The following is a 54,682-nucleotide window of genomic DNA, read 5'->3' as shown; positions in this document are numbered from 1 at the left end:
AGACAGGCCGGAAGACGGAAGACGGAAGTACCGTAGATACCGAATCCCTACCCTAAACTGAAATTCATTTGTTCGAGGCGGGAAGGAATGACGGCGGACCGGGCCGGCCCAGGCCTTGTGCGTGGATAGGATTCCGCCGTCTTGACTTTTTTGGCTACTTTTTTTGTCAAGAAAAAAAGTAGCTGTCAAAATGAATACCCGATTCCCGAAGCCTTAAGAACATCTCTAAAGTTAATTTTAGAAACTCCATTCAATTGGATACCCAAAATAAATTAAATCCTATTATCGTGGGAAAGAAGCTGCGAATCCTCCATCCACATTCAGCATATTTCCGGTGGTTTTGTTCAGCATGCCACTCACAAAGACAAAAGCCGCCATGGCGATATCCTCTGTCCTCACTTCTTCCTTCAAAAGTGTCCTGCTTGCGTAGAATTTTGGTAAATCTTCCAAAGGTACGCCATAGGCTTTTGACCTGTCTTCTGCCCATCCACTCTGCCAAATCGACGAATTTTCAATCACCGCATCGGGATTGATGGAGTTGACGCGGATTTTGTAATCACCCAATTCGGCTGCCATCAATCTGGTGAGGTGGAGTTGGGCGGCTTTGGCAGAACCATAGCCTGCGTTTTTTGGACCGGCCACCAACCCGTTTTTGCTGACAATGTTGATGATATCTCCGCCTTTGTTTTGTTTTTTCAGCACATCAAAGGCCATTTGGGAGACGATAAATTGGCCTTTGACCAAGATGTCGTACAACCTGTCCCACTCCTCCAAGGAATGCTCTTCCAACGAACGGCTGATGCTGATGCCTGCATTGTTTACCACAATATCCAAACCGCCATAGTTGAGGCAGATTTCGCGGATACATGCTTTCAAAGTATCGGGTTTGGTCACATCAAGGTAGACACCGATGACATTGTCTTTGGTAAATTTCTTCTCAAACTCAGCCACTGAAACAGCGAGTTTGGTATTGTCAATGTCAGTCAAAACGACACAGGCACCTTCTTTCGCATATTTTTCGGCGATGGCTTTCCCGATACCTCCTGCACTTCCGGTGACCAAAGCCACTTTTCTTGACAGTGGTTTTTCAGCAGGCATCCTTTGGAGTTTGGCTTCCTCGAGCAACCAATACTCAATGTTGAACGCTTCTTGCAAAGGCAGCGAAACATAAGTCGATATCGCCTCGGCACCTTTCATGACGTTGATGGCATTGATATAAAACTCCGCCGCGACACGTGCTGTCTGCTTGTTTTTGGCAAAAGTAAACATCCCGATCCCCGGCCAAATGATGACTACAGGATTGGCATCCCGTATCTCAGGACTGTTTGGATGCTTGTGGTCATGGTAGTATTTGGCATAATTTGCCCTATAACCTTCAAATTGGCTGTTCAGTTTTTCAAGCAGGCTTTTGTCAGTCAGATCTTCCTCCGGTGCCAAATTCAAAACCAAAGGGCAGATTTTGGTTCGGAGAAAATGATCCGGGCAACTTGTACCCATCGCCGCAAGCGGTTCGACATCTTCGCTGTTGATAAATTCCATCACAACAGGGGCATCGGTAAAATGTCCGACCATCAAGCCTTCCGAAGAACAGAGACCACGGAGCGTAGGAGCAAGTTTGGCAGCCTGATCCCGTCTTTGGGTTTCGTCCAAGGCAGTTGTGGTCTTGGTTCCACCAAAAACCGGCCTGTCCTTTCCATAATTTGCGTGGAGGTATTGGCTGCAGGTTTCGATGACTTCAAGGCTGTTGATATAGGATTCGTAGCTTGTTTCACCCCAGGTAAAAAGTCCATGCTGACCGAGGACAATTCCCCGGAGGTTTGGATTTTTGGTGATGGCTTCTTCGAGTTTCAAGCCAAGGTCAAAACCCGGTCTTTGCCAGGGAACCCAAGCGATGCTCCCGCCAAATAAGTCCTGAATGATTTGTTCACCATCCTTCGCGGCTGCGATGGCGATCAGCGCATCCGGATGCAAATGGTCAATATGGGTATAAGGCAAAAAGGAATGCAATGGCGTATCAATGGAAGGCGCTTTGGAATTCAGGTCGTAGATGCAGTGGTTGAAAAGCTCCACCATTTCATCCTCGAATTCCAGGCCTCGGTATATTTTTTTCAGGGAATGCAATCTGTCGAGGTAAAGGCCGGCCAAGCCGCTTTTGGTTAAAGTCCCGATATCTCCACCGGAACCTTTCACCCACATCACAGGGACGTCATTGCCGGTCAGTGGGTCTTTTTCAATGGTTTTGCAACTTGTATTTCCGCCGCCATAGTTGGTGATTCTCAGGTCAGCGCCCAAAATATTGGATCTGTAGATGAGCATGGCCACTTCATCGTGCTTTAGTTGGTCGGCTTTGGCATCATCCCAGAGGTAGCTGACGTGCTCAAATTTCTTGCTGTTGTTTCCCATTTTTGTTTCAATTTTGATAGGTTAAAATTGATGGTTTGGTGCTGTTAATGTGTCCTGTACTATCTTGGAATTTGTCTCTAAGGTAGGAAGAATGGGGCTAAAAGCCGGTTTCAAATTCCTTGATCCGGAGAATGTCCTGTTTCAATTTGCTTTGGTCCAGAGCGAGCAAAGCCCCCAATGCGGATGCTCTTGGCTGATTGCTGAGGTATATTTTTTTGTTTGGATAAAGGAGTTGAAGGAAAGCCAAAAAGGTTTTGTTCTTGGTAAATCCACCCGTGAGGATGATATCCGTGACGTTGCTTTTTCCCAAAACCAGGTCCGTGCTGCATTGCTGCCATTTGGCCAGATCGAGCATCAGTTGCAGGCAGGCTTCTTCAGCATTTGTAAAATCATCCAAAGGATTTTCAATTCCTTCCCATTTGACTTTTGGTCCGGAACCTTGGAAGCTGATGGGACTGAACACATCTTTTTTGTTTGCTGCGAAAAGGGATCTGATCTGTTTTTGGGAGAACTCCAGTTTTTGTAGCTTTTCGACAGTATCCCCAAAATGGGAAGCTATCCTGTTGATTTGCATTTCGTATTCCTTTCCAAGGAAAATCCGCGCTCCTTTCACTTTCCTTCCGTCAGGCTGCAAGAAACTCAGACAGTCGCTTTCCAATTCTTCGGCAGTCAATGTTTCCTGATCAAATGGATTCAGGGAAATGCTCCATGTTCCCGTAGAAATTAGGATAAAAGGCCGGTCTATCAAGCGGATGTACGGAAGCAAAGCCGCCGAACTGTCATGCATCCCAAAACCTATTTTTACATTTTGGCCAAAGAGATTTTTGTCAACTCCGGTTTCTGTGGGAAATGGAGGAAGGATTTTTTCAATCCATGTTTTCTTTACCCAATGGGCAAAATCCTTTTCTTCAAAATTCCAAAAACAGGTATGGCAACCTACGCCGGTATAGTCATTCCATTTTTCTCCTGTCAAAAGAAAAGAAAAGTATTGTGGGAGGTGGAAGCTGTAACGGATATTTTTGAAAAGTTCCGGTTTTTCATGCTTCAGCCAATACAGCTGGAATCCGCTGTTGAGCATCTTCAAGGCCGGGCTTGCGGTTTTTTGGAGGAGATTTTCTTCTTCCGCCAAGAACTTTTCCCAAAGGGATTCCGGAACAGGTTTCAGGTAATTGTAAAATGGTGTACAGACTTTTCCTGCTTCATCCACATGTACCAAACTGGCGCCATAGGCGGAAAAGTTGATTCCGATGACCTTGTACCTTGGATCCTTTAGAAAATTTTCTGTCACCTCCAAAACCCAATCACTGACCTTCATCAGGTCATCGCAGGGAAAACCGTCATCGTCTTGGATCTCTGCCACATGCATGCTCGACTCTTCGAGGATATCAAAGTCCGGGTTGTAGAGGATCGCTTTTTTGTTGGTTTTCCCGATATCAAAAATCAGATAGGCTTCCATAAAGTTTCCGTCAGGGATAATTCTAACCCATGGAAAACGTATCCAACAGGTTATTGTGGGTTTGAGGATTTACACTAATTAGTTTACAAGATGGCAAGAAAAGGAGGCAATTTAAACCCAAATTATTCAAAATTTTGCATTTTTGTTTGGTGCGGACAGTGCAGGATAGCAGCAGGATTTTTATTCTTTTCTTTACCTGATTAACCCGATCTTATGAGCCCACAAACCCAAAATACCGGCCCGGCAGTCAATGAATACGAGCGAGAACCTGTTCCCGCAGCCGCGCAGAAAGGTTGGCGGAGTTTCCTGGGAATGTATGCAGGAGAACATACTGCCGGAACAGAATTTGTCATTGGGCCGCTCTTTGTTGCGCACGGTGTCGGTGCTTTTGATTTTTTTGCAGGATTGATTTTGGGAAATATTTTGGCAGTATTGAGTTGGGGACTGATGACGGCGCCGATAGCGACTTCCAAAAGGATGACGCTGTATTACCAATTGGAGCGGATCTGTGGGTACAAGATGGTATCGATCTACAATGTAGTCAATGCGCTGATGTTTTGCTTTTTGGCGGGTTCGATGATCGCGGTGTCAGCGACTGCCGTCGGCATTCCATTTAACCTGACCATGCCAACGCTCACAACCTGGCTTCCCACCTCAGTGGGTTGGGTTTTGGTGGTTTTGCTGATCGGTTTTTTGACCACTTTGGTAGCGATCAAAGGGTATAACCAAGTCGCAAGATTTGCGAATGTGGCGGCTCCTTGGATGATTTTGATATTTATGGCAGCGGCTTTGGCAATTTTGCCGGAACTTGGAGTTACGCGATTTTCGGATTTTTGGGCTGTTGCCAATAAAGTGATCTGGACGGGTATTCCTTTGGAGGGAGTGAGCAAGTTTTCCTTTTGGCATGTGCTGTTCTTTGCCTGGTTTTGCAATATGGCAATGCACATCGGAATGTCTGACCTGACGATTCTCCGCTATGCCAAATCCTGGAAATATGGATTCCTTTCATTTTCAGGGATGTTTATCGGGCATTTCATTGCATGGATTTCTTCTGGAATTCTATATGCAGCATTTCTTCAAAGCAGCAATTTCTCTACTGAATTTGCACCTGGACCGATAGCTTATGGTGCCGCAGGCGTGGCGGGTGCTGTTTGTGTGGTAGTCGCCGGGTGGTCAACAGCCAATCCTACGATCTACCGTGCAGGACTGGCTTTGCAGGGTGTTTTCCCAAAAATGAAAACCTGGAAAGTGACCGCTTGGGTCGGTGCGGTAACAACTATAGCGGCATGCTTTCCGGCTTTGGTGATGAAGCTATTGGACTTTGTAGCCTTGTATGGACTTGTGCTGATGCCGATGGGAGCGGTGATATTTGCGGATTTTTACCTTTCTCCAAGGTATGGGATTACACAGGAAATGGCGTATAATCGGAACATCTCCTTTTCATATGCCACTTTCTTTACCTGGCTGATTACTTTGGCCGTCTGTCTGGGTTTGAATCTCGGATTCGGAATCGACATTTTCTTCCTTGGTTTACCCGGATGGTTTATCGCCGTATTCACATTTTTGATTTTATCCAAAACAATATACCCAAAAGGAAAGGAGGCGCTCGTATGAAAATCCTATTGATCATCATTTCTTACATCGGTTTGGCCATGTCCATTGTGCCATCCGTTTTGGTGTTTTTGGGTAAAATTGACATGCAGACCAATACGACCCTGATGGCGGTTGGGATGGTGTTGTGGTTTGGCACTTCGCCTTTTTGGATCAACAAAAAAACGGACAAAGACAATGCAGCTGACAACTGAAAATATACAGGAATCTAATTCCAGATATGTAGCCCTTCATCAGAAGTTCTTTGCTACTTTGGCTTCGCAATTGGAGGATGGAGGGATTTCTGTAGAGAAAATACTTTCGAAAATCCGCAGTTTTCAGATCGCTGTACCAAGTTGGGCATTGGGTGCAGGAGGAACAAGATTCGGGAGATTTGGAATCGGGGGAGAGCCGAGGTCTTTGGAAGAAAAAATTGAAGACATCGGCCTTTTGGCTAAACTCACCAAAAGCACAGATGCTGTTTCTCTGCATATTCCTTGGGACATCCCATCGGATTATGAGGCAATCATGCAGCTTGCCAAATGTCACAACATCGGATTTGATGCCGTCAATTCAAATACCTTTCAGGATTATGGGCAGGAGAAAAGCTATAAATTTGGTTCGCTAAGTCACAATGACCCAAAGGTCAGAGAACAGGCAGTTGCCCACAATAAACAAGTGATTGAAGTTGGGGAAAAGTTGGGTAGCAAAGGACTGACGGTTTGGTTGGCCGATGGGAGCAACTTTCCAGGTCAGCAAAGTTTCCGTAGGGCTTTGGACAATACCTTTGAATCCCTTCAAAAAATCTATGCTTCAATGCCTGAAGACTGGAAACTGCTGTTGGAGTACAAACCTTACGAACCGAATTTTTACAGTACTGTGATTCCGGATTGGGGTACCTCGCATTTGCTGTGCAGGCAATTGGGAGACCGGGCCAAAGTCCTTGTCGATCTTGGACACCACCTTCCCAATACCAATATCGAGCAGATTGTGGGGATTTTATTGGGGCAAAATCAGTTGGCAGGATTCCATTTCAACGATTCTAAGTTTGGAGATGATGACCTGACGACAGGTAGTATCAAACCTTATCAGTTGTTTCTGATTTTCCTTGAACTTGTGGCAGGCACAGAAGACGGTTGTCAATCTTGGGAAAGTATCTCTTGGATGATCGATGCGAGTCATAATACCAAAGATCCTTTGGAGGACCTGATGCAGGCTTTGGTAGCAATTAAGATCGCTTATGCCAAATCCTTATTGGTGGATCGGGTTAAACTTACCATGTACCAACTTAACGGCGATGTGGTGATGGCGCAGGAAATCCTACAAAAAGCTTTTTTGACAGATGTGAGGCCATTATTGAAAGAAGCCCGGCTGCAGTCAGGCGGGGCTTTGGAACCCATTTCCATTTACAGACAACATGAAATCCGAAAGCAGCTGATCCAAAAAAGGGGGGAGAATACTAGGGCGACGGGGTTGTAAATTTTATATGTAGCTTTTAATCAGTGAAAAAAGAATCGCAGATTCAATAACATTACCCCGTCCGGAATTCGACTTTTGTTTTTCAGTGTATTTAATCAAATAAAGATGGCTTTAAACAAAAATATCATTCTCGAATTAAAGCAGGCTATACTAAGTAGCCGTTACCAAGCTGCCAGGTTGGTAAACAAGGAGTTGATTGTTCTTTATTTTGGGATTGGTAAAAAAATCAGCGAAACTGCTTCCAAAGAAGCTTGGGGAAGTAAAGTTTTAGATCAGATTTCTCTTGAATTACAAAACGAGTTGCCGGGACTAAGAGGCTTTTCAAGTGGAAACCTAAAGAAAATGCGGGTTTTTGCTGAATTTTGGATGGTTCATTTAAAATTTGGATTTGGTTCGGCACTGCCGAACCAATTGCTAAGTAATACACTTGAATTCAGTTCGGCACTGCCGAACCAATTACCCGAAAATTTTGCTGGGTTCTTTTTTTCTGTCAGCTTTACCCACCACTTTAGCATAGCTACAAAGAGCCAAAGCTTTGATGAAGCTTGCTTTTACCTGACCAAGGTCGCAACTGAATTCTGGAATTATCGTCATTTAGAAAAGCAAATGGCTGGTAAACTCTTTCAACAACAGGGTTCGCTTCCCAATAATTTTAACTACACTTTAAATGAAATCCATAGAGAAAAGGCCCTAAAAACATTCAAAGATGAATATCTGCTCGATTTTATCAATATTCAACCTGAAGATGAAGATGATGAGCGGACATTAGAAAAGGGAATTGTGAACAATATCAGAAAGTTTATCTTTTCCCTTGGAAACGACTTTGCCTTTATGGGCAATCAGTATCGGTTGATTGTGGAAGAACAAGAATACTTTGTGGACTTACTTTTCTTTAACCGAAAACTTCAGTGTCTAGTAGCCTTTGAACTCAAAACCGGGAAATTCAAACCCGAATATCTCGGTAAAATGAATTTCTATCTCTCAGTAATGGATGATTTAATCAGGCAGCCTCACGAAAATCCATCTATTGGCATAATTCTTTGCAAAGAGAAAAACAATAGAATTGTCGAATACAGCTTCCGAGATTTTAATAAAGCAATGGGGGTAGCCATTTATAAAACCACAGAAGAACTTCCTGCAAAATTCAAAAATGCCTTACCCGATGCCGATACCTTGAAAAAATTATTAGACTAACATTTTAATAAAATAGCTAGACACACGATAGATGTTCAGACTAACTAAATAAAAAAGCCTCAAATTGGGCTGGTTCGGAGCCTATTTTTATTTTCAGGGGAAATTTAGCCAGGCTTCCTTTCCCCTGTTAGCATATTAAGTCAATTTTTTATAATTAGGAGGAATGGTACATAACAATTTGTTATGGAATAAGTAGCTGATTATGAATCGCTAAAACTTATTTAACAACAACAAAGGTGAAAATGACAATTAGTTTCTTATACCGCTATTTTTACACAATGTTGATGCTTGTTTTTTAAATTATTTAGACTCCATAACTATTAAAATAACCACAATAATACAATAGATGTAGTTGACAATTGGAATTTTTATCCAAAAAACATTTAGCAACTTTCTACTAAAGTATCCTCCAAGAATGGAAAAGTAAATTATCATTGGCATTGCGGTTAAAAATAGGATAATAATCGAGAATATAGATAATCCATTATAATCTGTTCGTGAGAAGTCATACAAAATACTTGAAATGTAAGTTAACATTAGTCCTATTGGCAAAATTTTGTAAACAGGCACTCTATGTTTTTTAAAATATTTAGGTCTTCTTAAAGAGTCATTTTTAAACCTCACAGAATTCTTCTCGCTCCAGACAAGAAATGCTATGATATGAAGCAAAATCCCACTGATAACCAAGATTAAAGGATAATCCCCCTTTAAGTCACCAACAGAGTACATTATTGCAAACAGGAAATAAAAGAATGAAAAATAAAATAGCAACTTTGGCTCATTGTTGTTCCTCCTAAAAAGTCCCCTTATTTTTTCTTTCATTTCTTATATAAAATTTTGACTAACATAAATAAAAATCATCAAATTTAGTTGGTATCGATGCCTAATCCTTGTAGTCGGTCTGGATTTAGACAAGTTTCCAATAGCACCGCTAGCATACGAAGTCAACTTTTTATAGTATGGGGAATTATATTAAACGTTTTTTTTAGCTAAAATGAGTTAGCCATTTTTTTAACTTTTTTCGGCCATTTCCTGAGACTGAAAATTGCTATTAGAAAAAACTTTTAATATCCTGCAAAAAGCCTTCCTGACAGCTGTGAGGCCATTATTGAAAGAAGCCCGGTTGCAATCAGACGGGGCTTTGGATCCAATAGGTTTTTATCGCCGATACGAAATCCGAAAGCACCTGATCCAAACTAGGGGAGAAAATACTAGGACGACGGGGTTGTAAATACAAATTTTTAGAGCAAAAATAATGCTTCAATTTTTTTTAGGTTTGCAGAATAGCTATTGGTAGCCTTTTATTACCAATGTTGATGCGCTGCACAAAGTTTCTAGGTACAGAAATCTGGCTTCGGAGCACGAAAATCTCCTATATCTAATATCCTGTTAGTGGTTCGTTTTTTATTTCGCAATTGATTTTCTTCTTTCATAAACTTCTCCAATATATTTTTCTATATAGGGTTTTGCATCTGTCAGTTTTGCAATACCGTCAAACTCCAAAATTTGTTTCCCAAAAAAACCTTTGAGAATGCTTATAAGTTTTCCATTTCTGTAAGATAAAATTAGTGAATTGTCCACCGATGCTATGCCGTCAAGTTCTAATGCAAATTCTATAAGCTTTTGTGAGCAAAATTTAGCGTCTGAAACAAGTTTGTTTAGAGGTGATGAGTTTGTCCTTACTTGGCAAGTCAAATTGTGTGAAACAAACTTTTCTGTATTAGTGTCTGGCAAGTTTAAAAATGGATGTCCAACTTGAAGTTCTCTTTTAAACAAACTTGTTTTGTCTTTCTCAAACCAAAATCCTCTTTCAATGACTTCTAGAAATTGGTCGTGAAATTTGAAAACAAAGTGAGAAAAGTCCGTTAGCATTTCGTTCACATTACTTCCAAATTCATAAGATCTGCCATAGTTTTCATTCTCATAGTCGAAGCGTTCTTTTAGCCACTTTGAATTTTCAATTTTATATACCCAAGGATATTCTTGTCCTTCCTCCCAATTTTCTGTGAATGGCAAATTTTCACCTCTGGAAATTTTCAAAGCGTCTAAGTTTTCAAATGTTATACGTCCAAATTGTCCGTCACCTGTTTGAAAATAAATCCCCGTTAGTTCTTCACTATATAATACGTCAGGACTTAAAACAAAGTCCGCAACAACTGGAATAATAATTCCTTTCGCTAATTCCATTTTTTTAAATTAGTCGTGTCTAAATACAAAGTGGGCTGACTTTTTCCAAGAAAATCGTCAGGATAGTGGATTCAATTTTTCCTGCACAAAAATCCCCGATTTCCAGATCATCCGGTTAGGTTCATGCTATTTTCCCCAAAAACCGATTTCAAGATCAAATCCTGGATTTCGATGGGAGAGAGTTTTGCTTTGGAATTCAATGCCGGATCTTGGCTAATAAATACAGGATGGTCTAAGCTGTCCTTGGGAATGGCACCATGGGAACCTTTGACCAAAGTAGCATCCAAAGGAATGATGTCCATCAGGTACCGAAAACCAAGTTTTTTCTTCAGGATTTTGAGGCCGACAGTGGCTTTCAGCATTTTGATTTCTGGGTCGGCAAACATCTCCACAGGATCATATCCAGGTTTCCGGTGGATGTCCACACAGCGTGCGTAGTCCGGTGCTTTGGCATCATCCAACCAAAAATAATAGGTAAACCAGGAATCTTTGTCAGCGACTGCCACCAATTCCCCTGATCTTTCATGGTCAAGGTGAAAGGCTTTTTTGCCTGCCTCATCCAAGACCGATTCTATACCGGGAATACTTTCTAACAAAGATTTGACTGCCGGAATATCCTTTTTGTCTTTGACATAAATATGTGCTAATTGGTGATCAGAAACGGCAAAAGCCTTAGATGTTCCGGCGTCCAAAGTCTCCAATCCCAATTCATTTTTGACAGCGATGTAGCCTTTTTCTCTTAAAATCCTGTTTATGTGGATCGGGTGATGGACTGATGTGATGCCGTATTCGGAGAGCAAAATCACCTTGGCACCCTGCTTTTCATAGTACCCGATCAGGTCTTTGGCAATTTCATCTATCTCAGTCAGTTCTTTTCCGATTTTTGAAAAATCAATGCCGCACTGTTGCAGCTTATAATCCAAATGTGGCAAATAAATCAGCGTCAGTGTAGGATTGTGCCATTCGTCCACTTTTTTGGAAGCGTCCGCAATCCATTTGGTGGAGGCAATATTTGCGTTTGGTCCCCAGAAAGAAAAGAGCGGAAACTGTCCCAACTCAGATTGCAACCTGTCTCTCAGGTCCATCGGATGGCTGTGGCAGTCGGGTAATTTAAGGCCGTTGGACGGATAAAGCGGCCTTGGGGTCACCTGATAATCCGCATTGGAGTACATGTTGTACCACCAAAACATGTTGGAAACGGTGAACTCAGGATTGATTTTTTTAGCCACGTCCCAGATTTTATCGGATTGTACCAATTGGTTGGATTGTCTCCAAAACTTGATTTCGCATTCGTCCCTGAAATACCAACCGTTACCGACGATGCCGTTTTCCGAAGGCCATTTTCCTGTCAGATAGACTGATTGCGCCGAACAGGTGACCGCAGGCAGGACAGGCTCAATGGTGGCGCTTTTACCTTTTGCGATCCAATCTCTCAAAAATGGGGTATGCTCGCCGATCACACGACCGGACAAAGCGACGATATCTATGACTACTGTTTTTTTCATGGATTGCTGCTGTTTTGTATGACCCACTGCAGTTCCCGGACGATCGATCCTCCCAAATCTAGGTTGATGCTTTCCGGCAACACTTCCCAAGTGTATGTTTCCACTTCGAGGTGATTGCAGAGAGGGTCTTTGGAGATGTAATTCAACACATCAATGATGTCTTGTTGTGTGGAGGCGATTTTCCCATAGTCCGCCAAAAATACCGGAACATGGTAATGGATTCTCCATTCTTCCGAAACTGTATTTTCTAAGGTTTCCATGGCCTCCGGCAAATCATTGAAAGAAACCAAGCTGCTGTCAGAGTTTCGTGCTACGACTTGGTGCAAGTATGTTGACTCTGCAAAAGGGCTAAGCAGGGATTCAAGTTCTTTCCTTTGAGATTTGTCGTAAGGGATATTTACTTTCAATGCCGCACTGATCTGGATTTTTCCGATTTTGATTCCTGCTGATCGGAATGCCTGAAATATTTCAGAGGGTTTTTCATAAACTACCGCAAAATGACAGACGTCATAGCAGATCCGAATATGTTCTTTGATACTGGATTCCGCTTCTTCGAAAGAGATTCCAAGTTTCTCGGTCAAGTATTTCCCACCAACAGGAACCAGCCAATTTTGATAGAAATCAAGCACTTCCTGCGTGTTTTCCAGAATTCCATCCGGTTCCGGTTCGATGTCAAGGTGGAGGAGTTTGCCTGAATTTTTATGGATTAAATATAGCTTTTCAGCGATTTTAGCAAGGTGCAAAGTTGAAGTATGTATGGCTGCATCCAACTGCTCTTTGGTTTTGTGCCAAAATCTGTATGATAGGGGAGAAGTGGATATGCCGCCATCCATGCCTTCGGGAAGGAGCGCTGCAAGGATATCGAAAAGTCGGTCTGTGTAAGCCCATCTCTCACGAGTCGTCCAATCTGGTTGATGGACTTCGTCCTTTACTACCTGATTGTGAAAACCTCCGTATGGAAATCCATTGAAGGTAAAAACATAACAGTCGTTTGCTGCTAACCAAGCTTTGAATTCCTCCAAGTTTTCGGTTTTTGCCAATTCCAGGCTAGCCTCGTGGGATGAACGAAGTCCGATTCCAAAAGGTGCTTTGGCAGAAACCTTAGCTTTTATCCTTGGGATGTATTCTTTGAGGTTTTGAAAAGTTGCCTCCCAGCTTTCTCCAGGATGGATATTGGTACAATAGGTTAAATGGTGACCGTTTTTATACATGAGTTTAAGGAATGAATCAAATTATACCCAAAAATCAGGAACGGGCAACAAGATTTTCTTGGTGAAACAATTTAAGCTGATCAATGGATTTTAGAATCAGCTCATTGTCCATTTGGTGGACTTCAACCCCTTTGCCCATAGATTCCAAGAGGGTAATGGTGAGTTCACCGCCAAGGTGCTCTCTGAATTCTTCCAATCCTTTGAGCAATGCCTGACCCGACAATTCCGGATGGTAGATTTCAAAACCCAAGGTTTTGATCAGGTTTATGATCCGCATCAGATCGGCTTGGCTGATCATTCCTTTGAGATAAGAATAGGTACTGTCTAAAGCAATTCCAATTGCGACGGCTTCACCATGCCTGACCTGATAGTGGGTAAGGTGCTCCAGTTTATGGGCTGCCCAATGTCCAAAATCCAAAGGTCTTGCCGAACCTGTTTCAAAAGGATCTTTGCCCGCGATATGGTTCATGTGCATTTGGGCACATTTGATGATCAGTTCCTGCATAGGCTCCATTACCCTATTTGCGAGCTGATCGGCATGTTTTTCCAACCACTCAAAAAAGCTTAAATCCTTGATCAAAGCGACTTTGATAGCTTCTGAGATACCGGATCTCCAATCCCTGTCATCTAATGTTGTCAGAAAATTGAAATCATTGATCACCGCATATGGAGGTGCAAAAGTACCGAGGTAATTTTTCTTTCCGTAGGAATTGATGCCGTTTTTGACGCCTACACCTGAGTCATTTTGAGATAGTACGGTAGTCGGGATCCGAATATGTCTGATTCCCCTGTGGGAAATAGCCGCCGCAAAACCCACCATATCCAACACTGCTCCGCCCCCGATTCCCACGATATAGGAATGTCTGTCAATTCCGTAAATGCTTGTGGCATCCACGATTTTCTTGAAAATGGTTTCATCGTTTTTGGATATTTCCCCACCGGGGACTACCAAAGGTTCTGAGTTTAACAAAAACTTGTTTTCGTATGCTTTTGCGTATTCCGTGATATCGTTGAGGAGATTTGGAAAAGCATCTGATACACCGCTGTCCACCACAAAAAAGGCTTTTGCTTTTTTTCCGTTGTCCAGAAAATCAGCAAGCATTGGGTTATTGACATTAAAAATTCCTTCCAAAAAACAAACCTGATACCGAAACGGCACGGTGAAGGTCTGTTCAATAATCTTTTCCATTTTTATAAACTTAAATTATCAAAGTCTCTATTCAATCTCAAATATGGCCTTTTTGTTTTCTTAATCTGCAACTGAATATGATTGCAAAAAATTTCAAGTAACGGCGAATTTTTTGGCAAGGTAAATTGAAATGGGCAATAACAATAATACAATTATACCAAATTGCCATCCGGAAAATGCCGCTGCAAGGGAAGCATTGAGGATAATCAGGGAAATCACCCCTGCTTTGACGGCCTTTCCTATCAGTTGGGGGATTTGTTCACGCATAGCCTTGATCAAAGGAGGGAATATCATGTAGGCAAAAAGTGCGATGAATGGAATGACATGAAAAAAACGATTTCCTTCCAGAATACTTAAAGCAGCAATAGAAAGTATGATGAAAATGTACATCAAAAAACCACCTTTCAGGGCTCTTCTGTTTTTACCATGGACTTCGCCCCGGCTTATCATGGTGATCGCAGCAACAAAAATCAGCGGTATAAATCCCAAATACCAATAGCTCTGAAGCATGACGGGGAAGGCACTGATTCCCAAAAGAAGGTTTCCTGCACGGCAAAGGCCCATGTTGATTGGACCAAAAATAAACTGATGCTTGCCCCAATAATCATACAAGACCGCCAAAACAGCGACAGTCAAAGCAATCAATGCGCTGAGAGTACTGACATTCCAAGCGGCAATTATTCCGATCAAAAGCAACAAAAAAGCCATCAAGGCAGCTTTTCCCTTGGAAACTCTTCCGCTTGGAATAGGTCTTTCGGGTCTTTCTTTTGCATCCAATTCAGCATCGAACACATCATTGAATGCCACACCGCCGCCATACAATCCGATGGTGGAAAGTGTCAGCCAAAGCAGATTATGAAAAACAGGAGAGTCAATCAATCTGGTTTGGTCCGCAAAAATGACCAAAGCTCCGCCTGCGACGGCGAAGCCTGCCCAAATATCTGCGATGGCAGTGACGATGTTTGCGGGGCGGGTGAGTTGAAGGTAGGCTTTGATTTTTGACATGCTTAATTCTCCACAATGTCAGATCCTTCGACTCTTGGGGTCTGTCCGCCTCTGAGAACGGAGTTGCCAAATTGCCTTTCTCTTTGGTCAATCGGTTCCGGTTTGAGCCAATCCATTTCATCCATCTGTCCACTTTGGGAATAGGCTGTCAGGGCATTTTGGTAGCATGTCATGCGGATATGTTCTTCAGGAATTCCCATTTTCCTCATCAAAGCGGCTGTTTTTGGAACCGCCAAAGGGTCACTGATACCCCAATCAGCGGCACTGTCTACAATTATCCTTTCGGGACCGTAATGCTTTACAATCTCTGCCATCCGCTCACTTCCCATTTTGGTGTGTGGATAAATGGTAAATGCTGCCCAATAACCCCTGTCCAAAACCTCTTTGACGGTTTCTTCATTGTTATGGTCGACGATGACCATGCTTGGCGGCAGGCCATGTTCTTCACTGACATCCATGCTGCGGTAAGTTCCTTTTTTCTTATCCCTATGTGGGGTATGGATCAAAACCGGAAGATTCACTTCCTTGGCCAATTCAAGTTGAAGGCGGTAAAAACGGTCCTCAGCTTCCGTTTGGTCATCATAGCCGATTTCTCCGATGGCGACGACGCCTTCCTTCCCCACATACAAAGGCAACAATTCCATTACTTCTTCGGCCAAAGGAACATTATTAGCTTCTTTCGAATTCAGCCCCATCGTACAATAATGGACGATGCCGAATTGCTTGGCGCGGAACCGCTCCCAACCGACCAAGGTGCTGAAATAATCTTTGAAGCTTCCCACCTCAGTTCGTGGCTGACCCAACCAAAAAGCCGGTTCGATGATCGCTACGATTCCTGCTTTGCGCATGGCTTCGTAGTCATCAGTAGTCCTGGAAACAACATGAATATGGGGATCTATAAACATTTCCATTTTGTGATATTTTTATGTGGGTAAACTATATTATTTAAATGGTCCATAGTCAACAGTCCATAGTCCACAGCAGGTTCTATTGAACTCAAAACCTGTTAGGAATATTACTTGAAGCCTATTTAGGAAGCGTTTCCTGGAATTCCTTTCCTATTGATTCCCAGGTAATTCCTCCGGTTTCGATGGCTTCTTTGATGACATGGTTTTCATCAAGCAGGTTCCTTGCTTTGTCAAAGCTGCTTTTGATGCAAGCCAAAAGCGCGGCCTTTTCCTGAAGCGGGTCTCCGGTCTGTAATACTACCTCTATGTCTTTTATGTTTTCTTCATTGATAAAAGGCCCGACAAAACGCCAAAGCTCAGGCATCACTTTACGTCCTGCTGCCCATCTTTCATGGGCAAAGTCGATCAGGATATTGGCAAGTTGAGGATTGGCCCTTTCATCCGCTCCTTCGATTTGATATAAAGGTCGGAGCAGGAAAATGGACTTGATCACCATCTGATTCCAAGCCCTTTCATCAAAATTAGCCGCAGGATATGGATTGTTCAGGGCAATGGCATCAAAGATAGAACTGATGTTGGTTCTGAGACCTTCGATAGCACGATCCTTCATTTCTTTTTGGAAAGGCATCAAAGGAATGGCGGCATAAAGGGACTGCTGTTCGTGCATGTCGCCGGTTTCAAAAAGTTTGTTCATCGCCGTCACCCAAGATGTCGGGTCTCTTTCTTCAAAGTGAAGCAAGAGGTAAGTTCTTGCTGTCTGCAGCTGGTCCCAAGTATCGGGACGGAAACCTTGAAGCAAAGTATTTGCTTCGTTTTTTTGACTTTCAGAAGGCTGTAATAGGTATTTTTTGAAATACCTCGATGCCTGACCAAAGGCCATATAAAACTTCAGGTAAGAAGATTCTGATTGGATTTTTTCTTTTTGGACCAAGAGCCATTCGATGGATTTTGGATCAGCCTCCTGCTGCAAAAACTCCAATAGGAAGGCTTTGGCTTTATCTAAATCTATAATTTTGTCCATGGTTAACTGTTATTTAGGTCAAATAGATCCAATGTTTGGCCGATTTACTTTTATGTGAATTTAGATTGTCCTCATCGATTTTCATAATCGGAAGAATATGATTTAAATCATGAGAGGATTTGTCCACTTCATTACAGGTTTTGGATTTCAGTTTGTCCTCCCTTAACTATGATCTACACTTTTCCAAAGGAATAAATGTAATCAAATACACTTTTTCAAAGGAAAAAATGTAAATCATCACACTTTTCCTAAGGAAAGCTTTGAAATTAGGATGAATTTTGCCTTTGAATCTGTTGATTTTACCTTCCTCCCGGCGGGCAATATTTCTTCAAATAATTGGTATACAATGTCGATAAGTGAAGGTATGCAGCATCTCCGCCTGAGATCCCATGAGACCTGTTGGGATAGGGCATGACCTGAAATTGCTTGTTATGCTTGATCAGTTCGTTGATGAGCATGTCGGCGTTTTGGTAATGGACATTGTCATCGGCGGTACCATGGATATAGAGCAAGTTGCCCTTCAGATTTTTGGCATGAGTCAGAGGAGAACCGTTAACAAAGTCTTCCAAATTTTCCTGAGGCAAGCCCATATATCTTTCCTGATAGATATTATCATAAGTGAGTTGGTTAGCTACTGCTGCTCCGGAAATGCCTGTCTTGTAGATTTCAGGGTATTGGAACATCAGGTTGAGTGTAGCTGAACCCCCGCCACTCCAGCCCCAAACTGCGATCCTTTCGGGATCCACAAATGACCACTTTAGGATTTCCTTTGCACCAAGGGCTTGGTCGCGGATATTGATGTCACCAATTTTGCGGTAGATGGATTTTCTCCAAGCGCTCCCTTTTGGCGCAGGCGTACCACGGTTGTCCAAGGAGATGTAGATATATCCGTCTTGGCGCATGTCACCTCTGTAGTACCGGTTTCTGGTCGCACCAAAAGCATCTGCAACTGTCGCACCCCAAGGTTCGGTATAGACATAAAATAGAACAGGATATTTTTTTGCTGGGTCAAAGTTTACAGGCTTTACCATCCACCCGTCCATTTCGACGCCTTCTTCCGTGGTGATTTTAAAAAACTCTGTTGTCTTTTGCACTTGCGCACCAGCGAGGTTAGCAGCGATGCTTTCCTTTTCATTCAAAGCCTGATGCTTTGGCAGACTCACCATTTCAGCCAAGGGTTTGGTGTAATGGTTGGAAAAACGATGTTGTGCAAATTTGGCATTGGGAGAAATGTTGTAACTATGTGTTCCCTCAAATCCTACAGGGGAAACCCTTTCCAATTTTCCTTTGCCATCCAATCTGGTACGGTAAAGATATTTTTGGGTAGCATTGTCAGGAGAGGCAATGAAATATACCAATCCGCTTTTTTCATCATAGCCTTTTAATGAAATGGCATCATAGCTTCCCGGTGTGACCAAAACCTCTTTGGTCCCGTCGGTACTGATCCTGTACAATTGTCTCCATCCTCCTTTTTCACTTGACCAAAGAAATTCTTTTCCACCTGCAAGCCAATGCATGGGATGCTTGAAATCTATGTCGTAAGTATTTTCCCCTGGAACCATCACTTCTACCCAAGCAGGATCTCTTTCTGTATGGATAAGTTTTGTTTTTCCGGTAGCCGCATCGACCCTCAGGATTTTGCTTTCGTTTTGTTTGCGGTTCAGCTGCTGTACCAGAAATTCATTTGTCCCGGGAATAAACTCCAACCTGACGAGATAATGTTGTCTTGGGTCACCTTCGATATCCATCCATTTGGTTTTGGAGGTAGCAATATCAATCACGCCGATCCGAGCTGCTGAAGGGCTTTCACCGACTTTTGGATACTCTACAGGAATGATTCTGGAATACACCGAGTCGGTATTATTGATCATGTAATAATCCCTTGTTCCTTCTGCATCCAATTGCCAAAATGCGATCGACTTGCTGTCATTACTCCAACGGAAACCATCTCGGCAGGCAAATTCTTCCTCATATACCCAATCGAATGTTCCGTTAATGAATTTTCTGTTTCCGTCTTTGGTAAGTGCGGTGGTGGTCTGTGTTGCGAGATCTTCCAAGTAGATGTTGTATTCGCTGACATAAACTGCTTTGGTGCCGTCAGGGGATATTTTTGCAAACATGAGCGAAGATTCAGGCCTTGATTTGCCCAATTGTTTTAGGCTGTTGTCCTTCAGATCCAAAACCCAATAATCACCACGGGTGTTGATTCTCCAGACCTGTTTGGAATTAGTGAAAATAAGCAGCTTGGAATTGTCATCCGAGAACGCATACAAGTCCAATTTGAGCGGTTCGCTTTTTCCTGTAGGAGTCAATTGTTGTTTGCTGACGAGCACTTTTCTGTCGTTTGCAGGCAAGGTGTATTGTACGATCTCGCTTTGTTCGACACTGAAATAAGCTGTGCCATCATTTGACCATTTGATATCGCCTTGTTGGGCAAAAGAAACAGTGATAAAAAAATGGGCCAGAACAATCAAAAACAGCTTTAAAGGATTTTTGGGCTTCATAGAATTATTTTTTGGTTGGATAAATGGGAAGGAATGAAGGAGTTTTCAAAACTCAAAGTATTTAATTTTTGAAGAAGCATTTTTAAAGCACAGGCTACACCAATAATCTTCTTCGATCAACAAGCTTTTGGTATTCCAAGGATCCGTGTTTTCCGGCAATTTAGCAAAATCTTGGAGTGTATTTAATTCATTGAGATTGTCCATCAGACCTGTTCCTTCCGCTTTCAATATAGATTCTTTAATTGTCCAGATTTTGAAAAATTGGTTGATTGGTTCTTTTGATTTTTGAATAAAATCAATTTCATCATGATGAAAAGACATTTCCAAAATGGATATATAATCAAATTCAGGATTTATTCTCTCCACATCAATGCCACAGGGATTGTTGGAAAAAATAAATAGGAGCCAATCACCTGAATGCGAGGTATTGTAATGGATGTCTTTTTGGATTTTGATTTTGGGCTTGTTGAATTCGTTTACCTCAAATTCTACTGATTGTGGTTCACAACCGATATAGTAACTGCAAAGTATTTTCTTCATTACGGAGCTGGCAAGAAAACTGTATTTGTCCTGTTCTCTCACAAATCTTTCTGATTTTATTAATTCTTCCCCGCTTAATAATCCCGTATGCCGCAGGATTTTCTCCAAGTTATTTGCTATCCCAATCCGGATTATATGAAGCTCATCCAAAAGCGGAGAGACCGCGAATTTTTCCCAAACGGGATTGGTTTCTTGCCAATCGATAATTATGTTTGAACTCAAAGGCCGCTTTTTAAAACAAAAATGTTTTATTTATTGAGGAATCCAAAATTTTGTTGATCTCTTCTTGGAGATTAAATTTCCATTCCTTATCGTATCTTCACCATTCCATAAATCCAAATTATTAAAATTATGAAAAACACCAGAATCTATTTCTTTGCAATGACCTTGATGTTGTTTTTGGCAGCTACAGTTCAGTCTAATGCACAACTTCAGTCCCCTGCTGCAAGCCCGGCCGCTTTTGTTTCCCAAAATGTAGGTTTCACCAAAATCAGTATCGACTATTCTTCTCCTGCTGTGAAAGGAAGGCAGATTTTTGGGGAAATCGAAAAGTATGGCGTAACCTGGAGAGCGGGTGCCAATGCCACAACAATCATTGAATTCAGTACGGGAGTAAGTGTTGGCGGCAAAAACCTTCGCGCCGGCAAATATTCCATTTTCATCACACCAATGGCTTCTGGCGAGTGGACTGTTCACCTTAACGGTAAAGCCAATTCAGTTTTTACCTACATGAAAGACGGCAAAATCGACGAGGAAGCAATGGCAAAAGATGATGCAGTTGCTATCAAAGTAACTCCCGTAATGACAGCGGATTCTCAGGAAAGACTTTCTTACACCATTTCTGCAGAAAACAACAAAGTGGCCAAGGTGACTATGGCGTGGGAAAAAGTAAGATTGTCATTTATGGTTGACACTCAGGTGGACCAAAAAATGGAAGGCTTTAAAGGAGCTTTCTGATTATTCCCATTACATCAAACGGAAAAAAAACCTCCAAAAAGGAGGTTTTTTTTATGCTCTTTTGGTTTACTTCTCTGTCCAATCTACCCCTGTATCTTTCCAACTTTTTGAGGCTGCGGAGTCAAGGACTGCCTGACAGACTTTTTGGGTTTCGTAGGCATCTTTGAAAGTCGGTGAGCAGGGTTTCCCGGTTTCTAAGCTTTGGAAAAAATCCGCTGCATGATGGATGAAAGAATGCTCATACCCGATGCTAGTTCCGGGAATCCACCACCTTTTCATGTAAGGTTGTTCTCCTTCAGTAATGTGGATTTTTCTCCATCCCCTGACATGAGGATCATCTTTATGGTCAAAATATTCCAGCCAGTTCATGTCGTGTAAATCCCACCTGATGGAGGCATGTTCCCCGTTTATTTCAAAGGTATAAAGGGCTTTGTGCCCTCTTGCATACCTGGTAGCTTCAAAAAGCCCGAGGGATCCATTGTCAAAGTGGCAATGAAAAATACATGCATCGTCAATACCGACTTTCTGAACCTGTCCGCTTCCCTGATGAACCCTTTCTTTGACGAAAGTTTCGGTCATGGATGAAACATCTTTGATGCCGCCATTAAGCCACATGGCCGTATCGATGCAATGCGCCAAAAGGTCTCCGGTCACCCCCGAACCTGCAGCGTCTACATCCAATCTCCAGAGCCCATCTCCACCTTGTGGCAGTTCGGGATTGATTGTCCAGTCCTGAAGGAAGTTGGCGCGGTAATGGAATATTTTACCAAGTTTTCCCGAGTCGACGATTTGCTTGGCTAAAGTCACGGCCGGGACTTTTCTATAATTGTACCAGACAGTATTTGCAATACCTGCCTTTTCTACAGCTTTGACCATTTTCTCGCCTTCCTCCAAAGTTTTGGAAAGCGGTTTTTCACAAAGGATCATCTTTCCTGCAGCAGCTGCCGCAATGGCTATTTCGGCATGAAAAGCATTGGGGGTACAAATGTCCACCGCATCAATGTCATCTCTCGCAATCAGTTTCTTCCAGTCAGTTTCGTAGGAGGTATAGCCCCACTGTTCAGCAAAGGCTTTGACCTTATCTTCCCTCCTTGCGCATACAGCCTGCAATACTGGCAGGTATTCAAATTCAGGAAAAAAGTCAGGGATGCGCTTATAGGCGTTGGTGTGAATTCTACCCATCAAGCCCGTTCCTATGAGTCCGATTCTTATATGTTTTTTGCTCATTATTTTGGATTTAAAGATTTGAAAATTTCAAAGGGTTGGAAAGTTTAAAAGTTTCAAGGTTAAAAAAAGTTTTGAAGTCTTTACCGATTACCTCCCACCATTCACTTCCTACTTCCTACCTCTTACCTCTTACCTCTCACTTTTCACTTCCAACTTCTGACTTTATACTTCCCACTTATCCAACCCATCCATGTGCATTGCGCACTTCGATCATTTTGGCAAGGATATCGTTCCAAGTCTGCTGCTTGCCCATCACGGCATTGGGAAACATACAGCCATCCCAACAAATATGCTGGAAAGCTTTGGTGAGTTCTCCATCTGCATTTCGCAGCCAATGGCCTGCGTCTCTAGCAATGTCAAGTTTGCCATTTGGATCATTAGCAAGGCAATGTCTGCCTGTTTTGTCATGCGAACCCGAACCGAAAACTGTCCCGTCATTTTGTGCCACATGGAAATCAATGGTCCAAGGTCGGAGTGCTTTTGTCAATTTTTTGAATGCTTCATCCAATGTCTCCCGGTCATTCCAGTCAAAGTTCTTTGGAAGAATCCTGTCATCCGGGCTGTTGTAACCCAACATGTAAAGGAAAGTATGGGACATATCTGCCTGGAATCCGATGTTGGGCCTGTTGGTCTGGTCAAGGGTGTCCACCATCGCCCTCCAACTGTGCATGCCTCCCCAGCAGATTTCACCTTCGGCAGCGAGCTTTTCTCCAAAATCCGCAGCCACATCACAGGCTTCTCTGAATGTCTGTGCAATCAGTTTGGTATTGTTGATCGGGTCTTTGGCCCAGTTTTCAACACTGCTGGCCGAATCGATCCTTACTATTCCGTAAGGTCTCACACCAAGGTCTTTGAGTTTTTGACCGAAAACACATGATTTTCGGACCATTTCCACAAAAAGGGCACGGTCTTCCTTACTTCCCATAGCAGGTCCACCCCAGATCGGAGCAACAAGGCTTCCGATATTCAGGTTGAGTTTCTGCACTTTTTCTGCCAATCTCTTGATACCGTCATCGGACATATCCAGATCAATATGTGGATCAAAAAGCCCGATATCAATACCGTCAAACTTTACCCCATTGACTTCTGCGGCGGCGGTATATTGCAGCATGTCTTCAAATGAAATGATTGGCTCTGAGTCGGGGCCTTTCCCCACAATACCCGGCCAAGTCGCATTGTGTAGTTTTGGATAGTTATTTTGGGACATGGTATTTTGGTTATTTGTTAATGGTTATTGGATGGATTATGGTTATTCGGTTAATGGGTATTTTGCTAGAAGGTTAATGGTTATTTGGTTAATTGATTTTGAATCCGAGCTTTTCTCGCTTCTCGGCTCTAATATCTCGCCTCTTATTTTGCTTGGTACTTGGTTCTTGATACTTTGTACTTTAATTATCAAAGTTTCAAATCCGGATTGTCAGGACCGAAATGCTTCAACATTACAATGGGATCTGTTTTTGAATGGTTTGTGATTTTGACACCGGCCATAGCAGCTTTTTCGCTGACGAAATACTCGTCATGGGTCAACTGTCCAAACCGGATCAAGGCAGGTGTTTCGATATCCCAAGCCCCCATTTTTCCATGGCCCTGCATCATGATCATGCCGTAAGCGGCATTGTCGGTAATGGTTACGGTCTGACCCGGGAAAACTGTCAGTTCTTTGGCACTGTAATCGTGAGAGCGATAGCAAATCCAAGACTCATGGTATCCTGCAGCATGCATTTTCTCAATATCCTGCACGGGCTTTGGTTCCATGTAGTGGTTGTCCATCAGGTTTGGATTGACATTCAAATCCCAATCGATCATCTCCAAAAGCAGCTCATAATCTCCGATTCGGTCTTTTGGAGTGGCATTCCATAGGAGTTCATCCGGAATGATGGCCTCATTGACCAAGGACTGGTACATGGCAAAAATATCTGAAGCTTTTTGTGGTTCGTAAGTACACAAACTACCCGGTGCATGTAGCATTCCGGGGGGCACATCCCAACCTGTTCCGGGTTGTAGTCTGAATGCCTGAGAATAATTGGTGATCTTGTTGTCGCCCTTGTTGAAGTTTTTCAAACAGTCAAGGATGGTTTCCTTGGATGTCCCCGGGGCAATTCCAAAGAAAGTATAGGGAAAATCCCCGCCGTGGTTATTCACCTGCGGTGGAAAATAGTAAGCTTCGGGTTTGCCGTTTTGTCCGGTTAGTGCACCGAATTCATCACTCGGATGGATATGGTGAGGAAGCGGGCCCATATTGTCAAAAAACTTGGAATACATCGGCCACGATTTGTATTTGTTCCATAACCTGTCACCGATGATTTGGGCCCCGATGTCGGCTATGGCATCTTTCAACAAGAAAAGCTCCGTTTTGCCACCGTCTTCAAATGCGATGTGGCTGAGACCTTCATTTTTACTTGTTAAGGGGCCGTTTTGGGCAGGAGTGGTCGAAGAAAACCAACGCTCGTCAATACCTCCCCGGGCTCCACCGAGCGCATAGTAATCGTCAGGATGGAGTTTGATCCGCCTTCCCGGAACACAAAAAGAACGCGGCACCCATGTTGGGGTCAATCTCAGAATTCCTTCTCCTTGGTCTAATGCTTTTTTTGCCAAACTCATTGTTGTTATTGGTTATTGGGTTGTGTTGATTGATAAATAAGCTTAATATATTTCTATCTGATATTAATTGATATTTGATATTAATGGATATTGAAAAAAGAGGTTATTGATTAATTAGATTAGTTTTTCAATTCCCTCTTTTGAAGAAATAATTCTGATTTCCAAGTCATAGATTCTTTTTTCTTTGGGTTCCAATAGGATCAGGGTTCTTTTTTTTCTTGCACCACTCTGGCCGATAGGTGGATTAGTGGCTGGCTCTAGTGCAGTCACATATTCACCTTTTCCCCAATGTTGCCAGTTGATCAGCCAAGGAAGCTGGTTCTTGTTGAAGGTAAGAGAAAGACCGATTCCAAGTTTTTGATTGACAAATCCGCAGGTGCTTTTTCCGTTTTCATCGGCTTTGGGATCAATAAAGGCTACATCTTCGCCAAATCCTGCATGGGCATCCATCGGAGCAGGGCATTTTTTGAAGTTGTTTTTTGGGTTGAAAATTCTATTGTTCGGATCGTTGTCCATGGAATTCCATTTTCCTTCCCAAACGATTTCTGTTCCTTCATCTATCAGCGGCCAACCGCAATTCAAATGATAGAGCAACATGTGAGGTGCCGGCGTATTCCCAAGGTTGGTGATTTCGTCCTTGACCTTGATAACAGGCTCGCCCAATATTCCCGAAATGGTTCTTTTCATCTCCAATGAAGGACCAAAGCAGGTAGTCTCCCGAATGATGCCGGATATACTCATTTCCATGTTTCCATTAAGTGGATCAGGTTGAATGATGGATGTGATTTCTGCGGGGATATTACTTGCATTTCCATGTAATCCTCGATTTCCAAATTCATCGGATTCGGGACCGCCAACATGTGAAAGCCCACAGGTGGTCAACAATCCTCCTCCAAATGTCCTCAGCCAATCAATGCCTTTGTTTGAAAACGGTTGAGGTGAAGTGATACCTGCATGGCTGATCCAAGCCAGGCTGTGTGCATTGAAGAAGGCATCGGCAATGTCCATTCCTCTGTCAAGTACCACTTTGTATCTCAAGCCTGTTCCGGTATTGATCCAGGCGATCCGAACTCCCTTACCCAATCCATTGTCCAAAACGGATGTTTCAATCCCTCCCAACTGCATGCGGTTGGAGATTTTGTCTTTCCAATTGGACTGCTTCAGCTCATTCAAATCGCTCATAAATCCTGTAAAATATTCAAAATTCAATTTATCATCTGAAATCTATGTCGGTATCCTGTTCTGTCAGGCATGAAATTTATCTCCCTTAAAATTAGCCATTTAAAACCATCAAAAAAGACAAGTTTAACTTTTTCCAGGCATGAAAATTCCGGATTTTCAGAATATTCCAATATTTATTCCAGTGTATTTTAACCTACAGAAATGATGAACCAAAAAGTACATAAGACATTTTGTAAATTTTTATCCATTCATAAAATTCTCCTGCTTATTATCAATTACTTCCTAATCCAAATGGAGATTTCAGTACATTGAAACAGCTTTAAACCTAAAATAACCATGAAAATCAAAACATCACTTCCGATCCTCCTTGGGATTATTTGCTTCTTTTTCGCTTCGGAGCTTTTAGCCCAAAGCACCAAAAGGGATTATTATGAATTGAGGATTTACCATATTGAAAATCAAAACCAAGAAAGCCAGATTGACAATTACCTCCAAAATGCCCTTTTGCCAGCTTTGCATAGAAATGGAATAGAAAAAGTCGGGGTTTTCAAACCGATTGCGATCCAACCCGATGCCGGTAAAAAAGTATATGTATGGATTCCATATAAGTCCTTGAAGCAATATGTGAGCCTTCAATCCAAATTGGATAAGGATGCTGCCTATCTAGTCGCGGGAAAAGACTACATCAATGCACCTCACAATAATCCCCCATACAAAAGAATAGAAACTGCGTTTTTGCAGGCTTTTTCGGGAATGGCCAGATTCATGGAATCAAAAGTAGAGGGGCCTAAAAAAGACAGAATATATGAATTGAGAAGTTATGAGGCCGCGACCGAAAGATTGTATAGACAGAAAGTAAAAATGTTCAATGAGGGAGAAATAGATATTTTCTTCAAATTGGATTTCAATCCTGTATTTTTTGCCGAGACTTTGGCCGGTGCCCAAATGCCAAATCTGATGTACATGACCACATTTACCAATATGGAATCACGGGATGCGCATTGGAAAGCATTTGGAACAGATCCTGATTGGGACAGGATGAAAGTGATGGAGGAATACCAAAATACGGTTTCCAAAAATGATACCCGACTGCTTTATCCGACTGATTATTCGGATATTTAGGTCACGAAAGTTTAAAACAAAAAGTCCAACATGGTATTGTCATGTTGGACTTTTTATTGCTACCAAAGGAAGAACCTTAAAGCTCCTTCAATTGGATATTCCGGAATTTGACCTGCATCGGAGGACCGACATGGACCTGAATTCCCAATAACCCCTTCATACTTCTGTTGACAGTGTCTTCATCCACCACCTCACTGATCAGCACGCCATTGACAAAGTGCTTCATCACATTGCCCTTGACCACAAGATGGATCATATTCCAATCTTCGCTTTTGATCAATGTCCTCAGGGAATCCGCATCTCCCAATTCTTCAATAACGCGAAGGCCTTTCCAGGCATTTCTCTCAATGTTATCCCGCAATTCACCTGCAGGAGTTTGGGGATCTATGGTGGTTTTTTGCCCGATATATGCCAAAGTGGTACGCTTTCTTTCTTCGTAGTTTTGACCTGTGTAGGCATTTTTGCCATCAATATCCGCCTGATAGCCGCGCAATGCAAAAGGTAGCTCTGTGAATCTTTCACTCCTGTAATTGATACCGGAATTGCCGTCCTTGGTGATATTGACTTCAAGTTTGAGTTCAAAATCCGCCGGTTCACCGCCTTGCCAAATCAAAAAGGAATTTGCGTCAAGGATGGTCTCAGGCGTAATTTCACCTACAATATTCCCGTCTTCCACCCGCCAATAAGTTGAATCGCCTTCCCATCCTGAGAGACTTTTTCCATCAAAGATGGAGACGAATCCGGTAGGTTCAGGAGCTGTACTTGGCGGGACAATACCCGTTTCCCCGCTTTTCATTTCGGTATTGTGTACGGGATTGTTGCATCCTGCCAACCCGATTAAAACAAGGGTCATCACTGGAAAAGTATTTTGCCAAAAGGCTGACTTTTTCATTTGGTTTTTAGATTAATTATGGAAAATATCACTTGTTACTTGTACACTTCATGCTCAGCATTTCCACCAGAGATCAGGTAAGCCATCAAGTCTTTCAACTCTTCCTCATTGAGCCTGTTGATCATTCCCGGCATCATGATCGAAATCTCAGAAAGTTTTTTACTCTTGACATCTTTTTTGGGGATCTCCCTGAGCATATCGGGAGCGAATGGGTTTTGGGAAATGAAATATTTGTCCACATCCTCATTGGTCAATTTCCCCAAAATCGAGCTGCCATCAGCCAGATAGAAAATAGTGGCGGCATATTGGTCAGAAATGGTATTGTTTGGATTGATGGTGGCATCGAGGATGTCTTTTGCTGAAAACCTCGTGCCCAACTGTGTGAGATCGGGTCCGATAATTCCTCCTTCACCCTTCATCGTATGGCAGGATTGACATAAAGTAGCGGCGTACATGGCTTTTCCTTTTACCAAATCCCTTCCTTTGAGATCCGCCATCAGCGGCAATGCTTCCTCTACGGTCCATCTTTTTCCCGGACCGACAGGCTGCACATCGCTGACGATAAGGTCATTGCCACTCCCGGTCAGCAGGGAAGCCCCAGACATTTCATTGTATTTCTCAAAATCAGATTTGGGCACATGTGTCAAAGCCATTTTTCTGGCCCTGTCCACGAATCCAACATAACTTACGCCTCCCTTGTATTGGAAAGCATCGTGGATCCAGGTGAAATATTCTTCATGCAGCTCAGGCGTCCAACCAACTTTGGCATTTCCCAAAACCGTAGCCAAATAGGATTGTTGGGCAGGAGGGACGCTCGAAAGCATCTTTGCGATATCCAATCCATATTGGGGATTTCTCAAGATCAAATCCGAAGAAGAAGTAAATGTCTTCTGATAATCTGCATCGTCTTTGGCGTCTTTTAGCAATGCCAAAGTTTTGGAAACAGCATCAGGTGCATCGATGTAGACCAAGACTTTACTCAAGGCCCTGTCAAGGTGATTGTCATTTGAAGGGAAATTAGGATTCAGGTAAGCCACTAGCTGAGATTTCAAATCTCCCGCAGGGACGCCTTGTCTGAACAGCGTCAATTCAAAAGCGCGGATCAGGTTTTGCTTATCGGTATTGCTCAGACTTCCATAATCTACACCTATCATTGCCTGAAGCATCTTTGGCTGCTGGGATTTGTCAGCATGTCTTGCCATGGCAATCATGGCTTGGGTCAGGATTTTTGGATCTTTTTCAGCCAATGCTTTGTCTTTCCATTCGCTGATTGGCTGGTGTTCCAAAGCGACCCTTGCAGCATATTGGATAAACCTGTCTTCATCCTTCAGGTAAGGCCATGCAAAATCCACCGCACCTGCTTTTGGCCCGCCGGTATGGAATTCTTCCAGTTTTCTTCGGGTTTGAATGGCCTCAGGAACTTCAGTTGATGCGCTGCTTACTTCGCTATCTTCATCACCGGCATAGTATACCCGATATAAATCTGATTCCAACCTTCGCCCTCCTGTCATAAAATACATTGCTCCATCGGGACCGATCTCTCCATCTGTCAAGGGAAGTGGCGAACCTGAAATAAATTCCTCTGCTGTTGCCGAATAAGTTGCGCCGGATGGGGTCAGGCTGACAGCGTATATGATCCCAAAACTCCAATCAAAAGCATACAGCGCTTTTTGGTATTTCTCAGGAAATTTTGCACCCGTTCCAAACATCACGTTCGTGGGTGATCCTTGTCCGATATTCAAAGTGGCGGGAAGGTTGTCAGGATAATTGGGAGACCATTTTTGGTTGCCTGTTCTCCATCCAAACTCACTTCCACTTGTGACATGACAGATTCTTGTAGGTCTGTACCAAGGCATGCCAAAATCCCATTCCATGTCCGAATCATAGGTAAACAGTTCTCCTGCTTCATTGAAAGCGATATCGTAGGCATTTCTGAAACCCACGCTGAAGAGCTCCCAATTTTTTCCTTCAGGATCGATTTGAGCGATCCATCCTCCGGGAGCCATGCGGCTGTTGGCATGTCCACGGGGATCTTTGATCACAGGAAAGACATTGTCCTCATTCCAAACCCTTGGGATTCTGTAGGCATTCATTTCAGGCACATCGACATGGTTTCCTGCCACAATAAATATCGACTTCTTGTCAGGTGACAAAATCATGCTGTGCGGACCATGTTCTCCTGGTTCGCCCTGAAGAGATTTAATCAAGGTAATCTGTTCGTATTGGTCATCGCCGTCCAGATCCTGAAGTCTGTAAAGACCGGTTCCTTTGTCAAATGTCTCATTCGCATTATGGTTGACGGTGACATAGAGGCTATTGAAAGCAAAGAGTACGCCTTGGGCAAAACCCATCCCGATCTTGTCCTCAGGACCTGTTCCGATTTTCAGTTTTTCTACTTTTGGAGCCAAAGAGTCCGAACCGATCGCAGGGATTTCCAGACGGTACAGAGATCCGTATTGGTCTGTGACGACCATTCGGCCTTTGTCATCAAAGGTCATCCCAACCCAAGACCCCTGTTCGTTTTCACCCGGACTGTAGATGTGCTCGGCTTTGAAACCTTCAGGTAGCTTTAATTTGGCAACTTTTGGGTGGAGGGGTTTGCTTTCTTCTTCTGTTCCTTTGCCACAGGAAAAGAGAATTCCCGTGACCAAAAAAAGGCTGAGGAATTTTAAGGTTAATTTGGTGTAGGACATATTTTTTTGGGATTGAAATTGTTCGGTTGATGGTTTGTTTGATTGGGTTTTCGGGAATTTAAAATTTCATTTCAAGTTAGCGTTAATTGATTTTCAAGTAAAACCGTTCATGGATATACTTTTTGGAGCTTTTGGTATGACTAACCCTTCAGCAATCGCATTTCAGCTTTTCCATGTCCGTCCGGTGTGGTGTAAAAAGGCCTCTGCTCTATGATATAATTCGTGTCAGGAGCAATGCCCAATGCATGGTAAACCGTTTGGTGGAGGTCATTTATTTTGATGGGATTTTCTATGGTTTTGCAGGGACGCTCATCGGCAGTTTTGCCAAAAACATGACCTCTTTTGATTCCTCCCCCAAACATCAATACCGAGCAGCCATCAGTAAAATGCCGGTGCATGCCATAGTTTTTCATGTCTTCGATGATTTCCGGAACTTCTACCTGATCCAAGACTTTCAAGTCAGGTCTGCCTTCAGTAAGCATATCCCTGCTGAATTCACTCGCGACGATGACCATTGTTCGTTCCAGCCTGCCGCTTTCATCCAGGTCTTTGATCAATTGGGCTATCGGTGCATCGATCATTTTCTTCATGTCTTTCAATCGGGTATGGCCATTGTCATGGGTATCCCAACCGAAAAATGGTTCGTATTCAGTCGTCACGCTGATAAATCTTGCTCCCTGATCGACCAGTCTTTTTGCCAACAGGCATCCCAATCCAAACTTCCCTGTATTGTACCTGCCGTAGCTTTCCTTTGGTTCCTGAGTCAGGTCAAAAGCCTTGGCCTCAGGAGAATTCAACAGCATATAAGCCTGTTCCATGGATCTTTTGAGGGATTCCTTTTGGTAATCACTGCCAAATTCCCCCATCGCACTTTCCTTGATCAGGTTTTCATAGAGTTGGTTTCGGGACTCAAACCTTTTGGTAGACATTCCCACCGGAGGCCTCACGCTTTCTAAGCCTGATGTAGGATCAGGAATCAGAAAAGGTCCAAACTCACTTCCAAGAAATCCCGCACTGTGAAATGCCTTTAGCTCTTCTCCTTCCCCGACAGTAAATCTTTGACCGATATTGATAAAAGGGGGAATGACAGGATTGAGCGGACCCAATTCTTTGGCAATCCAAGATCCGAGATGGGGCACGACCACAGATTGCGGCGGTTCGTAGCAGGTATGCCAATGGTATTGGTGGCGTGTATGTAGAATATGTCCGAGGTCTGCAGCGACATAGGAGCGGATCAGGGTTCCTTTGTCCATGATTTTTCCTATGGATTCCAGTCCTTCGGAAAAATGGATGCCATCTAAAACAGAAGGAACCGAAGGGAAGGTACTCAGCACTTCACTTGATTGCATGCCTTTTCGGAAAGGTGTATATTTTTTGGGATCGAAGGTTTCGGTGTGGGCCATTCCTCCCGCCATAAAGAGCAAAATGACTGTGTCCGCTGTAGCGGGAATGGAGATTTTTGAATTACAAGAGGACATCAAACCTGCAAAAGGAGCACCGGCAGCCATGGCTGCGATGGCGGCGGCGCTTGTTTTTTTCAAAAAATCCCTTCTGTTCAGGTCCTTTCTCATTGTTTCCTTTTAATAAATAAGCTGAAATTCAGGGAGCAGGATTACTGCCCAAAAGAAATCCTGTATCTGACCCACATCCGGAGAGTTTCCCAAAGCCGCTAAGGCGATTTCACTTTCTTTTTTGCTTGGTTTTCGGAGCAAAGCTTTGTTGTAAACCTCTTCAATAATGACGGGTCCGTCTTTGTATTTTTCTTTCCACTGCGCTGCTCCTTTTTGCAAAACTGTGTTGAGTCGCTCCCCATTGGTCAATTCCAAAGCCTGTAACAAACTCGCCTGTGAATCACGATTGGTAGAGACAATTTCCCGGTTTGGCGTTCCCAAAGCTGTGAGAAAGCTGTTGTTGGCTACAAGGGAAGCCCGGGTAAAGTGGGTATTGGAACTTTGTTCTGTAAGAAGTTGACTTGGATTGTATTTGAGGTCTTTTTCTTCAAAAACAGGACTGAAAACCTGACTGACTGCATCAGAAAATTGTTCGGCAGTCATTCTCCGCCTCACCATCCCGTTGAAAGTAAAATCGGCGGCAACAAAAAGGTCGGCACTTTTCACCCCGGATGATTGCGATTGGTAGATTTTGGAAGTGCCGATCAGGTAAATCAATTCCTTTAGGTCATAGTTTTTTTCTACAAAATCCGATGCGAGCCAATCCAACAAATCCTGACTCCAAGGTTCATTTTCCATTTCGTCCACGGGCTCGACCATGCCGCGGCCCATCATCTGTTTCCAGATACGGTTGACGATGGTACGGTACATCCTACCATTGGCCGGTTGGATAAGGTATTCTGATAACTGCCTCAATTTTTCTGAGCGGGTGGCGCTGCTGTCCATCTCCCCAAGTTCTTCCCAAAGGATCCTGGTACTTGCCAATTTTCCGATAGGTTTTTCGCACCTGCTGACTTCCAAAGTAGAATCCGCAAAAATATTGGCAAATGCATAGGCTTCTTCCAATTTCCAGTCGCTTATAAAGCTGTCGTGGCAGGAAGCGCATTTGAGGTTGAGTCCCAAGATCACCTGTCCCACATTTTGGGCGGCCTGCATCTCAGTTCGTTGGCTTGCATTGACTGTTCCCCTCCATCTGATTCCCTCGATAAAGCCTTTGGAAGCGTCGGTCGGATTCAATAATTCTTTGACAAAAATATTATAGGGTTTGTTGCTTTGCAGGGATTTGTAGAGCCAATCAGTGATATTGTATCGGCCATTGGTGATGTATCCGGTTCCGGTGTAGTCATTTCGCAGGGCATCATTCCAAAATGTCAGCCAATGAGTGGCATAATCATCATTTCTGTCAAGTAGTTTCCGAAGCCAAACCGCTCTTTTGTCAGGATTGGAATCCGTGGTAAACAATTCCAATTCTTCAGGGCTCGGAACCAATCCAACCACATCTAGGTAAATCCTGCGAAGGTAAGTCCTGTCATCAACAGCAGCCTGCCATTTTAACTCATTTTCTTCGAAATAAGCATTCACCCAAAGGTCGATGGGATTTTCAAGTCCGGCAGATAGCCGTGGTAATACCGGTTTTCTCGGTGCCAACTTCGCTACCCGATAGACGCTTTTTTGCTCGGCGCCATCGGGCCAAGGTGCTCCTTTTTCTATCCAAAAACCAATCAGGTCAATTTCCTCCCTGCTCAAATGCTTTCCTTTGGAAGGCATGACATCCTTGTGGTTTTTTGGCAAGTTGATCCTGCGGAAGAGCTCACTTTCATCAGGATTTCCAGGTGAAATAACAGCACCGGATTCTCCTCCTTGAAAGACAAATTCCCTTTCATCCAACCTCAGCTCGCCTTCGGTCTTTGCGCCGCTGTGGCATTTGTAGCAGTTATGCGCCAAGACCGTCCGGACTTCTCCGATCAATTGCATTTCCTTTTCCGGACTTAATCCCGATGCGCCGCTTTCGTAAGCAGCCAAGTCAAAACTGCCGGAATCATAAGCGTTGCTGTTGTTCCAAGGGAAAGTTTCAGTCAAAAAATCCTCGCCATGTGTCAGGGATGCTCCAAAATGTCCCGAAAATCCGACTCCAAAGGCGGCTATAAATAGCACTGCGCGGTAAGCTTTGATTTTTCCGGTTTGTTTTTTCTTCCCAACCTGATTCAAAAAGTAAAGTACAGCTACACTAAAAACCGCAGATCCAATCCCTAACCATCGGTGAAGGTCTAACAGGTCACCTTCCACAGCTTCATTGGTGGCCAGCAAAAGACCAAAGACAGCCGCTATCAAGACGGATACAGCGCCTGCCAAAACCATCAGGTTGATGCCGGGCCGTAATTTGGATTGGAATTTACCAATCGTAAAGAATTCAAGAAAAGCGCCAAACAGCAGCAGGGCAATAGGAAAATGTACCACCATAGGATGGAGCCTCCCCAAAAACTGCCAAAGCCAAAAGCCATCTGAAATCATCTTAAAATTTAACGGAATAGATTTGATTAAGAAATCGTAATCCTAATTTTCTTCTCTTTTGGATAAAAATCCATCCTGTACCTTCACGTTTGTCTTTTTCGATGGGATAATTAATATGTATGTCCGCAATGGTGCCAGAATACAGGATATCCATTTTAATTTTTTTCTTCATACTTAATTTCCCGGTGCATCGGTCTTCCGTCCCGACTGAAGAAGAATATTGGGTTACTTGCAAAGAAGCCGATATCTATTAAATTCAAAATAGCTTTTTGCCGACTGCCAATTCCCGTTTGCTATTTGAATTCCCTGTGTATACCTTAAAGGGAAATTCCCCAACCGGGTTCAGGACTGTAAACAGGATATGACAGGACAGAATACCGGGAAATAAAAAAAACTTTTATCATTCAAAAAAACCACCAATGCCCGGGAGGACCATCTTGGGCAATATGTATAAAGGAAAGCACATATGATAAACCCAATCAAAAACAGCGGCAAAAGATTGTTAAAAATCACCTTGATTTTGTTAGTCTCCACCATTTTTTACCAATGCAAAAAATCCGATTCACTTGATTTTAACAAAGGCTCCCACATTATCCTGATTGGTAACAACCTTGCCTCTAGGATGATGGAATATGGGCAGTTTGAGACAGAAATGCATGTGCGCTATCCGGACAGTTTGCTATATATCAGGAATATGGCAGATGGGGGCAATACCCCGGGATTCAGACCGCATTCCGGCAGAGAGTCTCCTTGGGCATTTCCTGGAGCAGAAGAATTCCAGACCGAATTTGCTAACAAGTCTGGTTCTGAGGGTCATTTTGAATCTCCTGATGAGTGGCTTACCAGACATCAGGCAGATGTGATCCTTGCGTTTTTTGGATATAATGAATCCTTTCAGGGTGCTGATGGATTGGACAATTACAAAGGCGAACTCGATGCTTTTATCAAGCATACCCTTAAGCAGCAGTATAATGGGAAAGCCGCTCCCAAACTTGCCATTATTTCCCCCATTGCCTTTGAGGACCTTTCTGATATCAGGGATTTGCCGAATGGCAAAAAGGAAAATGAAAACCTTGCGCTGTATACCCAAGCGATGAAGGAGGTTTCTGAAAAGAATAAAGTCCTTTTTGTAGATGCTTTTGCACCTTCACAGGAATGGTATGATTCGAGTGCAGAACCTTTGACCATTGATGGATCTCAGCTGAATGAGGAAGGATATAAAAAATTGGCAGTTTTGCTTGCCGATGTTGTTTTTGGGGATGAAAATCCAAAAGCGGAAGAACACCGCACTTTGATCCATGAAATGGTGATGGAAAAAAACTGGATGTGGCACAATGACTACAAAATCCCCAACGGGGTCCATGTTTTTGGTCGCCGGTACGCTCCGTTTGGCCCTGATAATTATCCTGCAGAATTGGAAAAAATCCGTCAGATGACTGCCATCCGTGATGAGGCCATCTGGAAAGCTGCAAAAGGAGAGAAAATGGATTTGGCCGCAGCTGACAAAAATACCAGAACATTGCCTCCTGTCGAGACCAATTACAATCCTGAACAAAACGGAAGTACAGAATACCTCTACGGTCAGGATGCTTTGGACAAATTGACTGTTCCCGAAGGTTACAAAATCGAGCTTTTTGCTTCGGAAGTGGAATTCCCTGACTTGGCCAATCCTGTTCAGATGAGCTTTGACAACAAAGGGAGACTGTGGGTAGCCACTGTTCCGAGTTACCCGCATTACAGGCCTGGAGATGCACGTCCAAATGACAAGCTCATCATCTTGGAAGATACCAATAATGATGGCAAAGCGGACAAGCAAATCATTTTTGCCGATGGATTGCACCTGATTATGGGTTTTGAGATTGCTCCTGAGGGGGTATATATCTCCCAGGGCACCAACCTCAAAATCCTGATTGACACCGATGGGGATGACAAAGCCGACAAGATTGAAACACTTTTGAGCGGATTTGATGACCACGATACGCACCACGTGATTTCGGCTTTCGCTGCAGATCCTTCCGGATCCATTTACATGGCTGAGGGAGTCTTTCTGCATACCAATGTCGAAACTTCCTATGGTCCTGTCCGGGCGACAAATGGCGGATTTTACAGATTCAATCCTGCCAGAAGCCATCTTGAGCGTACTGCACAGTTATCGATACCGAATCCTTGGGGAATTGCTTTTGACGATTGGGGGCAAAATTTCTTTGCAGAAACTTCAGGTCCTGATGTGAGGTGGATGATGCCGGGATCGGTATTGCCGAGGTATGGTGAAGCTACCCACAAATCCGAAAACCTGATCGAAGAAGCGCATAAAGTCCGCCCTACTTCGGGATTGGAATTCGTCTCCAGCAGACACTTCCCGGAGGAAGTACAGGGAGACATGTTGATCGCCAATACCATTGGATTTTTGGGGATGAAGCAACATCGGGTCATGGACGAAGGGACCGGTTTTATCACCAAATTCAGACAAGACATAGTGAAAGGATCTGACCGTAATTTCCGTCCTGTTGACATGGAGTTTGCGCCTGACGGTTCACTTTATTTTATCGATTGGCACAATGTCCTGATCGGACACATGCAGCACAATGCCCGTGATCCGCTCCGTGATCACGTACATGGCAGGGTATATAGGATCACGTATCCATCCCGTCCTTTGGTCACACCTGCGAAAGTTTATGGCGCATCCATTCCCAAATTGCTTGACAATCTGAAGCTGCCGGAATTCAGGACGCGTTACCGCACCCGCCGTGAACTCAGAGGAAGGGATCCCAAAGAGGTGCTTCAAGCCATAGAAGCTTGGGTTTCCAAGCTGGATAAAAATGATCCTAACTACGAGCATTATCTTTTGGAAGGATTGTGGGTGAGTTGGGGATTGAACAAGGTCGATCAAAAATTGCTCAAGCAAATGTTAAAGGCAAAGGATTTCAGGGCGAGAGCAGCTGCTGTAAGGGTACTTCGCTACTCAGGACATCAGGTAAATGATCAGGCTGGTTTGCTGATGGAAGCCGTCAAGGATGAGAATAGCAGAGTTCGCTTGGAAGCGATCGTGGCAGCATCTTGGTTGCCAAGGGAAAAAGGCTTACCGATTTTGGCTGAAGCAGAAAAAATGCCTTTGGACAAATGGTCGGTCCACGCCCATGAAGCAGCCGTAGCCCATATCAATGGACTTTCGGTGAGGGAGAAAAAAGAGGAAACCATCAAGTCCAAGTTGACCGGAAGTGACCTTGAACTCTATAACATGGGCAAAGAAATCTATGCGAGAGACGGATTTTGCAGTACCTGTCATCAAAATGACGGACGTGGACTTTCTGCTTCTTTGTTTCCGCCTCTCGTGGGTACCCCTTGGGTATTGGGCAGTGAGGAGCGTTTGATTAAGATCGTGCTCAAAGGATTGATGGGACCGATCACAGTATCGGGTAGGGAATATCCGGGTCAGGTTCCGATGACACCTTACGAAGGCATGCTCAACGACAATGAAATCGCCGCAGTATTGACTTATGTGAGAAACTCATTTGGCAATGAAGCACCGCCCATCAGGCCCGATCAGGTCAAAGAAGTCAGGGCCAAGGTTGCTGGCAAAAAGGGATTCTATTCTCCTGCCGAATTGCTCAAAGAGCACCCGATGGAGAAGTAGAAAATTGGGAAGTGGGGAGTTAGGTGAGAAGTGAAAGGTAAGAGGAAAAGGAACCAAGTACCATTTACCAAGTTTCTTAGCTTGGAATTAGAGTAAAAGGTAAGAAGTCAGAAGCGAAATACCAGGAATACAGGAACCACCCATATTCAAAAAATGGTATGCTCCAGAATTCAGTTAACCAAATAACCAATTATGCCCTAACCCATCAACAATAACCATTAACCCAATAAGCAATACCCAAACGCCATGAAAAAAATTGCCACAATAATGTTACTCTGCTTCCTGGTTTTCCCTTCATTGGCTCAAACTCAGGAACAGCAAAAACTTATTGACCTAGACCTAGGATGGGAAAAGGCACTTTTGGAATCTGATGTTGATTTTTTGGAGAATTTGTTGGCTGCGGATTTTATCTGGGTTCACAACCATGCGAATTTGATTGATGGAAAAGAAGCGGTTGTGGCCAAGGCCAAGCGGATTCAGGCCGGTCAGGCAAACGATACAAGGGGAAGGAAATCACGTGACCATAAAGTGGTGGTTTTGGGAAATACCGTTGTGGTGAGTGGTTATACTGTAGTGGACAAGGGAACCAATCCGGTCATCTACCACTTTATGCGGACCTATGTCAAAGAAAAGGGTCAATACAAACTTTTGGCAAACCATACCATGGCAATCCCTGATGAGGAATTGAAGGGAAAGTGATGATTTAATGCTGTTATTTAAATCAAAACTTTGCTCCCCGCCCATGTCCGTGTCTTCACGGACATTATTTAAATTTTGATTGGAAGTTAAGGTAAGCCAATGTCGAGTTAAGAACGATAACAATTAAAAACCCCAAAAATAAAATCATGCAAAAACTACCATTCAAATTCGGTGCTGAGGTCTATACCTGGTATATGAACAACGACGGGGAAACCTACAAAGACCAGTTGGGACATATGATCGAGATCATTTCCCAAGCAGGTTTTACCGGGATCCAACCTATTTTTTCCTGGATGGGCAAATTGTCTGATCCGGTTTTGGTGGAGGAAAAACTCAAGGAACAGGGTATTGAACTGGCTGCGGTAGCCTTGGCTTTGGACTGGAACGGTAAAGAAGAAACTGAGGAAGAGCGGAAGGTCGCAGACAATGCGATCGATTTGCTGCAGCGTTTTCCTGGCTCGGTCCTTTGCACAGTTCAGATTCCAACCGGCAGGCATGACATTGTGCAGCGGAGAAAAAGCCTGACAGATATCGTGAACACTGTTTCCCGAAGGGCCAAAGAAAAAGGAGTAGAAAGCAGTTTCCACCCAAATTCCCCACATACCTCCATCACAAGGACAGAAGACGATTACAAAGTCATCCTGGAGGGACTTGACCTGTCTGCCACAGGTTGGTGTCCTGACGTCGGCCACATCATCAACGGCGGCATGAACCCCATTGCCAAAATGAAAGAATACCAATCCATCATCAACCATGTGCATTACAAAGATTGGGATGGAAATCCGGAGTTTGCACTGATGGGAAAAGGAAAAGTCGACCTGATCGGAATCACAAAGTGGCTCAAGGAAATCGGTTATCCAGGTTGGATCATCTGTGAAGACGAGGGAAAAGAAGCCTTGGAAGATCCTGATTTTGTCACTTTGCACGACGGAAAATGGATTCAGGAAACACTTGTTCCAAGGTTGTGAGTAGAATCGAGAGGATAGGGGAAATTTAGAATTATGAATTCAGAATTAATAATGCCGGATTCCGAATACCGAAAAAGACAATAAAAAGAATTCTCTTTTTCCACAGAAAATTCTTTATTTCTTCATTTATAATTGTGCATTTACCAATTCTCTTCTTTGGGTTAACTGTATAAAACCCCAACAGATATCAATTTTGGATGCTGTGGACTGTCGACTGTGGTCTGTGGACTAATTCAAAATTCATTATTATTAACTCTTAATTCTTTCAAAATGCCAACCATCGCCACCAACGGAACCAACATCTACTTTGAAGAAAAAGGCTCGGGAGAACCGCTGCTCCTGATTATGGGAATCACTGCACCCGGAAGTGTCTGGGAAAAACATGTTGCCCATTGGGCAAAATCCTTTCGCTGTATCCTCGTGGACAACAGGGGAGTTGGCAAATCCGATAAACCGGCCGGCCCTTATACTTCCCTTCAGATGGCGCAGGACTGCATCGGGGTGTTGGATCACTTGGGTTTGGGTGCGGTCAAGGTAGCCGGGGTATCCATGGGCAGCATCATCGCCCAACAGATGGCGATTCATTTTCCTAGCAGGGTCAAAGCCATGGTGCTGATGTGTCCTTGGGCATGCTGTGACAATGCGGCCAAGGCGATTTTCCAACACATGAAGGACTGCAAAGCAAGATTGAAACCTGAAGAATTTAGCGTTTATATCCAGTTATTGATTTTTTCCAAGCCATCCTGGGACAATGAGGAATTTCACGCAGGACTTTTGGAAGACCGGAAAAATGCCGCTTTGGATCCAAATCCCCAACCGTTGATCGGACTGGAAGGACAGGCTGCGGCCTGTGTGGCTCATGATGTTTTGGAGGACTTGGCAAAAGTGAATTGCCCGGTTTTTGTCTTGGGTGGCGAAGAGGATATTTTTACGCCGGTTTGGATGACCAAAGAAGTGGCTGCCGCCATCCCCGGATCGGTATTGCATGTCTATGAAAAAAGCGGCCATGCCTTCCATTGGGAAAATCTGGAGGACTTTAATGAGAGGGTGGGGGATTGGTTGAAGGATCAAGGATAAATTTGTCCATAGACCACAGTCGACAGACCATAGCCACAGCAATTGAACTTCATCCCAGGTGTTACGATAGCAATCGGGATTTAATTGTACTATTCAACCATACGCTCAAATGAAAGATAGTTCCATATCACTTGAATTATAAATTCATAAAATATGAAGGTGTAATTTCATCCCTACAATTGTCGAGGATATGCCTAACAAACACCCTATTTTACTCCCAGTTGGGGTTCCATAATTGCCATTTGATAGACCGATCAAATAAAAAATAATCTTTGCAATGCATTTGGAAAGACAATGATTTATTGTTAAAATTATATACATAAAGAGTGTTTTTTATAATTTATTAGTTGATTCATTCACCATTAAATGGAACAACTTCAATAAGTTTTTCCTTGGAAATTTTTTTATCTCGCTAAGTAAAGATTTGCCATTAGAGGGTATTGTTTCCAAATCCCAAAACCACAAGTGATTTCTTAAATTTATTTCAAATTCGGTGCAATTTGGCGATTACCTATAATTAATTTAATCAAACTTAAACCCAGAAAAAAAATGAAGAAAATCCTTGTAAAAATTAGTCTCGTTGTAGCAATTGGACTAATGCTATTCAGTCAGGTCAAAGCTCAGTCAAGTGAAGGCAGATTCCCTTTTTTGGCAACAGTTGACTTTTGTGGAGAATTAGTTGATTTAAATGGTGAATACCATATGGTTACAAATGCTGTTACCTCCAAAAGTGGAAATACTATGTACAAATCGCATATTAATTTGAAAGGAATAGGTGTGGGACAAACATCAGGGGCGGTTTATCAGGTGAATGAGGCAATCAATGAATCTATCAATGCATCAAAAGGTAGCAATGTAACTTTGACTCGATCCTTTCTGCTTGTAGGTCAGGGGAAAGCCCCGAACTTTAAAGGGCATATAACTTTCCATATGACGGTAAATGCCAATGGTCAGTTGACGGCTGAAGTTGATAATTTCAGTGCAGATTGTAAATAAACTGTTTGGAAATTACTAAAAAGCCTAAGTTTTTAATCTTAGGCTTTTTTTTTACATTTTTTGTTTTTGAAATAGAAAAAAATCAAATAAGAAAAGGACTTACATTTTTTACCCGGCTAGGTTTAATTTCTCAATTCCTTTTCTTTATCCTCAAATTTTCTCCTCATTTCCATTAATCTGCCATTGAATTTAGGATTCAAGGCAAGGTTATTCTTTTCTAAGGGATCTGATTTCAAATCATATAATTCCTCATGCTGAGGATCATTGATGTAACGGAAATATTTCCATTCTTTGGTCCTGAGGCCTTCACTTGGCGGTATAATATCCACCTGCCAAAGGTGTTCACAAATAAAATCCTCCCGACCCAAAATAGGACTGTTTTTTTCTAAAAATCCGGCTAAACTTAGACCTTGCCAAGATTTTGGTTTATCAAGCCCGGCAAGGTCAAAAATGGTGGGTGCTATATCAATATTCAAAACCAGGTCTTTTACTTTTCGGCCATGGACGGATCGGGGATCATAAATGACCATCGGAACCCGAAGGGAATTATCATACATCAACCACTTTCCGGCCAGTTGGCGCTCTCCCAAAAAATAGCCGTTGTCACTCATAAAAATGATAACCGTGTTTTTGTCTTTTCCCTGTTTTGATAACTCTTCCCTTATCAACCCGATTTCATGATCAATTTCAGAAATCATCCTAAAGTATCCCTTCATACTCCTTTGGTATTTTTCCTTTGTGTCGAATCTCCAATTCCAACGTTTACGGTTTTCACCTTCCCGAACATAGGGAGGTAGCACATCAAAATATTCCTGATCACTTAAAGGAGGCTCGGGAAAATATTGTGATGCATACAATGAATCAAATTCCTTCTCCCAAAAATATTGCTCCTCTGACGGATCATGGGCATGCGGGGCACTGAAACTTAAAGAAAGCATAAATGGCTTTTCTTGGGGAGCTTGGCGGATAAACTCAATGGCTTTTTGGCCTGTATATCGGGTCAAATGAACTGTATCCATACCAAGGGTTTTATAAAAATAACCTCTTCTATCTTTGTAGCGATCCAATCGGTCATAATTCTCGCTAATATCAAAAAGCCCCTCAAAACCGGAATAATTGACACCGAATTTTCCGAAAAAGCCGGTGTTGTAACCGCTATTTCTCATCATAGCAGGATAGGATTGATCAATAAATGGCTGCTTGATTTCACCTTGTCCAAAAGTATAGCCATGTGTCCTTTCATAAGTTCCTGTCAAAATACTGGCCCTACTCGCTGCACAGATAGGAGTGGTTACAAAGGCATTTTCAAAAAATATCCCTTCTGAGGCAAGCCTGTCCATTTCAGGGGTTTGGATCAATTGGTTTCCCGCAAATCCCAAAGCATCCCATCTTTGATCATCTGTGAGGATGAAAATGATATTGGGCCGGTCATCTTGAGAAAAACCAAGGAGATCTAAGCTTAGAATAATAGCGATGGTTAAAATCAGAATTCTTCCCATATTTTTTTGGGTAATTGTGAAATTACCAAAGTCTAGTCATTGCATAACAAATACCTACAGCCCATGCTTTTCTCCCATTTCCCTAATAAATCGATACCCACTTTCAGCCATTTCCCAAGGTTCTGAAAACTGCCTCCATACCCCAATGGCATTGGCAAAGTCAGGATCGTTTCTTGTGAATCCTTCGATGGTCAGCCATCCCTTGTACTTGATGGCAGCCAAAGCAGCAAAAGTCTCGTCCCATGGCACATGCCCGGAACCCGGCGTGCCCCGGTCATTTTCACTGATATGGAAATGGGCAAGGTAAGGTGAGATTCGGTGAATGGCTTCTCCCAGTTTTTTCTCCTCCATATTGGCATGATGGGTGTCAAACATCGCCTTGACATTGGGGTGGTTGACGATCTTCAGCAGGTGCGAAAGCTGCTCCATGGTATTGCAGAGGTAGCATTCAAACCTGTTGAGTGCCTCAGGCGTCAGCAGGATTCCTGCCTGTGCGGCATAATCTCCTGCCTGATGGAGGATTTCAGCACTGCGCGCATACTCGATATCCTGAGGGGCGGCTTTGGTAAAAGTAGCAAAAGCAGAATGGAAAGGGCCACAAAGCACCTGCGAACCCATATCATGCGAACGGTCAATAGTCCACTTGATTTTTTCAAGGCCCTTTTGGCGCACATCGTTATCCGGACTGACAAGGTTTTCTTCCGGACTGAGCACAAAAACCGTGGTTACTTCCAAGTCAATATTTTTGCAATGCTCTCCGATTCTTTTGTAGGCAGGGATATCGTCAGAGCCAACAAAAAACTCAGCACCATCATAGCCGATCTTTTTCAGCCTGTCCAAAATTGGTTTGAGGTCATCAGACATCGCTGCCGACCAAGCCAAAACATTAAATCCGATTTTATTCATGGGTTAATAGGGTTTTGCTAAAAATAAGAAATTCAAATTACTTCCGTATGAAAAAAATCAACTAAAAAACCTATATTTAATTTCAATTCCCAAAACAACCCAAATAATAATGCTTCGGTTTTTGATTTTCGCGATCAGTTTTTTTCAGTTGGCTTTTTTTGCTAAAGCACAAGAAACTGACAGCTTAAAGATGGAGAAAAAGCCATTCAATCAGGGCTTGATTCTTTCTTTGCCGCAGGCCATACAGAGTCAGATACCGGGACTCTTGGTCTCAAGACCGGGATCAAATCCCAATGGCAACTTTGATATGATTTACCGCGGTTACCATACTTTCAAGAACAGAATGCAGCCGATGTTGATGTTGGATGGGATGCCCGGTTTGGTTTGGCATATGGTAGATCCTTTTTTGATCGATTCTATTGGGGTCAGGAGAGGGAGTCGGTTGGCAGAAATGGGTTTGCAAGCCGCAGGCGGCGTGTTTGATGCTACCATTTCCGGTATTGGGAAGAAAGGGCTTTCGGTAACCTTTCTTCAAAATGTCAGCATGGAAAATTACCAAAGACCCTATGACAACCTGAATGCTCAGGAATACAGGAATCAGGCGCCGCCGGGGACATTTTTTGGAAACAGCGATACGGATTGGTTGGAAGCGTTGACACAAACGGCTTGGTCAACCAATACAGGTCTGAAACTCGGTTACCGGACAGGCAATTTAAATTCCAAAGTAATCCTCAGTCATCGTAATGTGGCAGGTATCCAAAAGGAGACCGGCTTCAAGCAGTTAAGTATTTATGGTGCCCTTGATTATTCTTTTTTGAAAAATAAAATCAAGGCGGGGGTTTCAACTTTGGTTGTGGACAGAGATTCCGATATAGGCAATTCTTATTTTTTTCAGGCGGCAGTAGGGATGAACCCTACTTTTGCATTGGATCAGCAAGTCAATACTTATACAATGTATAGAGGAAATCCTTGGCTGAGAATGAATGCGGATCAAAACACATTGGATTCTAAAATGGAAATGTTTCAGGCAAATATTACGGCCAATCCTTTTTCGAAATGGACAATCAGTGGAAGAATAGGCAAAGTTGGGACAATCAAAGACCAATTCTACTTTGACGGAATCATTGGTTTGAGTAATGATGCAGGAACCTTTCAGAGGAATAAAACAAGAAAGGATGACCGTACTTACCTGGAGTTTTCATCCGATTATTTGATTCATATCAACGACTTTACTTTCAATCCGGGTATCCGTTTTACCTCTCAAAAGATAAGCTATGACCAAACGGGCACCAATCTGTATAGACCATTTGAGCCAGAGAATACGATCATAGAGCAAACCTTGAATCCTCAAATCGGTAAATACACTTTAAATGCCTTGGGTTTTTTCGTGCAGTCCAATTGGAAGGAAAGATTATACTTTGACTTCCTCTACCAACCGGAAAGTTCTTCTAATTTGGGGGAAAATGCAGGATGGGGACAATTTTTCGGAATGGATCTGAAATACCGTCTCAGTCCAAAATTTCAGGTTTTTACATCCTATTCCCATACCGGATTAATTCCGGACCGGACTGGACTGAGCAAAACCATATTGCAAATTGAGCCTTATGTGAATTTCACCCACTTTGCCAATCCGGATTTGAAATGGGAAGACACCCATCAATGGGAAATTGGGGGGAGTGGGTCCTTTTTTCAGAATAAGCTATCCGGGGAATTGAGGTTTTTTACCAGCAGGTCTTCAGATTTTATCAATCTGATGCGGGCATATAACTGGGATTATACGGATTGGAATTCCTATTATCCGTTCACTTACCAGAATTTTGGGGAGATAAGGAATAGAGGTTCTGAGTGGGTTATTGGGTTAAATACAGTAAAAATCGGTAATGTATTTTACCAAAGCAGTGTCAATGCCACTTTTCTAAAATCTGAATGGACAGACTTGGATGCTGAATTCACGAGCTTGGAAGGATACGACGTGGGGGAAACAAGAGTTCCAGGAGGAGGTCCACTATCCCAATATAATACCCTTAGGACCGGCGAGCCCATCGGGACAGGCAGGGCACTTGAATATTTGGGAATTGACCGCAACACTGGACAATGGATCCTGCAACAGGACAATAACCAACAGGATTGGAGGACTGATTATGTGCCCCAAGGTCAAACAATTCCTCGATGGTGGATGGGCTGGAACCATCAGGTGCAATGGAAAAAATGGCATTTGGATGCGTTTTTCAGGGGAGTTTTTGGGCATGTCAATGCCAATGAAACCAACCTGTGGTATGGTGGGGTGACGTTTTTTAATCAAAATGCGCTCCGCTCATTTCAGAATCTTAAAGATCAGGGCCTGACTGATTATAATAGGTTCAGCAGTTACTTTATTGAAGAATCCGGATTTATTTCACTGCACTACTTGTCAGTTTCGAGGGATCTGAATTTTTTGATCAAAAATAAAAAAGTGTCAAGCAGAATCTCCCTGATCGCAAATAACCTGTTTTTCATCACCTCGTATTCCGCCGCCGATCCTGAAGCAAGGCTAAGTACAAGGCCTGTTTGGCAATTTGATGAGCATGTTGAATACTTTGACAATTATTATTCATCAGGGATTGATGCAGCGTCCACTTGGTTACCGTCAAGGGCATTTACACTTTCTTATCAGGTGAATTTTTAGAAAAGATATCTCCTTCGCCGAGATGACAAAGATAAGTCTAATCCTAAGCTTGATGTTTCTTACAGTTTAATTTGGCAGAGAGCTTCAACTTGTCATTTCGACCTTGGGGAGAAATCAGTAGAATGCTCCAAAAAGATCTCCTCTTCGTCGAGATGACTAATAAAAGCCTTTTCGAATGGTTGATGGTTTTTGCAGTTTCATCTTCCATTTCTTGGCAATTGGGTCTAGAATCTCAAGTCTCATATCTCTTGTCTTTTTTCACTTAAAATCTTCAACTTTCATTCCTTTTCTGAATGTTCCAAAACCAAACATGGTCGGTTCGTACTTTCCGACGATGGACACGTTCAGGTCAGGTGTGATTTGATCCGACATATCCAATCCCCAAAAAACAGCATTCACGATCAATCTCCTCAGGTCTTCACTTTGAAGGTCAACAGATGCGCCCATCGTTGTAGCGAATGCTTTTCCTTTTTTGCCTCCCTCTACCTGATAATCTTTGGTCCAAGCCATAGGCATCACGGATTTTTCCCAGATCAAAGGCGTATCGGGAGTCATGCCTTTGGTGGGTTGGCCATAGACGAGCACTTGCGCATCTTGGGTCAGGTTCTTGACAGTATACACATCAGACGCCGCCCAAATATCATTGACTCCACGAAGGATAGGATGGTCTGCAAGTTGGGCAGGACCGTCGATCAGCGCACGGGCGCCTTCTTTGGCATGTTCGCCATGGTGGGCAACCCAAGTTTCGCCGAGTATTTTTTGCCCGAATCCTCCTTCCCAACCCGCGGTTTTATTTCTCCAATCATACTTGGCATAGGGACTGTTTTTGTTTTTTTCGTAGTGGAAGGCATGCGTTGCAGTCCGCATTCCGATGATCGGTTTGCCGGCCATGATGAAGTCGTGGAAATATTTGGTCTGCTCATCTGGCAATTCTCGGAATCTGGTGAGCATAATCATTAGATCGGCTTTTGCCAAGTGTTCCAATCCGGGTATGTTGTTTTGGTAAGAAGGGACGATATTGCTTGTTTCCGGTTCGATCGGGAACAAAACCGTGCAGGTAAACCCATAATGTTCTGCCAATAATTTGCCCAACATGGGCATCCCTTCCTCAGAGCGGTATTCGTCATCGCCGCTGACAAGGACGATATGTTTGCCTTTGCCGGGACCTGATTTTCCTTCAAACTGCAACCATGTTTTGCCCTGCTGTGCCTGACAACTGATGGAGAAGATCAAGAAAAAGGTTAGGCTTAAGAATAAATATTTGGAAAAATACTTTGGGGAAACCACAATTTGAGTTGACATAGGTTTATTTGGTTTTATTGAAATTTCAGGATCTTTTCACTTTCCAAAAGATACTTTGAAAGTGGGTTTGAAAAAAGAAAAATTTGATGGGAATTATAACAGGTTGAGATTTTTTACTTTTGAAAACAATTTGCCTATTCCTACTTAATCAATAGATAACCTCTTTTTTTGGCTACGAACAATTGCTGACAGGAATCGGGTGAACCAATCATAAATCCACGGCCCGGTACCTGACCAAAGATTTCATATTCTCCCGGATTGATTTTGAATGATTCCCAGGCATCCACATTTTCCCTCAGGCGGTATATAGTGACTGATTCATCTGTACCATTAAAGAAAAGGAAAAAAATCAATCCTGAAAAATCATCCTCCCATTCCCTTTCCAATTCGGAACAGTCTAATTGAGGAAAGGGCTGCATACCTAATGTCTTAAAAAATTCATCCAACTGGGCATTATTGAGTCCTTCATTTAGCCGCTTTATTTCTCCCATAATGGCTGCACGGATAGCCGCCATAGAGGTAATATTGGAAATCTGATTTTTGAATTTTTTTCGGAATAGACTGAGGCGGTTTTTGTAGAATGGATCCCGGAGAATATATTGGACCTTTTTGTCCCGGTCTTCTTTTGTTGTTCCTGAATACCAATCAAAATTATCAGCCATAAGTTTTTCATTCCAATTGCCTAATTCATTCAATTCTTCGGCAGTTTTTTCCAGGTCATCGAGTCTTGATTTGTATGATTTTATCAGTTTGATGAGTTGGTTATAGGAAAGATCAAAATCCCTTTCTTTTTGAAGGATGGTGATGATATTTTCATCTTGAAGCCAGGCGTATTGGGTACTGTTTCCCATCAAGTCATTCAAAATCCTGTTTCTTTTAAAATTCTCTTCAGTCAACTCCCCATTTATCAGCAATCCCATCATAGAATCCTGTGCATCAAAGCGGCCAGAAAATCTATCCAGTAAAAACTGATTGGTTTTGAGTCCTTTTTCAAGGTCAGCAACAAGTCTGTTTGTTTCGGCTTTGGTTTTTTTGTCCGTGTTTTTGTTATTGAAATACACTGCAATCATGATCCCCACCACTACCAAAAATATCTCGCCTATGGCGTAAATGAGGTATCGGGTAAACCTGTTTTCGACCAAAAGCTGTTGACGGATATTGCGGAAGAATCTTGCCATAGAATACCAATATAGACACAATCGCAGAATCTTAGAAATCCAATCCTTTAATTCATTTCCGTTTTAGAAAGAACCATGAAAGATAAGTTCTTTTGTCCCAAATGAGGATTAAAACGAATTTTCAATAACAGAATAAGATGACCCGATCTTATCAAAAGTTACAGATAATGGGCTTGATGCTTGGATCAAGCTGTCCTCTTTTAAATGGCTTTATTCTCGAATCCGGGGCATTGAAGTCTTTGGGCATAAAGAGTGCGTTTTCATACACTTTTGTCATTCTTTCCTTTTGGTCAAAAGTGAAATTATCCACTACGCTTATGTAATCCATAAAATTGGTGGAGATGTATGGTTCATTTGAACAGTTTGTTCTGTTGTTACTGAACCTTATTGATTGATTTGAAGGAAGGGTATGTGATTGGGTATCATCACAAAAATCACCTGTTTGACAATCCTGAAAGGTATGATACAGCCCAAGATAATGGCCCAATTCATGCGCCAATACATTGTCGTCCCTGTATTGACCATTGAATAACCTGTAGTCCAATGCTACCATTATAGGGTAAAATAACTCCGTGTCCTCTTCCAAAATTGGATTAAGTCCACCTACTACAGGACTTGTCAAAAAAGGTAAATAAGCATATCCTGCGGCCTGAAGGCTAGAAAGATCCTCTATAAAAACATTGATATATTGAGAAGGATCCCATAAGCTGTTAAACTTTAATTGCAATAGTTCTTGGTCTTGGGCATCCAGGAAAACCTTATTTGACATAATTCTGTTGACACCTTTTGTTTCCATCAGACTGCCATCGGGATTTCTGTCTGCCAATTTAAACCTGAATCCTGCATCTACTGCATTTAAGTTCCTTCTAAAGGAGCTCCTTATACCACCGCTAAAAGCAATATTCGAACTGTTTATCTGACTTTCAAATGAGGATTGGCTAGGTGTAAAGAGATTAGAAAAAACATGGAATACCACCTGAAACTCTTTGATGGGATAGGAAACATCCTGTCGGGAATTGATTTTGAGAATATTGCTTTCAATTCCAAAAACAGAGGCCTGCACATCGATCAACCCGATTTGAGTTATTGGAATGCCTGTCAATCGGTTTGTGTTCACATTTCCTACTTGTAAAGAAAGGTTCCTTTTGATTTGTTCTTCCACTCCGGGTATTTCCCCATCAGGTCCAAAAGCCCTCAGGGTGAAATCATAGGGTTCGTTGTTGACTAGAGTAAATTGATTTCTGGTCTCGTTGGAAAAATCCAGGACCAGTTCTTTGATATAATCTCCCTCCACTACTTCAATCTCAACCTCATTGCTAAATGTCAGTTCACGGGTGGGAAACATGACCCTAAGCTTGTATTTGCCTGGCTTGGAAAGGTCAAGAGAGGGTTCTTTGATCACAGAGTCCCCCAGATAAATCACATAAGGCACATCAATGTTATTCAAAAAAGGTCTGTTATCTCTGTCAAAAAAACTTACAGTCAAGTTGAAATCTTCCTCCCTGTTTTCTGTAAAAAATATTGTTTTGGAGGAGATCACTTGAATTTTATTGATCTGATTGAGGTAAAATGAATTTTCAGCTTCTCTGTCAGTCATACAGGAATTGAACAGCAGAAGCGTCAAAAAAGCGAAAATTAAAAGGACATTTTTCATTAGTATACTAGAATGAGTTGAACCTGATTGATACTGTTGGGAATAACCGGACTGTTGACAAAATCATTGAGAGATTGATAAAACCTTAATTCTACAAGTCTTTTTCCCAAATAAGCTCCCGCCCCAAAGGAAAATCCATATTGGAGTTTGTTGATTTCTACCTCGAAGTTATTGACCGAATTGCCATTAAGAGTGGTGCTTTGTGAACTGTTTAGGACATATTTGGCAAAACCCCCGGCAGAAATTGTTCCTTTGTATTTTCCTCCATAAGTCAATACCAAGGGCAGCGCATCCACACCGAAGATCAGGTTGCTAAAGGAAGTGATGGCTTCGATATCAGGATTGATGGAATTGTTTTTGATGTTTTGGTATTCCACGTAGGGTTCAAGTCTGAACCTGTGGTAATCGCTCATTTTCCAGTCAAAGACCATTCCCAAAGCTGCTCCGAATTTATAGTCCGAAGCTATCTGCCCAAAGGACAAATCTCCGTAGTCAAAGAAGTTCATTGAAGGGGAAAAGCGGATTCCTTTTTTAAATTCGCTTGATTTTTCAGGAATACTGTCATTGAGTGTAGTAGCTTTTGCCTCGATTCCCGACATGATAAAGCCTATCAGCGGAAGTATGGCAAAAAAAGACTTTTTGATTTTGATGATTTTCATTTCAATAGGGATTATTCCTGTTTTATTTCCATTTTCCAGTTTAAGGGCCTTTCTTAAAAAATCAAGTGAATTCAAAAGTCTGACCCATTATTTAAGAAACCCTAAACTATTGAATTGGAATTGAAAATCCGATTTGATGACATGTTTAGTTTTTAAAATTTTGGATTCTGATGATAAAAAATTTTTATGAATCCTTTTTCATTTCATTTTTAATTTGAAGAAAGGAGATTTATTCTAATTATTATTAACTTAAAAACTTCAAATAAACCTGAAATTTCGATGCCTCATAGATCTTTATTCCTCATTTGTTGTATAGTCTTACTTACTGTTAATCAGGTATTAAAAGGACAGACAATACTTTCCTTCGAAGAGCCCGTCAAACAGCGGCTTTTTGTCCTGACTGACATCACCAACGAACCGGACGACCAACAGTCATTAGTACGGTTGCTGGTTTATTCCAATGAATATGACATCGAGGGAATCGTGGCTACGACTTCTACTCATTTACGAAACGGAATCCGAAAAGACAAAATCGAAGAATTGGTGCGCAACTATGGAAAGGTCAAATCAAATCTTGACAAACATGCTTCTGGATTTCCTACAATGGAATACCTTCTTGGCATAACTACGCAGCACCTACCATTGTTTAGCATGGATGGGGTGGGCGAGGGCAAAGATTCTCCCGGTTCTGAAATGCTCATTAAAGCTGTGGACAAAGCCGATGACAGGCCACTTTGGGTATCTGTCTGGGGCGGGGCAAATTGTCTGGCACAGGCTCTTTGGAAAGTAAAAAACACCAGGTCAGAAGCAGAGGTCGCAAAATTTGTTGCCAAACTTAGGGTTTATGCCATTTCTGACCAAGATTTTGCTGGACCTTGGGTCAGGCATAATTTTCCAGGGATTTTTTATATCGTGGATGCAAGTGCAGGAGACAATTGGAGGGAATATTACAAAGCAACCTGGACAGGAATAGCAGGGGACCGCTGGTACAAGAATGCCCCAATGGTTGATTTTGAGTTGGTCGACAATCCATGGTTGAATGCCAATATCAAGGAAAATCACGGTCCCTTGGGGGCCAATTACCTTGATGTTATCTATATCATGGAAGGTGATACGCCTTCTTTTTTTGGTCTGATCAATAACGGTTTGGGATGGTACAAAAGCCCCACTTATGGCGGCTGGGCCGGGCGATATGAATGGTGGCAGTCTTACGGAGAAAAAGACAAAATCTGGACATCATCGATCAATACCCAAGATGAAATCACCTTGGCCGATGGCCGAAAGGAAGCTTCCAATCAGGCGACAATCTGGAGATGGAGAAAGGCGTATCAGCATGATTTTGCGGCAAGGATGGACTGGAATATTGCCGATGATTATAAAAAAGTCAACCACAATCCTGTCATTGTACTCAATGGAAACAAAGGAAAAGCTTTGGCATTTGGGAAAGTTGAAAAGGGAAAAACAATCAAGCTTTCTGCAAAGGGAAGCATGGATCCCGACGGAGACCAAATCAGGTACAAGTGGTGGATCTACAAGGAAGCCGGCGCTTATACCGGAGACCTGGAATTATTTGATCCGCATGCTATGGAAATTGAATTCGTGATGCCTGAATTGGGTGAGGGCCAAACCTTGCACGTTATCCTCGAAGTTGAAGATTCTGGTAGCCCTTCTTTGGTTTCATATAGGAGAGTGGTTTTAGGCAATTGAAAGTGTTTGAATTTCGATTGGTGGAATTATTTCCCTTGGTAAAAATCCGCTTAGGCTATTTAAATTTTCACAGTAAATTGTAACACTTCCAAAATATCCCAAAATCATGAAATACCTCTTCCTTTTTTGCTTTTGTCTCATGTCATCTTTGCTTTTCTCCCAAACCGAAATGCCTTTATATGAGGGACCGATTCCTAATTCCAAGGATGTGCCCAATGTAGAAACTTCTGAGGTGAGGGATGATGGGATTTTGATCATCAGCAAAGTAACCGTCCCCACACTGACTGCCTATCTTCCGTCCAAAGAAACGGCAACAGGCAAAGCCATCATCATCTGTCCCGGTGGAGGATATTGGTTGTTGGCAGCGGGGCATGAAGGTCATGATGTGGCAAAGGAATTTGCAAAAAGAGGTGTTGCTGCTTTTGTATTGAAATACAGGTTGCCGAATGGATTGGCCATGGAGGATAAAAGCATCGGGCCGCTTCAGGATGCACAGCGCGCCATCCAAATGGTTCGGGAAAATGCAGCCAAATGGAATGTAAAACCAGATCAAATAGGAATCATGGGATTCTCTGCCGGAGGTCATTTGGCTTCCACTGCTGGTACGCATTTCAAAAGGGAAGTGATAGAAAACCCAAAAAAGACAAGTCTGAGGCCGGATTTTATGGTTTTGGTATACCCTGTGATTACCTTTGATAAAGAGGTGGGCCACAGTGGTTCCTCCAAAAATCTGATCGGGGAAAGACCTCCTCAAGGGATGATCGACCTATATTCCAATGACAAACAAGTCACTGCCGAAACGCCACCCACCTACCTTGTTCATGCAAAAGATGATCCTGTCAAAATTGAGAACTCTTACCTTTTTGAAGCAGCATTAAAGCAAAATAATGTTCCTGTCTCCCATACTTAC

General features: G+C 42.8%; 41 protein-coding genes (1 of these 41 only partly in view). 15 read left to right on the top strand and 26 right to left on the bottom strand.

Annotated features, from left to right (window positions below; translation table 11 throughout):
• Positions 1-282: 282 nt before the first annotated feature.
• Both NU887_RS13360 and NU887_RS13355 read right to left on the bottom strand, forming a co-directional pair.
• Complete coding sequence (locus NU887_RS13360; RefSeq protein ID WP_258423879.1) at positions 283-2,403, bottom strand: bifunctional rhamnulose-1-phosphate aldolase/short-chain dehydrogenase; 2,121 nt, start codon at positions 2,401-2,403, stop codon at positions 283-285.
• A gap of 97 nt (positions 2,404-2,500) precedes the next feature.
• Positions 2,501-3,859 (bottom strand): FGGY-family carbohydrate kinase, encoded by a 1,359-nt coding sequence (locus tag NU887_RS13355; RefSeq protein ID WP_258423878.1) that lies wholly within the window; start codon positions 3,857-3,859, stop codon positions 2,501-2,503.
• Positions 3,860-4,072: 213 nt separating this feature from the next.
• Between NU887_RS13355 and NU887_RS13350 the strand changes: the two genes are divergently transcribed.
• From NU887_RS13350 to NU887_RS13335, 4 genes are all read left to right on the top strand, one after another.
• Positions 4,073-5,473: a purine-cytosine permease family protein gene (locus NU887_RS13350; protein ID WP_258423877.1), complete on the top strand. Its 1,401-nt coding sequence runs from the start codon at positions 4,073-4,075 to the stop codon at positions 5,471-5,473.
• The gene (locus NU887_RS13345; RefSeq protein WP_258423876.1) at positions 5,470-5,664 is read left to right on the top strand and encodes a hypothetical protein; all 195 of its coding nucleotides are present in this window, start codon (positions 5,470-5,472) and stop codon (positions 5,662-5,664) included. The genes NU887_RS13350 and NU887_RS13345 overlap by 4 nt, the downstream gene beginning before the upstream one ends.
• Positions 5,648-6,928 (top strand): sugar isomerase, encoded by a 1,281-nt coding sequence (locus tag NU887_RS13340; protein WP_258423875.1) that lies wholly within the window; start codon positions 5,648-5,650, stop codon positions 6,926-6,928. The genes NU887_RS13345 and NU887_RS13340 overlap by 17 nt, the downstream gene beginning before the upstream one ends.
• Before the next feature lie 105 nt (positions 6,929-7,033).
• Positions 7,034-8,122, top strand: coding sequence for a PDDEXK nuclease domain-containing protein (locus NU887_RS13335; protein ID WP_258423874.1), 1,089 nt, complete (start codon positions 7,034-7,036; stop codon positions 8,120-8,122).
• Between the two features lie 300 nt (positions 8,123-8,422).
• Here the strand turns inward: NU887_RS13335 and NU887_RS13330 are convergent, their stop codons facing one another.
• A complete protein-coding gene (locus NU887_RS13330; RefSeq protein WP_258423873.1) occupies positions 8,423-8,944 on the bottom strand; it encodes a hypothetical protein in 522 nt (173 codons plus the stop codon).
• Between the two features lie 223 nt (positions 8,945-9,167).
• Between NU887_RS13330 and NU887_RS13325 the strand changes: the two genes are divergently transcribed.
• Entirely contained in the window at positions 9,168-9,353 is a 186-nt protein-coding gene (locus NU887_RS13325) for a hypothetical protein (RefSeq protein ID WP_258423872.1), read from the top strand.
• A gap of 173 nt (positions 9,354-9,526) precedes the next feature.
• Here the strand turns inward: NU887_RS13325 and NU887_RS13320 are convergent, their stop codons facing one another.
• From NU887_RS13320 to NU887_RS13280, 9 genes are all read right to left on the bottom strand, one after another.
• Positions 9,527-10,309: a hypothetical protein gene (locus tag NU887_RS13320; RefSeq protein WP_258423871.1), complete on the bottom strand. Its 783-nt coding sequence runs from the start codon at positions 10,307-10,309 to the stop codon at positions 9,527-9,529.
• Positions 10,310-10,416: 107 nt separating this feature from the next.
• On the bottom strand, positions 10,417-11,814 hold the full coding sequence (locus tag NU887_RS13315; RefSeq protein ID WP_258423870.1) for an alkaline phosphatase family protein: 1,398 nt from the start codon (positions 11,812-11,814) through the stop codon (positions 10,417-10,419).
• Positions 11,811-13,025, bottom strand: a complete 1,215-nt coding sequence (gene eboE / locus NU887_RS13310) for a metabolite traffic protein EboE (protein WP_258423869.1) — start codon at positions 13,023-13,025, stop codon at positions 11,811-11,813. The genes NU887_RS13315 and eboE overlap by 4 nt, the downstream gene beginning before the upstream one ends.
• Before the next feature lie 34 nt (positions 13,026-13,059).
• Complete coding sequence (locus tag NU887_RS13305; RefSeq protein ID WP_258423868.1) at positions 13,060-14,214, bottom strand: 3-dehydroquinate synthase; 1,155 nt, start codon at positions 14,212-14,214, stop codon at positions 13,060-13,062.
• 93 nt (positions 14,215-14,307) lie between these two features.
• A complete protein-coding gene (eboC, locus tag NU887_RS13300) occupies positions 14,308-15,219 on the bottom strand; it encodes a UbiA-like protein EboC (protein WP_258423867.1) in 912 nt (303 codons plus the stop codon).
• A 2-nt stretch (positions 15,220-15,221) separates the two neighbouring features.
• Complete coding sequence (locus NU887_RS13295; protein WP_113925701.1) at positions 15,222-16,130, bottom strand: TatD family hydrolase; 909 nt, start codon at positions 16,128-16,130, stop codon at positions 15,222-15,224.
• A 115-nt stretch (positions 16,131-16,245) separates the two neighbouring features.
• Positions 16,246-17,148, bottom strand: coding sequence for an EboA domain-containing protein (locus NU887_RS13290; RefSeq protein WP_258423866.1), 903 nt, complete (start codon positions 17,146-17,148; stop codon positions 16,246-16,248).
• A 299-nt stretch (positions 17,149-17,447) separates the two neighbouring features.
• Positions 17,448-19,652, bottom strand: a complete 2,205-nt coding sequence (locus NU887_RS13285) for a S9 family peptidase (protein WP_258423865.1) — start codon at positions 19,650-19,652, stop codon at positions 17,448-17,450.
• A gap of 45 nt (positions 19,653-19,697) precedes the next feature.
• Positions 19,698-20,414, bottom strand: coding sequence for a 4'-phosphopantetheinyl transferase family protein (locus NU887_RS13280; RefSeq protein WP_258423864.1), 717 nt, complete (start codon positions 20,412-20,414; stop codon positions 19,698-19,700).
• Positions 20,415-20,543: 129 nt separating this feature from the next.
• On the opposite strand from NU887_RS13280, the gene NU887_RS13275 reads away from it, so the two are divergent.
• Positions 20,544-21,149, top strand: a complete 606-nt coding sequence (locus NU887_RS13275; protein ID WP_258423863.1) for a DUF2911 domain-containing protein — start codon at positions 20,544-20,546, stop codon at positions 21,147-21,149.
• Positions 21,150-21,215: 66 nt separating this feature from the next.
• Here NU887_RS13275 and NU887_RS13270 read toward each other — a convergent pair whose 3' ends face one another.
• The 4 genes from NU887_RS13270 to NU887_RS13255 all read right to left on the bottom strand — a co-directional run bounded on the left by NU887_RS13270 (position 21,216) and on the right by NU887_RS13255 (position 26,159).
• Positions 21,216-22,379 carry a Gfo/Idh/MocA family protein gene (locus NU887_RS13270; RefSeq protein WP_258423885.1) on the bottom strand — a complete coding sequence of 388 codons (1,164 nt, stop codon included), beginning with the start codon at positions 22,377-22,379 and terminating at the stop codon, positions 21,216-21,218.
• A 172-nt stretch (positions 22,380-22,551) separates the two neighbouring features.
• A complete protein-coding gene (locus tag NU887_RS13265) occupies positions 22,552-23,583 on the bottom strand; it encodes a sugar phosphate isomerase/epimerase family protein (protein WP_113925694.1) in 1,032 nt (343 codons plus the stop codon).
• A 188-nt stretch (positions 23,584-23,771) separates the two neighbouring features.
• Entirely contained in the window at positions 23,772-24,977 is a 1,206-nt protein-coding gene (locus NU887_RS13260; protein WP_258423862.1) for a cupin domain-containing protein, read from the bottom strand.
• A 114-nt stretch (positions 24,978-25,091) separates the two neighbouring features.
• Positions 25,092-26,159 (bottom strand): aldose 1-epimerase family protein, encoded by a 1,068-nt coding sequence (locus NU887_RS13255; RefSeq protein ID WP_258423861.1) that lies wholly within the window; start codon positions 26,157-26,159, stop codon positions 25,092-25,094.
• 336 nt (positions 26,160-26,495) lie between these two features.
• On the opposite strand from NU887_RS13255, the gene NU887_RS13250 reads away from it, so the two are divergent.
• Positions 26,496-27,281: an NIPSNAP family protein gene (locus NU887_RS13250; RefSeq protein WP_258423860.1), complete on the top strand. Its 786-nt coding sequence runs from the start codon at positions 26,496-26,498 to the stop codon at positions 27,279-27,281.
• A gap of 76 nt (positions 27,282-27,357) precedes the next feature.
• Here the strand turns inward: NU887_RS13250 and NU887_RS13245 are convergent, their stop codons facing one another.
• The 4 genes from NU887_RS13245 to NU887_RS13230 form a co-directional block, all read right to left on the bottom strand.
• Complete coding sequence (locus tag NU887_RS13245) at positions 27,358-28,077, bottom strand: 3-keto-disaccharide hydrolase (protein WP_258423884.1); 720 nt, start codon at positions 28,075-28,077, stop codon at positions 27,358-27,360.
• A gap of 131 nt (positions 28,078-28,208) precedes the next feature.
• Positions 28,209-30,866 carry a c-type cytochrome gene (locus NU887_RS13240; RefSeq protein ID WP_258423859.1) on the bottom strand — a complete coding sequence of 886 codons (2,658 nt, stop codon included), beginning with the start codon at positions 30,864-30,866 and terminating at the stop codon, positions 28,209-28,211.
• A 140-nt stretch (positions 30,867-31,006) separates the two neighbouring features.
• Entirely contained in the window at positions 31,007-32,437 is a 1,431-nt protein-coding gene (locus tag NU887_RS13235; protein ID WP_258423858.1) for a DUF1501 domain-containing protein, read from the bottom strand.
• A gap of 9 nt (positions 32,438-32,446) precedes the next feature.
• Complete coding sequence (locus tag NU887_RS13230) at positions 32,447-34,828, bottom strand: DUF1549 domain-containing protein (RefSeq protein WP_258423857.1); 2,382 nt, start codon at positions 34,826-34,828, stop codon at positions 32,447-32,449.
• Positions 34,829-35,294: 466 nt separating this feature from the next.
• Between NU887_RS13230 and NU887_RS13225 the strand changes: the two genes are divergently transcribed.
• From NU887_RS13225 to NU887_RS13205, 5 genes are all read left to right on the top strand, one after another.
• Positions 35,295-38,462, top strand: a complete 3,168-nt coding sequence (locus NU887_RS13225) for a PVC-type heme-binding CxxCH protein (RefSeq protein WP_258423856.1) — start codon at positions 35,295-35,297, stop codon at positions 38,460-38,462.
• A gap of 246 nt (positions 38,463-38,708) precedes the next feature.
• On the top strand, positions 38,709-39,161 hold the full coding sequence (locus NU887_RS13220) for a nuclear transport factor 2 family protein (protein WP_258423855.1): 453 nt from the start codon (positions 38,709-38,711) through the stop codon (positions 39,159-39,161).
• Positions 39,162-39,307: 146 nt separating this feature from the next.
• Positions 39,308-40,129: a sugar phosphate isomerase/epimerase family protein gene (locus tag NU887_RS13215; RefSeq protein WP_258423854.1), complete on the top strand. Its 822-nt coding sequence runs from the start codon at positions 39,308-39,310 to the stop codon at positions 40,127-40,129.
• A gap of 270 nt (positions 40,130-40,399) precedes the next feature.
• Entirely contained in the window at positions 40,400-41,206 is an 807-nt protein-coding gene (locus NU887_RS13210) for an alpha/beta fold hydrolase (RefSeq protein WP_258423853.1), read from the top strand.
• A 549-nt stretch (positions 41,207-41,755) separates the two neighbouring features.
• Positions 41,756-42,202 carry a hypothetical protein gene (locus tag NU887_RS13205; protein ID WP_258423852.1) on the top strand — a complete coding sequence of 149 codons (447 nt, stop codon included), beginning with the start codon at positions 41,756-41,758 and terminating at the stop codon, positions 42,200-42,202.
• A gap of 122 nt (positions 42,203-42,324) precedes the next feature.
• Here NU887_RS13205 and NU887_RS13200 read toward each other — a convergent pair whose 3' ends face one another.
• Complete coding sequence (locus NU887_RS13200) at positions 42,325-43,701, bottom strand: sulfatase family protein (RefSeq protein WP_258423851.1); 1,377 nt, start codon at positions 43,699-43,701, stop codon at positions 42,325-42,327.
• 54 nt (positions 43,702-43,755) lie between these two features.
• Positions 43,756-44,607: a sugar phosphate isomerase/epimerase family protein gene (locus NU887_RS13195; protein WP_258423850.1), complete on the bottom strand. Its 852-nt coding sequence runs from the start codon at positions 44,605-44,607 to the stop codon at positions 43,756-43,758.
• A gap of 109 nt (positions 44,608-44,716) precedes the next feature.
• Here NU887_RS13195 and NU887_RS13190 point away from each other — a divergent pair, with 109 nt between their 5' ends.
• Complete coding sequence (locus NU887_RS13190; protein WP_258423849.1) at positions 44,717-47,272, top strand: TonB-dependent receptor plug domain-containing protein; 2,556 nt, start codon at positions 44,717-44,719, stop codon at positions 47,270-47,272.
• Positions 47,273-47,530: 258 nt separating this feature from the next.
• Here the strand turns inward: NU887_RS13190 and NU887_RS13185 are convergent, their stop codons facing one another.
• From NU887_RS13185 to NU887_RS13170, 4 genes are all read right to left on the bottom strand, one after another.
• Positions 47,531-48,574: a ThuA domain-containing protein gene (locus tag NU887_RS13185; protein WP_258423848.1), complete on the bottom strand. Its 1,044-nt coding sequence runs from the start codon at positions 48,572-48,574 to the stop codon at positions 47,531-47,533.
• A gap of 140 nt (positions 48,575-48,714) precedes the next feature.
• Complete coding sequence (locus NU887_RS13180) at positions 48,715-49,752, bottom strand: hypothetical protein (RefSeq protein ID WP_258423847.1); 1,038 nt, start codon at positions 49,750-49,752, stop codon at positions 48,715-48,717.
• A 151-nt stretch (positions 49,753-49,903) separates the two neighbouring features.
• Entirely contained in the window at positions 49,904-51,349 is a 1,446-nt protein-coding gene (locus tag NU887_RS13175) for a M43 family zinc metalloprotease (protein WP_258423846.1), read from the bottom strand.
• Positions 51,350-51,405: 56 nt separating this feature from the next.
• Complete coding sequence (locus NU887_RS13170; RefSeq protein WP_258423845.1) at positions 51,406-52,065, bottom strand: PorT family protein; 660 nt, start codon at positions 52,063-52,065, stop codon at positions 51,406-51,408.
• 279 nt (positions 52,066-52,344) lie between these two features.
• On the opposite strand from NU887_RS13170, the gene NU887_RS13165 reads away from it, so the two are divergent.
• Positions 52,345-53,772: a DUF1593 domain-containing protein gene (locus NU887_RS13165; protein ID WP_258423844.1), complete on the top strand. Its 1,428-nt coding sequence runs from the start codon at positions 52,345-52,347 to the stop codon at positions 53,770-53,772.
• Between the two features lie 106 nt (positions 53,773-53,878).
• Positions 53,879-54,682 carry the 5' portion of an alpha/beta hydrolase gene (locus NU887_RS13160; protein WP_258423843.1) on the top strand. 93 nt of this gene lie beyond the right edge of the window, so the window shows 804 of its 897 coding nt (coding positions 1-804); the start codon lies at positions 53,879-53,881; the stop codon falls past the right edge of the window.

The organism is Aquiflexum gelatinilyticum, from assembly GCF_024741135.1.
GTDB classification, from domain to species: Bacteria; Bacteroidota; Bacteroidia; order Cytophagales; family Cyclobacteriaceae; genus Cognataquiflexum; species Cognataquiflexum gelatinilyticum.
The sequence above is the reverse complement of the archived record's forward strand: the minus strand, read 5'-3'. Positions and strand labels throughout refer to the sequence as shown.

What these genes read in the sequence shown, in the direction of transcription:
- NU887_RS13195 (WP_258423850.1), bottom strand. Translation starts at nt 44,607, where the DNA reads ATGAATAAAATCGGATTTAATGTTTTGGCTTGGTCGGCAGCGATGTCT.
- NU887_RS13190 (WP_258423849.1), top strand. Translation starts at nt 44,717, where the DNA reads ATGCTTCGGTTTTTGATTTTCGCGATCAGTTTTTTTCAGTTGGCTTTT.
- NU887_RS13185 (WP_258423848.1), bottom strand. Translation starts at nt 48,574, where the DNA reads ATGTCAACTCAAATTGTGGTTTCCCCAAAGTATTTTTCCAAATATTTA.
- NU887_RS13165 (WP_258423844.1), top strand. Translation starts at nt 52,345, where the DNA reads ATGCCTCATAGATCTTTATTCCTCATTTGTTGTATAGTCTTACTTACT.
- NU887_RS13230 (WP_258423857.1), bottom strand. Translation starts at nt 34,828, where the DNA reads ATGATTTCAGATGGCTTTTGGCTTTGGCAGTTTTTGGGGAGGCTCCAT.
- NU887_RS13220 (WP_258423855.1), top strand. Translation starts at nt 38,709, where the DNA reads ATGAAAAAAATTGCCACAATAATGTTACTCTGCTTCCTGGTTTTCCCT.
- NU887_RS13340 (WP_258423875.1), top strand. Translation starts at nt 5,648, where the DNA reads ATGCAGCTGACAACTGAAAATATACAGGAATCTAATTCCAGATATGTA.
- NU887_RS13295 (WP_113925701.1), bottom strand. Translation starts at nt 16,130, where the DNA reads ATGGAAATGTTTATAGATCCCCATATTCATGTTGTTTCCAGGACTACT.
- NU887_RS13210 (WP_258423853.1), top strand. Translation starts at nt 40,400, where the DNA reads ATGCCAACCATCGCCACCAACGGAACCAACATCTACTTTGAAGAAAAA.
- eboC (WP_258423867.1), bottom strand. Translation starts at nt 15,219, where the DNA reads ATGTCAAAAATCAAAGCCTACCTTCAACTCACCCGCCCCGCAAACATC.
- NU887_RS13330 (WP_258423873.1), bottom strand. Translation starts at nt 8,944, where the DNA reads ATGAAAGAAAAAATAAGGGGACTTTTTAGGAGGAACAACAATGAGCCA.
- NU887_RS13345 (WP_258423876.1), top strand. Translation starts at nt 5,470, where the DNA reads ATGAAAATCCTATTGATCATCATTTCTTACATCGGTTTGGCCATGTCC.
- NU887_RS13215 (WP_258423854.1), top strand. Translation starts at nt 39,308, where the DNA reads ATGCAAAAACTACCATTCAAATTCGGTGCTGAGGTCTATACCTGGTAT.
- NU887_RS13305 (WP_258423868.1), bottom strand. Translation starts at nt 14,214, where the DNA reads ATGGAAAAGATTATTGAACAGACCTTCACCGTGCCGTTTCGGTATCAG.
- NU887_RS13350 (WP_258423877.1), top strand. Translation starts at nt 4,073, where the DNA reads ATGAGCCCACAAACCCAAAATACCGGCCCGGCAGTCAATGAATACGAG.
- NU887_RS13355 (WP_258423878.1), bottom strand. Translation starts at nt 3,859, where the DNA reads ATGGAAGCCTATCTGATTTTTGATATCGGGAAAACCAACAAAAAAGCG.
- NU887_RS13175 (WP_258423846.1), bottom strand. Translation starts at nt 51,349, where the DNA reads ATGACTGACAGAGAAGCTGAAAATTCATTTTACCTCAATCAGATCAAT.
- NU887_RS13265 (WP_113925694.1), bottom strand. Translation starts at nt 23,583, where the DNA reads ATGTCCCAAAATAACTATCCAAAACTACACAATGCGACTTGGCCGGGT.
- NU887_RS13315 (WP_258423870.1), bottom strand. Translation starts at nt 11,814, where the DNA reads ATGAAAAAAACAGTAGTCATAGATATCGTCGCTTTGTCCGGTCGTGTG.
- NU887_RS13255 (WP_258423861.1), bottom strand. Translation starts at nt 26,159, where the DNA reads ATGAGCGATTTGAATGAGCTGAAGCAGTCCAATTGGAAAGACAAAATC.
- NU887_RS13250 (WP_258423860.1), top strand. Translation starts at nt 26,496, where the DNA reads ATGAAAATCAAAACATCACTTCCGATCCTCCTTGGGATTATTTGCTTC.
- NU887_RS13290 (WP_258423866.1), bottom strand. Translation starts at nt 17,148, where the DNA reads ATGGACAAAATTATAGATTTAGATAAAGCCAAAGCCTTCCTATTGGAG.
- NU887_RS13245 (WP_258423884.1), bottom strand. Translation starts at nt 28,077, where the DNA reads ATGAAAAGCGGGGAAACGGGTATTGTCCCGCCAAGTACAGCTCCTGAA.
- NU887_RS13240 (WP_258423859.1), bottom strand. Translation starts at nt 30,866, where the DNA reads ATGTCCTACACCAAATTAACCTTAAAATTCCTCAGCCTTTTTTTGGTC.
- NU887_RS13205 (WP_258423852.1), top strand. Translation starts at nt 41,756, where the DNA reads ATGAAGAAAATCCTTGTAAAAATTAGTCTCGTTGTAGCAATTGGACTA.
- NU887_RS13285 (WP_258423865.1), bottom strand. Translation starts at nt 19,652, where the DNA reads ATGAAGCCCAAAAATCCTTTAAAGCTGTTTTTGATTGTTCTGGCCCAT.
- NU887_RS13275 (WP_258423863.1), top strand. Translation starts at nt 20,544, where the DNA reads ATGAAAAACACCAGAATCTATTTCTTTGCAATGACCTTGATGTTGTTT.
- NU887_RS13260 (WP_258423862.1), bottom strand. Translation starts at nt 24,977, where the DNA reads ATGAGTTTGGCAAAAAAAGCATTAGACCAAGGAGAAGGAATTCTGAGA.
- NU887_RS13200 (WP_258423851.1), bottom strand. Translation starts at nt 43,701, where the DNA reads ATGGGAAGAATTCTGATTTTAACCATCGCTATTATTCTAAGCTTAGAT.
- NU887_RS13235 (WP_258423858.1), bottom strand. Translation starts at nt 32,437, where the DNA reads ATGAGAAAGGACCTGAACAGAAGGGATTTTTTGAAAAAAACAAGCGCC.
- NU887_RS13335 (WP_258423874.1), top strand. Translation starts at nt 7,034, where the DNA reads ATGGCTTTAAACAAAAATATCATTCTCGAATTAAAGCAGGCTATACTA.
- eboE (WP_258423869.1), bottom strand. Translation starts at nt 13,025, where the DNA reads ATGTATAAAAACGGTCACCATTTAACCTATTGTACCAATATCCATCCT.
- NU887_RS13180 (WP_258423847.1), bottom strand. Translation starts at nt 49,752, where the DNA reads ATGGCAAGATTCTTCCGCAATATCCGTCAACAGCTTTTGGTCGAAAAC.
- NU887_RS13225 (WP_258423856.1), top strand. Translation starts at nt 35,295, where the DNA reads ATGATAAACCCAATCAAAAACAGCGGCAAAAGATTGTTAAAAATCACC.
- NU887_RS13320 (WP_258423871.1), bottom strand. Translation starts at nt 10,309, where the DNA reads ATGGAATTAGCGAAAGGAATTATTATTCCAGTTGTTGCGGACTTTGTT.
- NU887_RS13170 (WP_258423845.1), bottom strand. Translation starts at nt 52,065, where the DNA reads ATGAAAATCATCAAAATCAAAAAGTCTTTTTTTGCCATACTTCCGCTG.
- NU887_RS13360 (WP_258423879.1), bottom strand. Translation starts at nt 2,403, where the DNA reads ATGGGAAACAACAGCAAGAAATTTGAGCACGTCAGCTACCTCTGGGAT.